The organism is Euzebya tangerina (assembly GCF_003074135.1).
Taxonomy (GTDB): Bacteria; Actinomycetota; Nitriliruptoria; order Euzebyales; family Euzebyaceae; genus Euzebya; species Euzebya tangerina.
The window spans coordinates 1-57,258 of record NZ_PPDK01000004.1 but is presented as its reverse complement, the minus strand read 5'-3'; the positions used below and the strand labels follow the sequence as shown (position 1 = coordinate 57,258).

General features: G+C 68.3%; 51 protein-coding genes. 29 read left to right on the top strand and 22 right to left on the bottom strand.

The features are described from left to right. The first annotated feature begins 15 nt into the window (after positions 1 to 15). From C1746_RS20925 to C1746_RS20920, 3 genes are all read left to right on the top strand, one after another. Entirely contained in the window at positions 16 to 321 is a 306-nt protein-coding gene (locus tag C1746_RS20925) for a putative quinol monooxygenase (protein WP_116716738.1), read from the top strand. 18 nt (positions 322 to 339) lie between these two features. Then, a complete protein-coding gene (locus C1746_RS22285) occupies positions 340 to 477 on the top strand; it encodes a hypothetical protein (protein WP_162868040.1) in 138 nt (45 codons plus the stop codon). 175 nt (positions 478 to 652) lie between these two features. Next, positions 653 to 1,057, top strand: coding sequence for a hypothetical protein (locus C1746_RS20920; protein ID WP_116716737.1), 405 nt, complete (start codon positions 653 to 655; stop codon positions 1,055 to 1,057). Between the two features lie 133 nt (positions 1,058 to 1,190). Here the strand turns inward: C1746_RS20920 and C1746_RS20915 are convergent, their stop codons facing one another. Together C1746_RS20915 and C1746_RS20910 are read right to left on the bottom strand one after the other, a co-directional pair. Further along, positions 1,191 to 1,382 carry a hypothetical protein gene (locus C1746_RS20915; protein WP_116716736.1) on the bottom strand — a complete coding sequence of 64 codons (192 nt, stop codon included), beginning with the start codon at positions 1,380 to 1,382 and terminating at the stop codon, positions 1,191 to 1,193. Between the two features lie 209 nt (positions 1,383 to 1,591). Then, positions 1,592 to 3,418, bottom strand: a complete 1,827-nt coding sequence (locus C1746_RS20910) for a cell wall-binding repeat-containing protein (RefSeq protein ID WP_116716735.1) — start codon at positions 3,416 to 3,418, stop codon at positions 1,592 to 1,594. 386 nt (positions 3,419 to 3,804) lie between these two features. Here C1746_RS20910 and C1746_RS20905 point away from each other — a divergent pair, with 386 nt between their 5' ends. From C1746_RS20905 to C1746_RS20895, 3 genes are all read left to right on the top strand, one after another. Further along, positions 3,805 to 4,854 (top strand): hypothetical protein, encoded by a 1,050-nt coding sequence (locus tag C1746_RS20905; RefSeq protein WP_116716734.1) that lies wholly within the window; start codon positions 3,805 to 3,807, stop codon positions 4,852 to 4,854. Between the two features lie 76 nt (positions 4,855 to 4,930). Beyond that, positions 4,931 to 5,215, top strand: a complete 285-nt coding sequence (locus C1746_RS20900; RefSeq protein WP_162868039.1) for a ribbon-helix-helix protein, CopG family — start codon at positions 4,931 to 4,933, stop codon at positions 5,213 to 5,215. Beyond that, positions 5,215 to 5,658: a putative toxin-antitoxin system toxin component, PIN family gene (locus C1746_RS20895; RefSeq protein ID WP_116716732.1), complete on the top strand. Its 444-nt coding sequence runs from the start codon at positions 5,215 to 5,217 to the stop codon at positions 5,656 to 5,658. The genes C1746_RS20900 and C1746_RS20895 overlap by 1 nt, the downstream gene beginning before the upstream one ends. A gap of 3 nt (positions 5,659 to 5,661) precedes the next feature. On the opposite strand, the gene C1746_RS20890 is transcribed toward C1746_RS20895, so the two are convergent. The 5 genes from C1746_RS20890 to C1746_RS20865 form a co-directional block, all read right to left on the bottom strand. Beyond that, complete coding sequence (locus C1746_RS20890) at positions 5,662 to 6,204, bottom strand: hypothetical protein (protein ID WP_116716731.1); 543 nt, start codon at positions 6,202 to 6,204, stop codon at positions 5,662 to 5,664. Positions 6,205 to 6,328: 124 nt separating this feature from the next. After that, positions 6,329 to 7,450, bottom strand: a complete 1,122-nt coding sequence (locus tag C1746_RS20885; RefSeq protein WP_116716730.1) for a hypothetical protein — start codon at positions 7,448 to 7,450, stop codon at positions 6,329 to 6,331. A gap of 150 nt (positions 7,451 to 7,600) precedes the next feature. Then, positions 7,601 to 8,008 (bottom strand): hypothetical protein, encoded by a 408-nt coding sequence (locus C1746_RS20880; protein WP_116716729.1) that lies wholly within the window; start codon positions 8,006 to 8,008, stop codon positions 7,601 to 7,603. A gap of 16 nt (positions 8,009 to 8,024) precedes the next feature. Further along, positions 8,025 to 9,929, bottom strand: a complete 1,905-nt coding sequence (locus C1746_RS20875; RefSeq protein WP_276310014.1) for a cell wall-binding repeat-containing protein — start codon at positions 9,927 to 9,929, stop codon at positions 8,025 to 8,027. Positions 9,930 to 10,550: 621 nt separating this feature from the next. After that, positions 10,551 to 10,958 (bottom strand): LbetaH domain-containing protein, encoded by a 408-nt coding sequence (locus C1746_RS20865; protein ID WP_162868037.1) that lies wholly within the window; start codon positions 10,956 to 10,958, stop codon positions 10,551 to 10,553. Positions 10,959 to 11,169: 211 nt separating this feature from the next. On the opposite strand from C1746_RS20865, the gene C1746_RS20860 reads away from it, so the two are divergent. Genes C1746_RS20860 through C1746_RS20840 form a run of 5 tightly spaced genes read left to right on the top strand, consistent with a single transcriptional unit; the run spans position 11,170 to position 16,353 of the window. Next, positions 11,170 to 12,369, top strand: a complete 1,200-nt coding sequence (locus C1746_RS20860) for a DegT/DnrJ/EryC1/StrS family aminotransferase (RefSeq protein ID WP_116716726.1) — start codon at positions 11,170 to 11,172, stop codon at positions 12,367 to 12,369. Then, complete coding sequence (locus tag C1746_RS20855) at positions 12,366 to 13,466, top strand: glycosyltransferase family 4 protein (RefSeq protein ID WP_116716725.1); 1,101 nt, start codon at positions 12,366 to 12,368, stop codon at positions 13,464 to 13,466. The genes C1746_RS20860 and C1746_RS20855 overlap by 4 nt, the downstream gene beginning before the upstream one ends. A 55-nt stretch (positions 13,467 to 13,521) precedes the next feature. Continuing rightward, entirely contained in the window at positions 13,522 to 14,742 is a 1,221-nt protein-coding gene (locus C1746_RS20850) for a lipopolysaccharide biosynthesis protein (protein ID WP_116716724.1), read from the top strand. After that, positions 14,735 to 15,574 carry a sulfotransferase domain-containing protein gene (locus tag C1746_RS20845; protein WP_116716723.1) on the top strand — a complete coding sequence of 280 codons (840 nt, stop codon included), beginning with the start codon at positions 14,735 to 14,737 and terminating at the stop codon, positions 15,572 to 15,574. The genes C1746_RS20850 and C1746_RS20845 overlap by 8 nt, the downstream gene beginning before the upstream one ends. Then, positions 15,571 to 16,353 (top strand): sulfotransferase domain-containing protein, encoded by a 783-nt coding sequence (locus tag C1746_RS20840; protein ID WP_116716722.1) that lies wholly within the window; start codon positions 15,571 to 15,573, stop codon positions 16,351 to 16,353. Before C1746_RS20845 ends, C1746_RS20840 begins: the two co-directional genes overlap by 4 nt. A gap of 23 nt (positions 16,354 to 16,376) precedes the next feature. On the opposite strand, the gene C1746_RS20835 is transcribed toward C1746_RS20840, so the two are convergent. From C1746_RS20835 to C1746_RS20820, 4 genes are all read right to left on the bottom strand, one after another. Then, positions 16,377 to 17,789: an O-antigen polymerase gene (locus tag C1746_RS20835; protein ID WP_162868036.1), complete on the bottom strand. Its 1,413-nt coding sequence runs from the start codon at positions 17,787 to 17,789 to the stop codon at positions 16,377 to 16,379. Positions 17,790 to 17,878: 89 nt separating this feature from the next. Beyond that, on the bottom strand, positions 17,879 to 19,087 hold the full coding sequence (locus tag C1746_RS20830; RefSeq protein WP_116716720.1) for a glycosyltransferase family 4 protein: 1,209 nt from the start codon (positions 19,085 to 19,087) through the stop codon (positions 17,879 to 17,881). After that, positions 19,084 to 19,725: an acyltransferase gene (locus tag C1746_RS23045; protein WP_116716719.1), complete on the bottom strand. Its 642-nt coding sequence runs from the start codon at positions 19,723 to 19,725 to the stop codon at positions 19,084 to 19,086. The genes C1746_RS20830 and C1746_RS23045 overlap by 4 nt, the downstream gene beginning before the upstream one ends. Next, positions 19,722 to 20,393, bottom strand: a complete 672-nt coding sequence (locus C1746_RS20820; RefSeq protein WP_162868035.1) for an FkbM family methyltransferase — start codon at positions 20,391 to 20,393, stop codon at positions 19,722 to 19,724. The genes C1746_RS23045 and C1746_RS20820 overlap by 4 nt, the downstream gene beginning before the upstream one ends. A 189-nt stretch (positions 20,394 to 20,582) precedes the next feature. Between C1746_RS20820 and C1746_RS20815 the strand changes: the two genes are divergently transcribed. The 5 genes from C1746_RS20815 (at position 20,583) to C1746_RS20795 (ending at position 26,860) form a co-directional block, all read left to right on the top strand. After that, the gene (locus C1746_RS20815; protein ID WP_162868034.1) at positions 20,583 to 21,422 is read left to right on the top strand and encodes a sulfotransferase family protein; all 840 of its coding nucleotides are present in this window, start codon (positions 20,583 to 20,585) and stop codon (positions 21,420 to 21,422) included. Continuing rightward, positions 21,419 to 22,564, top strand: coding sequence for a DegT/DnrJ/EryC1/StrS family aminotransferase (locus C1746_RS20810; protein ID WP_162868033.1), 1,146 nt, complete (start codon positions 21,419 to 21,421; stop codon positions 22,562 to 22,564). Before C1746_RS20815 ends, C1746_RS20810 begins: the two co-directional genes overlap by 4 nt. A gap of 1 nt (position 22,565) precedes the next feature. After that, positions 22,566 to 23,153 carry a sugar transferase gene (locus C1746_RS20805; RefSeq protein WP_116716715.1) on the top strand — a complete coding sequence of 196 codons (588 nt, stop codon included), beginning with the start codon at positions 22,566 to 22,568 and terminating at the stop codon, positions 23,151 to 23,153. 80 nt (positions 23,154 to 23,233) lie between these two features. Next, positions 23,234 to 24,916: a tyrosine-protein kinase domain-containing protein gene (locus tag C1746_RS20800; protein ID WP_116716714.1), complete on the top strand. Its 1,683-nt coding sequence runs from the start codon at positions 23,234 to 23,236 to the stop codon at positions 24,914 to 24,916. A gap of 27 nt (positions 24,917 to 24,943) precedes the next feature. Beyond that, positions 24,944 to 26,860: a DUF4012 domain-containing protein gene (locus C1746_RS20795; RefSeq protein WP_116716713.1), complete on the top strand. Its 1,917-nt coding sequence runs from the start codon at positions 24,944 to 24,946 to the stop codon at positions 26,858 to 26,860. Here C1746_RS20795 and C1746_RS20790 read toward each other — a convergent pair. Further along, positions 26,852 to 27,163: a hypothetical protein gene (locus C1746_RS20790; RefSeq protein ID WP_162868032.1), complete on the bottom strand. Its 312-nt coding sequence runs from the start codon at positions 27,161 to 27,163 to the stop codon at positions 26,852 to 26,854. The two genes, C1746_RS20795 and C1746_RS20790, sit on opposite strands and share 9 nt — an antisense overlap. Before the next feature lie 160 nt (positions 27,164 to 27,323). On the opposite strand from C1746_RS20790, the gene C1746_RS20785 reads away from it, so the two are divergent. Genes C1746_RS20785 through C1746_RS20775 form a run of 3 tightly spaced genes read left to right on the top strand, consistent with a single transcriptional unit; the run spans position 27,324 to position 31,648 of the window. After that, on the top strand, positions 27,324 to 27,962 hold the full coding sequence (locus C1746_RS20785) for a hypothetical protein (protein WP_116716711.1): 639 nt from the start codon (positions 27,324 to 27,326) through the stop codon (positions 27,960 to 27,962). 25 nt (positions 27,963 to 27,987) lie between these two features. Then, complete coding sequence (locus C1746_RS20780; RefSeq protein WP_116716710.1) at positions 27,988 to 29,604, top strand: cell wall-binding repeat-containing protein; 1,617 nt, start codon at positions 27,988 to 27,990, stop codon at positions 29,602 to 29,604. 49 nt (positions 29,605 to 29,653) lie between these two features. Then, entirely contained in the window at positions 29,654 to 31,648 is a 1,995-nt protein-coding gene (locus C1746_RS20775; protein WP_116716709.1) for a nucleoside-diphosphate sugar epimerase/dehydratase, read from the top strand. Positions 31,649 to 31,668: 20 nt separating this feature from the next. On the opposite strand, the gene C1746_RS20770 is transcribed toward C1746_RS20775, so the two are convergent. From C1746_RS20770 to C1746_RS20760, 3 genes are read right to left on the bottom strand one after another with little or no spacing between them, the layout of a single operon-like run. Next, positions 31,669 to 32,094 (bottom strand): TA system VapC family ribonuclease toxin, encoded by a 426-nt coding sequence (locus C1746_RS20770; RefSeq protein ID WP_116716708.1) that lies wholly within the window; start codon positions 32,092 to 32,094, stop codon positions 31,669 to 31,671. Continuing rightward, positions 32,091 to 32,327, bottom strand: a complete 237-nt coding sequence (locus C1746_RS20765) for a hypothetical protein (RefSeq protein ID WP_162868031.1) — start codon at positions 32,325 to 32,327, stop codon at positions 32,091 to 32,093. The genes C1746_RS20770 and C1746_RS20765 overlap by 4 nt, the downstream gene beginning before the upstream one ends. Before the next feature lie 26 nt (positions 32,328 to 32,353). Then, the gene (locus C1746_RS20760) at positions 32,354 to 36,430 is read right to left on the bottom strand and encodes a DUF4012 domain-containing protein (RefSeq protein ID WP_116716706.1); all 4,077 of its coding nucleotides are present in this window, start codon (positions 36,428 to 36,430) and stop codon (positions 32,354 to 32,356) included. A gap of 366 nt (positions 36,431 to 36,796) precedes the next feature. Between C1746_RS20760 and C1746_RS20755 the strand changes: the two genes are divergently transcribed. The 3 genes from C1746_RS20755 (at position 36,797) to C1746_RS20745 (ending at position 40,573) form a co-directional block, all read left to right on the top strand. Then, positions 36,797 to 37,699 (top strand): hypothetical protein, encoded by a 903-nt coding sequence (locus C1746_RS20755; RefSeq protein WP_116716705.1) that lies wholly within the window; start codon positions 36,797 to 36,799, stop codon positions 37,697 to 37,699. Next, positions 37,699 to 38,496 (top strand): hypothetical protein, encoded by a 798-nt coding sequence (locus C1746_RS20750; RefSeq protein ID WP_162868030.1) that lies wholly within the window; start codon positions 37,699 to 37,701, stop codon positions 38,494 to 38,496. Before C1746_RS20755 ends, C1746_RS20750 begins: the two co-directional genes overlap by 1 nt. Positions 38,497 to 38,791: 295 nt before the next feature. Next, entirely contained in the window at positions 38,792 to 40,573 is a 1,782-nt protein-coding gene (locus C1746_RS20745) for an HNH endonuclease signature motif containing protein (protein ID WP_162868029.1), read from the top strand. An 88-nt stretch (positions 40,574 to 40,661) separates the two neighbouring features. Here the strand turns inward: C1746_RS20745 and C1746_RS22635 are convergent, their stop codons facing one another. Both C1746_RS22635 and C1746_RS20735 read right to left on the bottom strand, forming a co-directional pair. After that, entirely contained in the window at positions 40,662 to 42,815 is a 2,154-nt protein-coding gene (locus tag C1746_RS22635; protein ID WP_205712029.1) for a GTPase, read from the bottom strand. Further along, positions 42,812 to 44,554, bottom strand: a complete 1,743-nt coding sequence (locus C1746_RS20735; RefSeq protein ID WP_116716702.1) for a GTPase — start codon at positions 44,552 to 44,554, stop codon at positions 42,812 to 42,814. The genes C1746_RS22635 and C1746_RS20735 overlap by 4 nt, the downstream gene beginning before the upstream one ends. A gap of 94 nt (positions 44,555 to 44,648) precedes the next feature. Between C1746_RS20735 and C1746_RS20730 the strand changes: the two genes are divergently transcribed. Together C1746_RS20730 and C1746_RS20725 are read left to right on the top strand one after the other, a co-directional pair. Further along, on the top strand, positions 44,649 to 46,907 hold the full coding sequence (locus tag C1746_RS20730; RefSeq protein WP_116716701.1) for a PQQ-dependent sugar dehydrogenase: 2,259 nt from the start codon (positions 44,649 to 44,651) through the stop codon (positions 46,905 to 46,907). An 84-nt stretch (positions 46,908 to 46,991) separates the two neighbouring features. Beyond that, the gene (locus C1746_RS20725; protein WP_116716700.1) at positions 46,992 to 47,513 is read left to right on the top strand and encodes a Uma2 family endonuclease; all 522 of its coding nucleotides are present in this window, start codon (positions 46,992 to 46,994) and stop codon (positions 47,511 to 47,513) included. A 25-nt stretch (positions 47,514 to 47,538) separates the two neighbouring features. Here C1746_RS20725 and C1746_RS20720 read toward each other — a convergent pair whose 3' ends face one another. The 3 genes from C1746_RS20720 to C1746_RS20710 all read right to left on the bottom strand — a co-directional run bounded on the left by C1746_RS20720 (position 47,539) and on the right by C1746_RS20710 (position 49,667). Beyond that, complete coding sequence (locus C1746_RS20720) at positions 47,539 to 48,081, bottom strand: ACT domain-containing protein (RefSeq protein ID WP_162868028.1); 543 nt, start codon at positions 48,079 to 48,081, stop codon at positions 47,539 to 47,541. An 85-nt stretch (positions 48,082 to 48,166) separates the two neighbouring features. Next, complete coding sequence (locus C1746_RS20715) at positions 48,167 to 48,796, bottom strand: hypothetical protein (RefSeq protein ID WP_116716698.1); 630 nt, start codon at positions 48,794 to 48,796, stop codon at positions 48,167 to 48,169. 151 nt (positions 48,797 to 48,947) lie between these two features. Beyond that, entirely contained in the window at positions 48,948 to 49,667 is a 720-nt protein-coding gene (locus C1746_RS20710) for a redoxin domain-containing protein (protein ID WP_116716697.1), read from the bottom strand. Positions 49,668 to 49,813: 146 nt separating this feature from the next. Between C1746_RS20710 and C1746_RS20705 the strand changes: the two genes are divergently transcribed. Further along, positions 49,814 to 50,272, top strand: a complete 459-nt coding sequence (locus tag C1746_RS20705; RefSeq protein WP_116716696.1) for an SRPBCC family protein — start codon at positions 49,814 to 49,816, stop codon at positions 50,270 to 50,272. Beyond that, on the top strand, positions 50,269 to 50,946 hold the full coding sequence (locus C1746_RS20700) for a hypothetical protein (RefSeq protein ID WP_116716695.1): 678 nt from the start codon (positions 50,269 to 50,271) through the stop codon (positions 50,944 to 50,946). The genes C1746_RS20705 and C1746_RS20700 overlap by 4 nt, the downstream gene beginning before the upstream one ends. Positions 50,947 to 51,048: 102 nt before the next feature. Here the strand turns inward: C1746_RS20700 and cysN are convergent, their stop codons facing one another. Both cysN and cysD read right to left on the bottom strand, forming a co-directional pair. Continuing rightward, the gene (gene cysN, locus C1746_RS20695; protein ID WP_116716694.1) at positions 51,049 to 53,016 is read right to left on the bottom strand and encodes a sulfate adenylyltransferase subunit CysN; all 1,968 of its coding nucleotides are present in this window, start codon (positions 53,014 to 53,016) and stop codon (positions 51,049 to 51,051) included. A 2-nt stretch (positions 53,017 to 53,018) separates the two neighbouring features. Further along, positions 53,019 to 53,975, bottom strand: a complete 957-nt coding sequence (cysD, locus tag C1746_RS20690) for a sulfate adenylyltransferase subunit CysD (RefSeq protein ID WP_205712028.1) — start codon at positions 53,973 to 53,975, stop codon at positions 53,019 to 53,021. A gap of 89 nt (positions 53,976 to 54,064) precedes the next feature. Between cysD and C1746_RS20685 the strand changes: the two genes are divergently transcribed. The 3 genes from C1746_RS20685 to modA are packed head-to-tail and all read left to right on the top strand — an operon-like array spanning position 54,065 to position 57,084. After that, positions 54,065 to 55,834, top strand: a complete 1,770-nt coding sequence (locus C1746_RS20685) for an SLC13 family permease (RefSeq protein ID WP_116716693.1) — start codon at positions 54,065 to 54,067, stop codon at positions 55,832 to 55,834. 60 nt (positions 55,835 to 55,894) lie between these two features. Then, a complete protein-coding gene (locus C1746_RS20680) occupies positions 55,895 to 56,302 on the top strand; it encodes a TOBE domain-containing protein (protein WP_116716692.1) in 408 nt (135 codons plus the stop codon). Next, positions 56,299 to 57,084 (top strand): molybdate ABC transporter substrate-binding protein, encoded by a 786-nt coding sequence (modA, locus tag C1746_RS20675; RefSeq protein ID WP_116716691.1) that lies wholly within the window; start codon positions 56,299 to 56,301, stop codon positions 57,082 to 57,084. The genes C1746_RS20680 and modA overlap by 4 nt, the downstream gene beginning before the upstream one ends. Positions 57,085 to 57,258: the final 174 nt, after the last annotated feature.

Below are 57,258 nucleotides of genomic sequence, written 5' to 3'. Positions count from 1 at the left end.
GATACTGTTCCGTTCATGATCGTCATCGCTGCCGAAGGGCCCGTCAGGCCGGAGGGGTGGGAGGCCCTGCGAGCCACCCTTTCCCGCCACGCCGAGACCAGCCGTGCCGAGGCGGGGTGCATCGACTATCGCTTCTCCGTCGACATCGATGACCCCCACCTGATCAGGCTGTTCGAGTGCTGGGAGGACCAGGCCTCCCTGGACGCCCACCTGGCCGCCCCCCACTCCGCAGCGTTCGGCACCACGATCGGTCCCAGCCTGGCCGGTCCGCTGGAGCTGACGCGGTACGAGGTATCCAGCCACGGCCCCATGGACGTCTGACCACCACGGGTCCCGCCCATGTCCAGCCTTCAACACGCGCCGCCCGGTGGCATCCACGCCATCCTCTCGGTGCTCTCCGCTGCGGCTGAGCTCGGCTCTGGGCCGCGCGCATCCGGCGACACCTCCACTTGGTGCACGCCAGCTGGCGACTGGTGACGTCGCTCGAGTCGACCTGGCACGACCGTCTGGAGGAGTTGGTGCCGTCCGGCTGCGGGGTGCGGCCGGAACAGGATGATGGCCACTTGGTCTCAGATAGGCTTCTCACCTGGTGGCGCGCTTGGACGGCGTTTCTTCTCGGTCTGGCGCCACCTCGTTGGAGGAGGGAAACGTCGTGAGTGAGGTCGAAGCGGCGCCGCGCCGCCGTGACACCTGGAGCCCAGAGCGTCGACGGACCATGACCGTCCTGACGGCTGCAGCGATGGTCATGGTCGGCATGGCCTTGGAGGCCCTGCTGGTCGTCTGGACCACGGGGGCCGGGTTCGACTGGCTGTCCTGGGTTGTCCTCGCCTCCTACATCATCGGCGGCGCGGTGGTGTTTGCCGTTGGGGACCGCGATGACTACGACCCAACGGCGGAGCGGTGGTCGATCGAGGTGCTGTCGTGGATCATCCGCGGCCCCTCGGCCACTCGCCACCGCGCACTTCGCGTCTTGGTCTGGCTGGCCGTCGGGCACTTCGCGGCCGCGGGAGTTGTGGTGGCTGCAATCGTCGACGCGCTTGGCACCTTCGGCTTCTGATTGCTGCGCCGGAGACCAAGCCGGCCGACTGGTTGAGCTGACCCAGCCCGTCGCTCCCGACCCCCGATGGCCCAGCGGCGATGGTGGGTGCGGGTCAGATGAGCGGGCTCCCGGAACAGGGAAACCCTCGCCATCAAGTGGTGCCGGCATCAGCCCGCGCCACGACGAACCCGACCAACGTCGTGGCCTGCTTGGAGAGCAGGGCACCCTCCTCCACGTTCTCGCCGATGGGCCGTTGGCCGTCGCGCTGCAGCGTCAGCCGGCGGGCCTGCGCCTCACGACGTTCGAACGCCTCCCGGTCATACCGAGCTGGGTCAACCGCCATCGGGATCGAGCCAAAAACGCAACCAAGTTTGGGCCGAGGATGTCGCTCAACTGGGCGGCCCGATCAGCATGGGCCGGATGTCGAGGCGTCGGCCGTCATGACCGGGGACTACGACGTGTGGAGGATGACCGCATCCCCGAGTGCCGCAAAGTGCGGAGATCGGCACCCCAGAACTCTGGCAGCTCCTGGAGACCTGCGCCAACCCACGGTCATCGGTGATGGCCACGGCGCACCGGCAGGTCCAGTCCGGTCCCGGGCTGTCGCGCTTCCGGGGGCAGTTGCCTGCCGATTCCAGGCGGGAACGTGCCGGTTCCACCGGGGCAGCCAGACCAGCCGTAGGGGCCGCCACCGTCGGTGGTGCCCGAGGCCGTGGCTCGCAAGGTGAAGGCGCCCCCGGTCAGGACGTACTCGTACGCCTCCCATCCGTACGGCGTCCCCAGCGTGTCGTCATAGATGTACTGCGTGAAGTTGTTGGGCGCGACGCCGTACCCCGAGCCAAACCGCACACCACCCCCGAAGGACCAGTAGAAGGGAAAACCGGAGTCACCGTCCAGCGTGGCCTGGATCCCGCCTTCTCGAACCTCCAGGATCTCGCCGAAGATGGTGTTGGCACCGACGCTGGTGGTCAGCAGGATCTCGGTCGCGGGCCCCACGTCCAGGTCGACGGCGCATTCCAGTGCGTAGCCGGCGCTTGAGAGGTCGCCTCCTGGCACGTAGATCTCGGTCCTGTACGGGCGCAGTACCCCTCGCCGGGTCGAGAACCCTCTCACGGTCAGGAACTCGTCAGGCTCTTGGTACATGATCACGCGGTCGATCTGTCCCGGACCGGTTCCGTCACCGTCCAGGTCGATGGCCAGCACTGACACACAGGTCGCGGTCGGAGGGATGAGGGGACTGGCCGGCGGGGGTGGGCAATCGTCGAAGTAGTACATCCGGCTGCCAGGCAGGGCGAAGGCTAGGTCCATCTCCGAGGGTGGCGGTGGCGGTGGACATGCGCCGCCGTCTTGCTGGTCGATGTCCGAGACAACCGTGGCAGACAGAAGGGCCTCGTCGCCGATCAGCAGGGTCTCGAGCGCTGGGTCGGTACCGCACCCTCTCCCCACTCTGCCCAGCGTGGCGTCTGGGACTCGGTCCGCGTCGGCGACCAGGATGGGATAGTTCAGGTCGGCGGACAGGCCCGCGGCGGCCAGCCCGTAGGCCCAGCCGTCGTCCCGGTAGCCGTTGACGACGAGATACCCGGCGGCCGAACCCCACCGCTCGGCCGCGATGGCGGCTGCGGTTCCTGCCCGCTCCGATCCTGCGACTCGGACCCCGCCCAACGTCGCCTGGACCTCTGCCGACAGTGCGGCAGTGCCGCCCACGATGAGGGTCTGCTGGGTGCCCAATTCGGCCAGCAGGGCCGCAACGCGTGGGTCGACCGTATCGGTCGGTGTCAGGACCAGCGGAGTGTTGGTGTTGGCCAGCCAGCCGCCGACGGTGATGGAGTCGGCCCAGCCGGCGCTGCCCTCCCCAAATGCCCGAGCGACCGCGACCAGGTCCCCGGAGCCCGTACGCGCAGCGTGTTCGCGTGCGACCTCGACGGCGGTGCCGATCCGATCGGGACCGGCCAGCCGAACGGTCTGGTAGCCCTCGGTCTGGAGCTGCGTCTCGACCGTGGCACTGATCGCTTCGGTGCCGCCGAGGAGGATGACCTCGCCGCCGTCCGGGAGCAGCCGTCGGATCTCGTTGACTACCGGGAGGGCGAGTACGTCGGTTGGGGTCAACAGCAGCGGTGACTGCCCGAGTAGGGGAGCGGCAGCCAGCGCGTCGGCGAACCCGTTGGTGGTGGCCAGCACCACGCTGGCCGGTGCGCCGGAGGGGAAGCGGGCCTGGCTGATCGCCACCGCCCCACCGATCGGGTCAGAGACACTCAAACGTTCCGTCGTGGCCCGGTCGCCGTCGACCAACTCCTGGGCGATCCCCGTCTGCGCCGTTATGGCTGGTTGCATGGCCAACAACAGCAACAGGCTCGTGACCAGAACCGCTGACTGCTTCACTCGAACCTCCCCTGCCTGTCGTCAAGGGGTGGAGCGTATTTCATTCGGTACTCCTGGTGCTGGCCGGGCGAGGTATTCCAAGCGCAGGCCGAGCAGAGCAGCCTCGGGCTCTGACAATCTTGCTATTTGCCAAAGTTGTCAGATGCCAATGTTGTCATGACCATGATCCGTACGGCAAGCAACAGCCCGTTCGCCCCCGGCAGTGACGTTGCGCCCGATGTGTGGGCCGGTCGAGCAGCTGAGTTGGCCGACTGGCGCGATGTCGTTCGGCCGCGGCGGAGCGCGGGGGTTGTACGAGCGGGGGCGAGCGATCCTTGGCGAGCCGGGAATCGGCAAGTCCGTACTGGCCAGACGCATCGGTCCTGGCAAGCAGCATCCAAGAGGCGGTGAGCAGCCGCTCGGTCGACGAGCGTCTCGGCCGTGCCGCAGCCGACCTTGCCGGCCATGTGTCACAGATCAGGGCCGGTGTCACGCTCGATCTTGACACGGGCTCGAGGCCCCAGGCACACGTCGTCCTGAGAGAGGCCGTCGTGGACCTGGCCATGCTGGCCGGCGATGATGGCAGCGCGGTGGTGCTGCACATCGACGAGGTGCAGAACGTCCTGGACGCCGATGCGCTCAGCCAACTGCTCGTCGCAATCGGGGATGCCCTTGTCGCCGTGGCACCAGCCGTCGACAGCGCAGGCAACCCGCATGAGCGCGTCCTCCCGCTGCCCGTCTACCTGACCGGGCTGCGCGACTTCACGGATCGTGCGACCAGCGAAGCCGGGGCAACGTTCGCGCGGCGCTTCAAGCCGCTGTATCTCACGCACCTGGATGACATCGAGATTCGGGCTGCACTGGTTCCCTTCACCACCGAGGGCTGGCCGGTGCTGACCGATGCCGGCCCGCTGGCTGTAACCATGACAGCCGAGGCAGTGGACGCCATCGTGGCCCGGGCTCTGGGTGACCCGTTCCTCTTCAAGTTGCTCGGCGCGGCCGCGTGGAGCGCTGATGGCGGGGCGGTCATCACCGCCGACCACGTCGAGGCTGGCTGGGCCAGCAGTGCCGACGAGGTGGTGGCGCATGTCGAACGAGCCTGGCTCCGCCTCCCACCCCAGGAACAGCACCTCTTCGAGGCCATCGTTGCCCTCCCCCCAGACCAAACGCACGCTCTCAGCATCAGCGGAGCGGCTGGGGCGAACCGGATCGCAGCTTGGCGCGGCCGCGCGACGGCTCGAGGTGCGGGGTCTGATCCGACGCGGGCCGCTCTACACCGTCGTAGCCCGACCGCTCGAGGCGTTCGTCACGGGCACCCTCCTGTGACCACCTCTCCGTCATCGGGACGACTCGGCATGACTGCAATCGTGATCGAGCGGAGGGCCTACACCCACGACTCTGGGGATCACTCGGCAGCGTGGTGTCCAGCCACGGCCCACTCGGCGGCTGACCGGTAGACCGTCCAGCGGGTCAGGGGTTCACGAGAAGGTCGTGTGACCTCGACTGTTCTGAGTGCCGATGTATGGTGTATGTATGCGGCGCACCAACATCTACCTGGAAGACCGACAGTTGGACCTGCTCCGTCGTCTGAGCGATCGGCGCGATGAGTCGGTGGCGGCGCTGGTGCGCCACGCCTTGGACGACTGGCTCGAGCGACAGGGTGTCGTGGCAATCGAGCCAGACGAGTGGGAGCGTCGCTTCGATGAGCTGTTGGTGCGTCGTGACCGCATCGCTGGGCAAGAGGACTTCACTGAGGCGGAGGTCACGAGCGACGTTCTGGAAGCCGTGAGGGAGGTGCGGGACCGACCGGCGAGCTGATGCGAGCCGTCATCGACACCAACGTCTGGGTGTCCGGGCTCATTCAGCCCTCGTCGAAGGCCGGCAAGGTCGTCCGGGCGGTGCGGGATCGCCGCCTCGAACCGGTTTGCACGTGGCACCTGGTTCGCGAGATCGTGGATGTTCTCAGGCGGCCGAAGATCGCCGAGTACGGCGTCACCGAGACCGATGTCGCCGCCGTGCTCGAGCTGCTTCGGCCCTACGTGCCGTCCGTTGATGCAGACGCGTGGGTCTCTGGAGTCGACGTCCCCCTGCGCGACGAGCAGGACCTCCACGTGGTCTCGGCGGCGCTGATTGGCAACGCGTCGGTGATCGTGACCGGGGACCATGACTTCTTGGAGGATGACCGCGTTCGGGAGTGGCTCAGGTCGCGGGAGATCGGCGTGCTCAGCATCCCAGAGGTCTTAGAGCACCTGGAGACCTGAGGTTCAGGTTGCGGACCTGGTTGGGGTGGGCGACCTCATGTTCCCTACGGTCCCGACCCCGAGACCGACCGGCGCCATCCGTTCGAGGTAGCGACGCCGTTCAGGTCTGATGACGGGCGCGGCCACGATCTCCCGGGCGGTCTCCTCCGGCGACTGGGTGGTGGAGTCGATGACGGTCCAACCGGTCAGGTCCCACTCGGCGATCAGGGCGTAGGCGGGGTCCATCAGGGTGGCCAGGAACCCGTCGAAGGGTCCGGCTCGTGCGGCCAGTCGCGGCTTGACCACTCCGGCGTCAATGAGGAAGACGAGCGGGACGGTGTCGGGGTGGAGGAGGGGGCCGAACTGCTCAACGAACTGAGGTGCGGGCGGGACGGGGCCGTCGGTGATCACCGGGACGGAGTCGGCCTCGGCCAGGGTGGTTGCCCAGTCGACGACGATGCGGCGTCCCAGGGCGAACTGCGCCAGTTGCTCGTGGGGGAGGGTGAGCCGGCTGGACGAAGCCGCCGACGATGGACGCGCGGGTGATGTCGCCCTCGACGTGGGCACTGCGATCAAAGGCCTCGGCGACAAGAGGGGCGACGGTGGACGTGCCCGAGCCCGGTTGACCGGTGATCAGGATCCGCGGGGTGCTGGTAGCGACTGCATCGCGGCGCAGCCTACCGAAGCCCGGTCACTCCGGCGGCTCGGTGACGGTGAGGATGGCTCCAAAGTTGGCCAGACCTTCGAGCACCTCGAGTACCTCCGGCGCCGGAGTGCCGTCAGGCCCGACGTCGGCCCGGGTCGCAACCTCGTCGGCAAGTTCCCGGACGCCGTCCACGAGTTCCTCCTGCTCGTCAGGCGAGGGTGGGCACCCCTCCGGTGGCTCGAAGTCGATCTCGGCGAAGCCGTCCTGGAAGCTCTGCTCTCCCTCGAGCGCCAGGTCGGTCACAACCTGCAGCTGTCCGAGCGCTGACTCTGCGAAGTCATCACAATCGACGCGCTCCGTCTCGGTGACCGCCGCGGGGGTGGAAGGTGCGACTGGCTCTGATGGGATGCCGTTCAAGGTGAGATCCAGGGCAGCGCCCCACAGCGTGTCGGCGGCACGAGCGCGTGCCGATTCATCTGCGTCGGCGAACGGCCCCTCACCCAGTTCGATCTCGAAGGCAAGGTTGCCGATGTCAAGGACGACTTCGGGGCGGTCGGTCTGGTCGTCGGGACACTCCGACTCGGTCAGCACGCTCACTCCGGCCAGATCTGCGGCATCCACGTCTGCTCTATCGGCAAGGGCTGACTGGATCGTGACGCTAAGGGCGGAGATGTAGGCATCTCCCAGGTCCTCGCACGCAACAACACCCGGGAGCTCCGTAGCGTCCGCTGGACCTGGCGTCTCGACCGGCAACTCAGTCATTTCGAGTGTCACGCTGATCCCGGCGAGGATGTTCGCGATCTCGAACTCGAGATCGGTCAGCTGGCCGTCTTCCGAGAGGCTCGATTGCTCATAGACCCCGCCGACGATGTCCATCATCCCGGCGACGAGTTCTTCGCGCCCGTCGGGATTCGACGGGCAGCCGTCGGGCGACTGGATGTCGATAGCTGCAAAGTCATCCTGGAACGTCCCGCTGCCAGCAAGCGCACTGTCGACGACCGTCTGCATCTCAGTCAGGATCGTGTCGATGACCTCGTCGCAGGCGAGCTCCGGCTCGTCGCTGATCTCGCTCGGCCGGCCAAGGGGACTTGGCGACGGACCATCGTCAGTGCCGGAGACGCAGGACGAGAGGACGGCAGCTGCTATCACGCAGATGAGTGCGAGCACGGTGGTCCTATGTACCGACTCGATAGGGCTCACGCTAGGTATTGAGCGACTCGTGTCAAGGCCCCGGGTCACCGGTGCTTCTCCGGCTCGGTTGGGTGAATGGGTCGCCTTCGAGGTGGGCTCGCACGATCACAAGACGTCGTCGACGAATCACTCGGGAGGCTCGGTCACGGTCAGGATGGCGCCGAAGTTGGCCAGACCGGTCAACACCTCGAGCACCTCTGGGCTGGGGTTGCCGTCAGCCCCGACCTCGGCGTTGTCGGCCACCTCATCGGCCAGCCTTCGGACGCCCGCGACTAGCTCCTCCTGCTCCGTCGTCGAGATGGGTGGGCATCCCTCCAGTCCCTCGAAGTCAATCTCGGAGAACCCGTCCTCGAAGCTCTGTTCGCCAGCCAGGGTCAGGTCCGTCACGAGGCGCAACTCCTCAAGCAGGGAGTTGACGATCGCATCGCAGTCGGGATCCTCGGAAGCAGTGACAGGCGTCGGTGCGGGGCTTGGCGACGGAGTCGGGTCGACGTCGATCGGGGTGCAACCCGCCACCACGAGGATGACCGTCAAGCACGTCGCAACCTGCCTAAAGATCAGTCTGCCGAGCGATCGAGCTGAAGCGGAGAAAGTGTGCACATGCGCCCTCTTTGAACGGTCGCGACGTGTTGTACGTCTCGCCACCCGGCCGGCCAGCTGCGATCGACTGAATCGTCGTTCGCGTGGGTGATTCTGTGTCGATTGCATCCAGCCCTCCGATCGCCATGAGGTTGAGGACCCCATCAGAGGCCTGAACCTCCTGCGTCGCGCGAATGACCGCTTCACAGAAGACATCGTTGGAGAACTCCTGGAACGCTAGTGAGGAGGCTTGGTTGCAGTCGAAGATGCTATCGAAGTCGAAGGCGCCGTAGGTCCACCGGGTCAGACCGACGTTGTCCCTGGACCATGTTGCCAGGCTCCCGTTGGCGCACTCCGGGGATGGTGCGAACGTAATCTCCGCGATGAGCGTGTTGACTGGCTTGATGCTCAGCATCAGTTCGCATGCAGAACTCGTGGGATCTCCTCCTGTGCCATGGCAGAAGAACCAGCGCAGCGGCTCTTCGAACACGCTGATCGTCTCGTTCCGTCTGGTGCCGCTGCCCGCGAAGGTTGGAGCGGTGTCGGAGCCTTGGATAGGCAAACCGTCGCTCAGCGAGTAGTAACGCTGCCGCAGGAGGCCAGATGGCGTGCCGACCTCGATGCCCATGACACACGATGACGCCGAGTACGACTGCTCGATCAGCATCTCGCCCGGTCGTGGTTCCAGCGGCGGCGGGTCAGGGAACGAGCACCCTCCACCGCTGCGGAAGCCCTGCCAGTTCGCGGTGGAACTGTCGCTTAGTTCGGCTGGTGGATACATGTACGTCAGCCCCGGGGCGCCGAAGTCCATCTCAACAGGCTGTGGTCCCGCACCGTTCCTTGCGGCTAGCGCACATCCGCTCTCGGTGAGCGGTGGGAGGCAGGCAACAACCACGGGATCCACCCCCTCCAGCAGAGTCACCGCTGTCGGTCCAGGGACGAAGTCCGGGTACGTGAGGAGGATGGGGGCCGCAAATGTCGCCGAGTACGCCGCGGCTGCGAAGCCGCCCACCCAGGCGTCCGGACGACTTCCGGCATCGACGAGCACGACGGACCGCGGTTCTGCTGCCGTTGGCTTCAAGGTCGTGTTGAACCCTCGGAGCTGTGCAACCGCGGCTGCCGTGCCGACCCGCTCGCTTCCGGCGATCCGGAAGGCCGCCACGCCGGGGCTGCCCTGGATGGTCTTGAACGCCTGCTCGGAGATGGCTGCCTCGCCACCCACGACGTAGACGGTGCCGCGGAAGCCGTCGATGTACTGCTTGACCGATGGACTCAGCTTGTCGGAGTCCGTGAGGAGGATGGGCGCGCTGATGTCTGCCGCAAGAGCGCCCGCCGAAATCGAGTCGACGAACGCTCTCGTCTCATCGGTGGCGTCCCCAAAGGCTCGAGCTACGATCAGCGCGTCCGGGTTCCGGAAGAACGCCCGGGCGACCTCCAGCGCCGTCTCGACGCGGTTGGGGCCGGCATACCGCACGACGGTGAGGTTCAGCCGGCTGAGGTCGGAGACCACTTGCTCGGAGAGGGCCGCCTCACCGCCCAGGATCGCCGCACTCCGCGCACCGAGCCTCACGATCTCGTCGGCCACGACCGGATCGAGTCCGTCGCCGCTCGTGAGCAAGAGCGGACGACTGCGGCCTTGCACGCTGCCCGATGTCAGCGAGTCGGCAAAGACATCCTTCCGAGCGATGACAACCGACTCTGCTGTCTCGAACACCGACTGACTGAGCGTCACGGATGTCGCGGCCGGATCCCCATTTGGCGCTCCCACGAAGAACGCAGCGTTGTTCGTGCCGATTGGCTCGCCGGGGAGTTCTGGCGGCGACGGAAGCTCGGGTGGTGACGGGTCCGTTGGTCCTGCCTGAGCGGGACCGCCCATCGCCGAGCAGAGCGCCACTGCAAGTCCGATGGAGATCATTCTATTTAGCTTCATATCGTTTCTCCCCGTGTCATACATCGATAACACTTGAAGGTACGAGCTCGCGACTGACTGTCAATCCAGCCGTGCGCCAGCCTGTGGATAAGCGCGACCTCGGCGCTTCGGTCCACTGGCGGTTACGGTGCCGAGGTGGACAAGATCTGGCTCTCGCCACCCGACATGACGAGCGCCGAGCGGGAAGCGCTGCTCTCGGCGTTCGACTCCCGCTGGGTCGCCCCGGTTGGGCCTGACCTCGATGCCTTGGAGGTGGAGATGTGCCCTACCTCGGGCTGCCAGAGGGCTGTGCAGTCGCGCTCTCTAGCGGGACCGCGGCCCTTCATCTGGGGCTCGAGCTGGCGGGGGTCAAGGCCGGGGACGGGGTGTAGAGGTCGACGCTGACGTTGGCCGCCTGTGAATGCGCTGCCCCCATTTGATGGACACCTCCGCCATTCCTCTATCCTGAGCCCCGAGGATGGGGTCCGATGGTTCGTCGACCGAACAGGTGCCTACTGGAGTTCCGGCCTGAGTCTTCGCCAGCGTTTGTGTCAACTGTTCAGCGAAGTCCAGGTGCAAAGGGCACGACTACTCGGAATTTGCGGAACGAAAGGTGCTTCCTGCCGGAACGACGGATCTTGCGGCCAGAACGCGTTCCTCCAGCACGCATCCGTTCGCCCCGACAAGGGAGAGGTCGCCCACGATGACATCTCCACAAACCGAGGCGTTCGGCATAACGCTGACCGACGTGCCGAGCGTGCTGCCGTGTCCCACGAAGCCGTTGTAGGACACCAGGGTGGCCGGGCCCAGCCGAACGCCTGCACATACCTTCGCGCCCGCCATGACCACGACGCCTTCTGCCAACTCCGCCGTCGGGTGAACCCGCGCATCCGGGCTCACCACGGGACGGGCGAGATACGATTCAAGGCCATCTCTGGTGATTACGGTCCACCGGGGCACGGGATAGCCGATCGCCGGGACCACCCGCGCGTCCAAGGTGGGAACCTCAGCTGGCGGTCCGAGATACCGGAGTCCGAGTCGCCTCAGGCCTTCCTCGGTCGGTGCGGTGTCTGCCACGAAACCGAGTGCTCGGCGGCTACCGTGTACGGCCCAAAGCACATCGAGGGCGTGGCCACCGCCTCCCAAAAGGACCCATCGTTCACCGTGCTGATCGCCGTTCATATCCCGCAACGTATCCCGCTGCCCCATGACCACCGCTGACCAAGCTCAGGATCTGGCGGTCCTGGGCGGCGCGCGGGCCTTCGCGGAGCCCCTCCACGTGGGGCGCCCAAACCTGGGTGACCGGGCCGCGTTCACCCGGATGGTTGAGGACGTCTTGGACCGGCGGTGGCTCACCAACGACGGGCCGCTCGTCCGCGAGTTCGAAGAGCAGGTGGCCTCGATCTCAGAGGCACGTCACTGCATTGCCGTCGCTAACGGCACCCTGGCCGCGACGCTGCTCTTGGACACCATGGGGCTCCGCGGCTCGGCTGTCGTTCCGAGCTTCACCTTCATCGCGACACCGCACGCCGCCGAGTGGGCGGGCTTGGATGCCGTTTTTGCCGACATCGAAGAGGACACCCATCACCTCTACCAGTCCTCTGTGACTTCGGCCCTTACCCCTGAGACCGCGGTCGTGGTCGGGGTGCATCTGTGGGGCGGCATCCTCGACGCCAAGAGCCTGGACATCTCGGAGCTCGACGGCATCCCCCTCGTCTATGACGCGGCCCACGCCTTCGGCAGCACCCTGCACGGCCGCGGCATAGGGGCTCACGGCGTGGCGTCGACGCTCTCGTTCCACGCCACCAAGTTCATCAACACCTTCGAGGGGGGCGCGGTACTTACCGACGACGATGCGCTGGCAGCCGAACTGCGGCTGCGGCGAAACTTCGGCTTCGCCGGGTACGACGAGGTCACGAGACTCGGCACCAACGCCAAGCTGAACGAGGTGTCTGCGGCACAGGGGCTCTCGATGCTCGCGGTGATGCAGCACATCGTGGAGCACAACCACGCGGTGCTCGAGCGGTACCGCAACCGCCTCGCGCAGGTCCCGGGGATCACCCTCTGGGACCCTGGGGCGACCCGCACCAACGGGCAGTACGTCGTCACGCAGGTCGATGCCGAGGAATTCGGGCTGAGCCGGGATGAACTGGTCGACGCACTATGGGCGGACAACGTGCGCGCGCGGCGGTACTTCTACCCCGGCTGTCACCGGATGAGCCCCTACCGCGAGCGGGGATCCGACGTCGCGGATTCGCTACAGGCCACGGAGCGAGTGGCCAAGCAGGTCATGGTCCTGCCCACCGGCACCGCCATGACGTTGGCGGATGTCACCGTGGTCTGTGACCTCATCGCCCGCGCGCACGATCGGGCTCCTGCGATCGGCCGGGCCCTGCGCGCACCGTGAAGATCCTCGTCGCCGCCCGGGGCAACTATCCCCTGGTGAGACATCGCGCGACCGCGATGGCGAAGATGGGTCACGAGGTCATCGTCGCGACGATGCACCCGGACACGTCTCCCCCCAGCGAGTACGAACAAGTGTGTCTGCCCAGCGCCGGCGCTGGGGGACTGACCTACCTCGGTGCCGCCTGGCGGTTGAGACAGCTGTTCCGACGCCTCGATCCGGACCTCGTGGACGCACACGGCGCAACCTCCTACGGCTTCGCCTCAGCCCTCGTCACGGTTGACGCGCCCATGCTCCTCACGCTGTACGGAAGTGATCTGTACGCGCACGCGAGGGGCTCAGCGGTACTGACCCAACTCGCCAGGATCGCGCTTCGTCGCGCCGACGTGGTCTACGGGTCGACGGCTGATATCCAGCCGCTCGCAGAGTCGGTGGCGAAGCGGTCACTGCACGGCCGGTTCATCTCCCTCCCCTGGGGCGTGCCCGTGTACGACGACGTCCTGCGATCGGCGCCGGGGAGTGGAGGGGAGGAGACCGTCATCATCCATCCCCGGCGGGTGGATCCTCACTGGCGCATCTCGCACCTGATCCATGCGGTCGCATTGGCGCAGGAGGCTGGGGATGCCCGCTTCCGCCTGGACCTGATCTATCCGGCCCCTACATCCGAGGAGAGAGACCACCTGTCCGCACTCCTCCGAGAGGCAGAGACTGCGGACGTCAACGTCCGCGACGTCGGTCCTTTGGACCACGCGACCCTCTGCGAGCGCATGCGCACATCCGATGTCTTCGCCTCCGCTGCTCGCGAGGACATGCTCTCCAACTCGCTGCTGGAGGGGATGTTGTACGGCTGCATACCGATCGTCTCCGACCTTGCGGCCTACCGCAGCGCGCAGGACCGATGGGATGTTCGGTACTGGCCTGCGGACCCGGACGACGCGCCTGCATGGTCAAGGCACCTGGCGACGGCACACCGGATGGCCACGGCAGAGCGCGCCGAGTTGGCCGCTCATAACGCGAAGGCCGTGTCGAGCAATAGCGGTGTATCGGAAATGACCGCCCAGCTCCTGGATCGGGTTACGAGTGCGATCTCACGACCCTGACGAGCAGCCCGATCCTCCGGCTCGCGTGCAATCCAGCAGAAGCGGCAGGCCCACCTTGCAACGGCAATCGACCTGGCTGGCCGGCGGCAACATCGTGTACGGAGCAGCACAGTTCCTTCTGCTCGCCGCCCTCGCGACGTTCCTGACGCCGAGCGACGTCGGGGAGGTGGCGTACGCCCTTGCCCTCGCGACGCCGCTGTACCTGCTCACCGACCTCAATCTCCGTATCTCGGTCGCGACCGACGCACAGCACGAGGTTCCGACGGTGCGGTACCGGGCGTTCCGGAGGGGGAGCGTGGTCATCACCGCGGTTGCGCTGATCGTGGTGTTGCGGCTTCAGACCGAGGGTTCGGCGTTCTTGGTCGGCTTGATGGTCGTCGCTTACCGAGCGGCGGACTCGCTCAGCAACCTCGCCTACGGCTTCGGTCTACGGTCGCAGAACGGGGACGCTGTCGGACGGGCGCTGGCCATCCGCGGCCTTCTCGGCGTCGTGGCGTCGCTCGTGCTGTTGGCTGCCGGCGCGTCGGCGGCCGTAGCAGTCGGTGGCGTCGCAGCGATCTGGTTGACGCTCGCTGTCCGTGAGTGGAACCGATTCGGCGTCGGACCACTGCTATCCACCGATCCCCTGTCGTGGGGAGCCATCAGAGGGCTCGTCAAGCGGACCTGGTCCCTCGGGGCCGACGGGTTTGTGACCTCGCTGCACTTCAACATCCCGCGGTTCGCGGTCGAGCAGATCGTGGGGCTCTCGGCTCTCGGGGTGTACGCCACGGTTGGGACGCTGATGAACGGCGTTTCGATCGTGGCCGGTGCGGTGTCGGCCATCGTGGTGGCGAGGATGTCCAAAGCACTCGCCGATGGTCGAGCAGGAGACGTCATGCGTGATCTCCGACTCTTGGTCGCGACGGGTGTGGTCATCGCGGGTGGCCTGCTGGTGTTCTCGATCACGATCGGGCCACCGCTGCTCTCCCTGATCGGGCCGGAGTACGCCGATCGTGACCTGCTCGTCGCCTTCGCCTTGGGCGTCAGCCTTAACATCGTGGGTCAGTTCTTCGCCAAGCCGTTGCAGGCGGCTCGGCGCTTCGAGGTGTACCTGACCATCGACACCGTGGCGGCCGCCACCACCGGTTTGACCGCGTGGTGGTTGGTCACGAGGAGCGGAGCAGTCGGAGGGGCAGTGGCGGTGGCGCTTGGAGGCTTGGCCCGACTGGTCGTGACGATTCCTCTCACTCTGCGCTCTGTTCGCGCATCCACGAGCGAGGCGGTTGGGAGTGACTGACTTCTTGGTGATCGGTGCCATGAAGGCGGGCACCACCAGTCTGTACGAGGATCTGGGTCGAGTTCCCGCCATCGGTCGCAGCCCGACCAAGGAGCCTGGATTCCTGCTGCACGATCGGTCGACGGTACGGCTGAGGGAGCAGTACACCCGAAATCAGCCGGACGAGAGCACCTTGCTCCGCGACTTCAGCACGATGTACTCGATCGAGGAGCTCCATCCGGGTGTGCCGACTCGTGGGCGCGATGTCTTCGGTTCCGACCTGCGCATCATCTACTTGGTGCGTGACCCGATCGACAGAGCGCTATCCCACCACCATCACTGGGCGGTCCGGGGTCTTTGCGCCTCTAGCTTGAAAGACGCACTGCGAGAACACCCCGAGATCGTCGGCGCCTCCGAGTACGGCCGCCAACTCGCCGCGTGGCAGGCGGTCTTCTCGTCGGACAACATTCGTGTAGTCGTCTTCGAGGAGTACGTGCGCAATCGCCTAGGCGTCGTGGCCGACCTTTGCGCGTTCTTGGGTGTCGACCATCACGGGGTTTCCACAACGGAGCCCGACCAGATCTACAACCAAGGTGGAGGCAACAGGGTCGCCGCGGGGCGGTTGGGGGCCACCCTTCGCCATCCCCTCTACGCCGAGTTCGGAAGACGGCTGATTCCGGGCGCCGTACGCCGTGGGATGAAGCGAGTGATACTGCGCGACGGAAGCGCGAGGCCGGAGATGCCCCAGCGACTACGCGACGACCTTCGCTCGACCCTTCTGGATTCCACGACAGCCTTCGCCGACGAGCAGGGGATCACCAGCTCGTGTTGGCCGACCCTGCAGGGATCATGAGCGGGGTACCGGTCCGTCGGCGAGTCAGCAGCCTCCTTCGCCATGCGCAAGGTGTCGCACATCTCCGCCGCAACGATATCTTCCTCACCTCCTACCCCCGTTCAGGCAACACCTGGTTCAGGCTGCTGCTGCTGGGACTGCTGGATCCGCGTGATCACCATGGCGTCTTGCGCGACCTTCCTGACCTCATGCCGAGCTTGGGGCTCTCTGACCTGTCAGAGCCCTGGACACACCGTCAGATTCCGCGATTCGTGAAGACGCACTTGCCGTACCGACGGATCGTCATGGCGAGGCCTGGTCGGACCGTTCTCCTGGTTCGGGACCCGCGGAATGCGGCGCTTTCGTACTACGAGATGGCGAGCAAGTCCACCGTCCGGCCGTACGCCGGAAGCTTCAACGCCTTCCTTCAGGACGTGCAGCGGGGTGTACCGGCCTGGAGTCGGCACCGCCGATCGTGGCAGGGCCGGGCGAGCGTGATCGTGCGGTACGAGGAACTGCGCGCAACTCCACAAGAAACGCTGGCAGCCACCATGCAGTCGCTCGACATCGACGTGACGACCGACCGGGTCCGGTCCGCGGTCGAGTACGCGAGGATCGACCGCATTCGAAAGGTCGAGGCTGAGGAGGGTCTGGATGGGGATCGGTTCGGTCCGGGATATGTGGCGGTCGGCTCGTCGAGGGGCCGTGATTGGCGTGTGGTCTTCGGTTCGACAGAGCGAGAGACCTACGCCCGTCTGGCTGAGGAGTACGGGATAGCGGACTACCCGCCCGAGCCGTAGCTCCATGGGAGGAGCGATGCCGATCAGCTAGTCGCGAAGTCCTCTCTCCGACCCAGGGCCCTGGCCAAGACGACTGGCCTCCCGATCGGTGCGGATAGGCTGTTCGCCACGAACAGAAGTGCGAGCAGCATGACGACATCGCTTGCGGCGCCGAAGACGGCCGGTCCGAGTCCAGCGCCAACGGCTAACTCGCCGAACTGGAGCACCACCACCACGTATAGGCACACGCCCGGAATGGATTCGTTGCCCCCGGCGCGGAAGGCCAACTCCCCTCGGCGCAGTGCCCAGCCGAGGATCGGAGATCCGATTAGTAGACCGAGCAGGCCGAAGTTCCAGTAGGCCTCCGCGTAGTAGCCGGGCGGCACGCCGCTCCTGCGAAGCCCGTAGATCTCGCGGCCGATGATCGGTCCTGGCGCGATGCTCGGCTTGCCTGGCCAGATAGCTCGCGGAATAGGGGCGTAGAGATAACTTAGGTATGTCGTTCCATTGGCCGGTTCGAGTTGGACGCCCACAGAGTTTATTACGTGGACCGTCTTGGACAGGTCGAGGAAGTTGCGATTGAGGATCAACGCGTCTAGTGCTGCAGGGGACGTGATGGTGGTGAGCGCCGATTCCACGGACTCCGCGCGTGTTGAGCGGAAGCCCGTGAGGATGCCGATGGTGACGACCGCGGCCATGCCCGCCGCAGTGAGTCGAATCCAAGAGATGGATCTGCCACGCATGTGCAGGATGGCGAAGCCCATCAATGGGACGGCCAGAAAGCCGGAGCGTTGGCTGGCGAAGAACGGGAAGCTCAGCGCATTGAGTGCTGTGAGCCCGACTGCGAATCGCCGTGCTGGAGTCCACCGTTGGCCGGGTTCGGTCCAGAACGCGAGGAGGACCACGAACGCAGCGACGGCAGCGAAGTGCACGAAGCGCAAGTGCTCGTAACTCTGAAAGGATGTTTCGACCCCGACCAAACTGGTCTCGATCGTTGACCGCTTGCCACTGATCAACGTGAAGTTGAAGCCGGTGGTCGCGTCGACGTACGCGAGGAAGCCACCCAGACCGATGATTGAGAAGATGGCGACGGCCAGGTACACCTGCTGAGGGCGCGGGGAGAACGCAGAAGGCACCACAAACTTCCGTCTGACCTGGCCGCTCGAGGCCCGGTAGGCAAGGCCGGTCAGGAAGAGGCCGAGGCACAGCAGCAGACCGGGATAGACCCACTCCTGGCCGATTGAGTCTAGGACGAAGAGGCTCCGCGCAGCCTCACCCTGCTCGGCGACGTACACGGATCGGATACCGATCCCCACTGCGGCAGAGTAGAAGACCATGCTCCAGGGGGAGAACGGGTCTGCGTTCGGCCCGAGGGTGAGGGCGATCCCGGCCAGGCACAGGGCGCCGATCGTGACTACGACGCTCCACTCCTGCCACGGGGCAGCCAGGAGGCTCATGGCACCCAGCACGATGCTGCCCAGGGCAATGCCCAGACCGTTGAGACGCGCTTTCGTGAAGTCTCGGCTGCTGGGCGGGACGGTAGAACTCATCCTGAAGCAGCCAAGGTACCGAGCAACTCGCTCCACGATCGAAGTGCTCGCTCGACCCCGAAGTCCTCCCTGGCGACGAAGGCCGCGCGTTCGCCCATCGCCGCAGCCATCGACGGTTCGTCTCGAAGACGTTCGACCGCCGAAAGAAGGCCGTCGCTGTGGCCCGGCTCGGTCTGCACACCGACGGCCAGGTCGGTGACCACCAGTGCCAGTTCGGAGTCGCGCGGTCCCACGTACAGCAGCGGCCGGCCAGCTGCGAGGGCCCCGTACGCCTTTGACGGGACAACCAGGCCGGCGAACTCCGGCCGCAGCGTGACCAGGTTCACGTTCCCGAGGCGAAGCGCCTCGATCAGCCGCGATTCTGGCTGGAACGGCAGGAGGTAGACGTTGCGCAGCCGCGCGGCAGCGTCAGCGAGTTGTGGCCGTCGAGCGCCCTCACCGACGAAGACGAAGGTGAGGTCGTCGCGATCACAGAGTTGCTCCGCGACCTCCAGCACCTCGTCGAACGTGTGGGAGACCCCGAAGTTGCCGACGTAGGACACGACGAACTCTTCGGTCAGGCCGAGCTCTTCGCGTAGCCCGTTCGACTCGGTAGGCGGCGCCTCCCGTGTCGCCTCGTGAGCCCAGTTTCTGATGACGTGAACTCGTTCGGGGGGAGCCCCTGAACCGAGCACCAGCTGTTCCATATCGCGGCCGATTACGACGACGGCGCTGGCTCGCCGCCACACCAGACGGGCGGCCGCGGACAGCACACGGGTCATGACGCCGTCGTGCGGGAGCCGCCCATCGGCCACCAACACGTCGGGGTAGATGTCCATGATCATCGCGCAGCACGTCCCGCGGCCGAGGGACTGCAGGACGATCCCCCACAGCGCGAACAACGGCGGCGTAGTGAAGAAGATGTTGACGGCCGCCGGGGGCCCCTGCAGTGTCCGACGGACGGCGCCCAGCATGAACGTGATCATGGCCATGACCTTGCGGATCGGAGAGGACGCCATCCGGGCCGGGGACCACACCCGAGAGACGCTGACGCGATCGTGAGCAATCGCTTCCTCCAGCGGTCCCCGGCCGCCGCGGTACTCGGTCCGGCTCATCAGAACATCCACGGCGAAGCCATGCTCCGCAAGACTCGGGATCAGGTCGCGGTAGTACGAAGTCGGGTTCTCGTAGGTGCTTATGAAGCGGACGAGCGGCGCCGGGGTCATGTCAGTTCGTCTCGGGAGATGGTTCGGGCCGGGTTCCCCGCCACGATCGCCCCGGCTGGTACGTCACCCGCCACCACAGAGCCGGCACCCACGACCGCACCAACTCCTATCGTCACGCCTTTCAACACGATCGATCCCATGCCGATGAAGACGTCGTCGCCCACGATCGTCGGGGCCGTCCGCGACTGGCGGGGGTCGACGGAGCGCTCATCTGGTCGCAGCGGATGGAAGTCGGCGTCCACGATTGTGCAGTTGGCCCCGATTCGGACTCGCTGCCCGATCTCTACGCGCTCCCAGGCGACGATCGTCACCCCGCTGGCCTTGACGTCATCCGCGAGCCGGATCTGGGCGTCGGCTGTCCAAGTCGAGAGCAGGCACGGTCGTCGGATACCGAGCGGGTTGGAGGTGAACCAGCTCCGAAGGGTCACCCGGTTCCCGAGTACGATCTGACTGCCCTCATGGCGTCGGATGACCGGGCGACCGTAGAGTCGGACCTGCTTGCCCCGCTCGACCTGCCACAGGCGCAGGTAGAGGCCGAAGAACCCGCCGAACAGCAGCCGGCGCACCTCCGTCGCGACCTTCCAGGGCGCGGCCAGGGCCCGCTCCCTGGCGACGCCGACCGAGAAACGGTTCGTCACTGACCGCTGTCCCGGCAGAAGGTGAACCCTCTGTCGTCGTGGCCGAGGAACGCGAAGCCGTACTCACGCATCAGCTCGATGTAGCCGTCGTCCGTCCGCGCCAGTGAGACGTACCGCAAGCCCATGGCCATCGTCTCTGCCATGCCGGCCAGAATCTCCGACTCTGCGCCGTTGGTGGTGATGCTGACCAGGTCGACTCGGGGCAAGCCGAGCTCAGCTACGACCTCGTCCACCGGGCGGGCTTCTATTTCGACGACCTCATAGCGTGTGAGCTCCTCTGCGTCGTACTGCACGCGGCCCTCGGTGAAGTTCGTCGCCGGGTGGGCGGGGTCGATGCGGAAGCGAAGTCGCTCGGGACGTGACCAAGCCCCGGCCTCCACCACGTCGCAGTGGGTCAGCCCGAACTCCGAAGCCATCATGGTGAAGGCTGCCGCGCTGGCGGGATCCGGCTCCATGACGACGGCATGGCCCCGCGGCGAGGTGAGACGAGCGAAGTGCATGGAGCGTGCCCGGCCGGCGTGCAGCGTGTCCGAGGGCGCCCCGATCTGGATCACGATGCTGTCGGGATTGATGAGGCTGTACGGCAGCTTGTTCCGGCGGAACAGGCCGCTCATCGAGTACTTGGTCTCAGCGGGGATGCGCGAGAGGACACCATTCGCGGTTCGCACTGCGGCGCGGTGAACGGGATGATGGTGGGACCATCGGTATCGCAGGGGCGTCCGATCGGCGTTCGCATGCATGGCCCGCAGAGTAGGGTCGGCTTGCGGGAATGCAGCCCAGGACGGACGGTGCGCGCATGTCTCGGCTGACGCTCAAGCCGGGCTGATCAGCAGGTGGCGACCGCTACGCTCCCCGCGATGAAGGACACCGTCGTTTTGCTCGGGGCTGCCCGATCCGGCACGAAGGTGCTGCGAGACGTACTGGGAGGCGCGAAGGACCTCTCCGTGGTGCCCTTCGACATCAATTACGTCTGGCGCGCAGGGAATGAGTCACTGCCGCACGATGAACTCCCTGAAGACTCCGCCGACCAGGCGGCACCGTTCATTAGATCGCAGATCCAGCGGATGGCTGACGGCGACGCTCGAGTGGTGGAGAAGACGGTCTCGAACCCATTACGCATCCCGTTCGTCCGCAGGGTCCTCCCGAACGCCCAGTACATCTGGCTGTTCCGGGATGGGAGGGACGTGACGGAGTCGGCCATGCGGAGTTGGACCACCCCCTCAGCAGCACGGGACCTTTGGCCGAAGCTGGTCGGCTTCCCGGTTCGCGAGAACCCGCAGTACCTCGGCAAGTACCTGTCCCGCATCGTCCGTCAGCGGCTCTCGCGGACGCACACGTCCAGCTGGGGACCGGCCTACCGGGGGATGGCGCAGGACGTCGCGTCGCTCCCCCTGGCCCATGTGTGCGCACAGCAGTGGGCCCGCACCGTCCAGGCGTACCTGGACCATCGGCACCTGCTTCCCCCGAACACGGTCGAGGTCCGGTACGAGGATCTCGTGGAGAATCCGGCCGCCCGACTCACCGAGTTGGCCGAGCAGTTAGAGGTCCGGGACGTCGATGGTGTGGTCACGGCCGCATCCCGCATCACGACGGCCAACGTCGGCAAGCACCAGGGGTCCGGCCTCGGGGAGCAGAAGGAGGTCATGGCCATCCTGCGGCCCCAACTCCAGGCCCTCGGCTACCTTGCGGACTCGTGAGCGCCGACCCGATCCCGTTCCACCGGCCCGCGTTCGACCAGGCTGAGCTCCACGGGGCCGTCAGCAGCCTGGAGAGCGGCTGGCTGACCACCGGGCCGCAGTGTGCGGCGTTCGAGAGCCGGTTTGCCGAGGCCGTCGGTGCCGAGCACGCCGTCTCGGTCAACTCGTGCACCGCCGCCCTCCACCTGGCGCTCGAAGGACTGGGCGTCGGCACCGGCGACCAGGTCGTCGTGCCGGCCATGACCTTCACCGCCACCGCGGCGGTCGTCCGCCACCTCGGCGCCGACCCGGTCCTGGTCGACGTCGAGGCCGACACGCTCGGAATGGACCCCGACCAACTCGTCGACGTCCTTTCCGAGCGGACCAAGGCCGTCGTGCCCGTCCACTACGCGGGCCAGCCGGCGGAGATGGACCGCATCACCTCCGCCGCCGAGTCAGTCGGCGCCGCGGTCGTGGAGGACTCCGCGCACTGCTTCCCCGGAACCTACCGCGAGCACACCATCGGCTCCCTCAGCCGAGCCACGTGCTTCTCCTTCTACGCCAACAAGACCATAACCACGGGCGAGGGCGGCATGCTCACCACCGATGACGCCGAGCTGGCCGAGCGCGCGCGCGTGATGCGCCTCCACGGCATGTCCAAGGACGCCTGGCGCCGGTTCGCCAGCGGTCCCTCCACCTACGACGTGGCCCAGCCCGGCTTCAAGTACAACATGACCGATCTGGCGGCGGCGATCGGCCTGGCCCAGCTCGATAAGGCCGCTGACTTGGCGGCGCAGCGGGCGGGCCACGCGGAGCAGTACGTCACGGCGCTTGCACACGTCCCTGGTGTACGGACCCTGGCCCGACGGCCGGACCGCTCCCATGCTTGGCACCTGCTGGTCGTCGCCATCGACCGTGAGACCTTCGGGATGGAGCGGGACGCTGTGGCCGCGGCGCTGAACGACCGGGGGATCAGCACCAGCATCCACTACCGACCGCTGCACCGGCACTCCTACTACCGCGACACGTACCAGCTGACCGACGAGGACTTCCCCGTCGCCTCGAGCGCCGGGGACCAGATCCTCTCCCTGCCACTGTTCCCGACGATGACGGGCGAGCAGGTCGACCGGGTCGTAGCGGTGCTGGCGGAGCTCGCGGCCTGACGTGCAGGGCAAGCGCTTGTTCGACCTGCTGGTCGGGATCCCGGCACTGGCGGTGGCAGCGGTTCCAATGCTGGTCGTCGCGGCCCTCGTCCGCCTGCTCGACGGGAGCCCTGTTCTGTTTCGTCAGCAGCGGGTCGGTCGGCACGGTCGCGACTTCACCATCCTCAAGTTCCGGACGATGCGGACCGGTCAGCCGGGTGCGGAAGTCACCGTCGGCGGTGACGTGCGCATCACCCGGCTCGGCGCGGTCCTGCGACGCTTCAAGCTGGACGAGTTGCCGCAGCTGTGGAACGTCGTCCGGGGCGACATGAGTCTGGTCGGCCCCCGCCCGGAGGTCCGCCGGTATGTCGAGCTGTTCCCCGAGGCCTTCGCCCCGGTCCTGACGGTCCGACCGGGCATCACCGACCCCGCCTCGCTGGCCTTCCGGCACGAGGCCGAGCTGCTCGCCGCCAGCGAGGACGGCGAGCAGACCTACCGGGAGGTCGTGCTGCCCCGCAAGCTGGCGCTCTCTACCGCCTACGTCCGCGAGGCGTCCTGGACTGGCGATCTGCGCATCATCGGCGAGACGCTGCGCTCCCTGCTGCGCTGAGCACGCCGTTGGGTCACCGACCACGACCAGCCCGGCCGTGGCAGCATGGCTCGGGACCGCAGACCACCCCGAGAGACCCGATGAGCACGATCGACACCTCAACGCAGGCGCTGTCATCCGGCGAAGATCTGATCCCGGTTCTGCTCGCCCGGTGGCGCACGATCGTCATTGTCGCGGCGGCCACGTCCCTCCTGGGCTTCGGAGTCTCTTCGCTCCAACCGGTCGAGTACTCCGCCGAGGCCGACCTCCTGCTCGCCGACCCCCGGAACTCGGGTGTCTTTGGCGAGTCCGGGGTCAACTTCCTCGACCCCTCCCGCTACGTCCGCAACCAAGCCGAATTTGCGCAGTCCCGCACAGTCATCCAGCGCGCCTCCACACTTCTAGACGCACGACTCGACGCCGATGAGATTGTCGAGCAGACCACCATCCGGCCCTCCGGTGACCTCGACCTCCTCACCATTCGCGCGACGGACGGGACCGCCGGAGGGGCAGCCCAGATCGCCAATGCCATCGGTGAGGCCTATCAGGCCGTCGTGCGCGAACAGGCCGAAGTCGCCACCCAATCCTCCCTGGACGAGTTGACCGCCCAGCGCGAGCAACTCCAAGAGGAACTCGCCAGCGTCCAGCAGGAACTCGAGGACAACAGCAACTCCGACGCCCTCCAAGCCCAACGCGACGCCGCCATCCAGCAGCTCATCACCGTCGACGGCCGGATCGACCAGATCACCGTCGACGCCGCCCTCTTCGGCTCCGGCGTCGAGCTCTTCGAGCCCGCCGAGCCCCCCGACGCCCCCTCCGCCCCCACCCCGATCCGCAACGCCATCCTCGCCGGACTCCTCGGCGCGATGGCCGCCACCGCATGGGCCTGGTGGCGCGCCGACGAGACCGCCACGGCCGACGGGCGCAACGACCCCGCCCGAGTCCTCCACGCCCCCCTCCTCGGCACCGTCCCGAGCTTCGAAGACGTCGGCCTGACGGGATCGATCCCGGTCGTCGAAGCCCCCAAATCCCCGGCCGGAGAGGCCTACCAGTTCCTCGTCGGCGCCCTGGCCTTCGCTCTCGAAGAGACCGACGGCCGCTCGGTCGTGCTCACGAGTGCCTCACCGGTCGACGGCAAGACCGTGAGCTGCCTCAACCTGGCTCTCTCCGCCGCCCAGGACGGCCGGGACGTCCTGCTGGTCGACGCCGACACCCGGGTCCGCGGCCTCACCCGCCGCCTCAAGGCCGAGTCAACCCTCGGCCTGCCCGGCCTGGCCGACGAGACGACCAAGATCACCGACGTCCTCGTCCCCCTCCAGCTGGGCGACGGCCAGGCCGTCCCGTTCATCCCCGCCCGCCCGCTGGGCGATGACACGGCCGCCTTCTTCCGCACCCCGGCCTTCCGCCGGGCGATGCACCGCCTCTCCGAGCTGACCGACCTCATCATCATCGACTCTCCGCCCCTCCTGCTGGCCTCCGACGCCTCGGCCATCGCCACCAACGTCGACGGCATCGTCGTCGTGGTCAGCCGCGGCACCCCCCTCAAGGTCCTGGCCGAGATGCGCGAACGCCTGGACCGCATCGGCACCCCGGTCCTCGGCTACATCTACACCAAGGCCAAGCTCTCCGGCGCCGGCTACGGCGACTACGCCTACCGCTACAACTACTCCTACGGCTACGGCGAGACCGAGGACGACCGGCGTTCGAACGGCAAGTCCCGCCGCGATCGCCGCCGGGCCAGGCGCGGCGACCGTCAGACGGAGGACTCCGAACTGGTCGGCTGAGATGGCCGGCCGTACTCTCGGCCGTCGATGTCCGCCTCTCCCAGCCGCCGACGTGCCCGGCGGCGCGCCGTCATCGTCGCCGTCGCCTTCGCGATCCTGGCCATCCTCGCCGTCGCCGCCGCCATCGGCTACCGGGGCCTGACCGAGGCCCGCGACGAGCTCACCGCCGCCCGGGACGACTTCCAAGCAGCTGCCAACGCCGTCCAGGCCGCCGACATCGCCGGCGCCGACCGCGCCCTGACCGAGGCCCGCACCCACGCCGAAGCCGCCCTCGACGCCCTCGCCGTCCTGCCCATCCAGGCCACCCAACCCCTCCCGTACGTCGGCACCACCACCCGCAAGGCCGTCGCCGTCGCTCAGGCGACCGAGCGGATCGCCGCCTCGGGCACCCAGATCACCGACCTGCTGCTCAACCAGGACGGCGCGCTGGACGCCCTCACCCTGGACACCACCGACCCGGCCTGGCTGGCCACCGTCTCCCAGCTCAGCGAGCCGATCAGCCAGGTCAGCCGCACCCTCAGCGATGTCCAAGATTCGCTGGAGGCAACGCAAGGCCAGTCGCTCTCCGCCGCCGTCGACCAGGCCCACACCACCCTGGCAGAGGAGGTCACCGAGGTCGCGGGTCTCGCCCAGGCCGCCGTCACCCTCACCGACCTGCTACCCGAGCTGCTGGGCGCCGACGAACCGCTGGAGTACTACGTCGGTGCCCAGAACCCGGCCGAGGCCCGTGGGACCGGTGGGATCATCGGGGCCTACGCGGTCCTGACCGCCGACGCCGGCGCTCTCACGTTCACGCCCTTCCAGTCGGTCAGCCCGCTGCCCGACGACCTGCTGGACAGCACCACCGCCCCCAGCACCGAGTACCTGGACCGCTACGAGGGCTTCCTGACCGGGCAAGGCACCTGGTCCAACATCAACGCCTCGCCCGACTTCCCCTCCGTCGCCCGCACCATCGAGGCGTTCGCCCCTGCAGCCATCGGCCAGTCCGTCGACGGGGTCATCGTCCTGGACCCGGCCGCCCTGCAGATCATGCTGGACGCGACCGGACCGGTCCAGACCGACATCGGCCTGCTGGCCCCCGACACCGTCATCAATCAGGTCGTTCGTGAGGCGCCCGAGACGTTCACCAACCAGCAGGACCGCAAGGCCGAGGTCGGGATCGCCGCCGGGTCGGTTCTCCGGGCCTTCCTCACCACCGACATCGACCCCCTAACTCGGCTGAGCGCCCTGGCCGAGATGGTCCGCGACGGCCACCTGCTGATCCACAGCGCCGACCCGGACATCCAGGCCCAACTGGACAGCGTCGGGGCCAGTGGGCGCCTGCCCGAGCCCGCCGCTGGCTTCGTGGGCGTCGTCGGGTTCAACCTCAACGAAGCCCACATCGACTTCTTCGCCACCCGGCACCAGTCAGTCGAGATCTTCCTCAACCCCGACGGCTCGGCGACGGCCACGGTCGATGTGACCCTGGGCAACCGGGCCCCGACCGAAGGCGTCCCCGCCTACTTCATCGGACCGAACAACGAGGCGAACCCGCGGCTGGCGGTGGGGGACAACGCCACCTACCTCTCGCTGTACTGCGGCACCTGCCAGGTGCTGGACACCCGCACGGCCGACGACTGGGGCTACGGCGCGGCGTTCGATGGCGAGCTCGGCCACACCATCATCTCGACCATCGAGCACGTCGAGTCGATGGCCGAGCAGACCGTCTCGTTCAACCTCCAGTGGCCCGACGCCTGGGATCCCGGAGACCCCACCCCGACGTTCGACACCCAGATGTGGCACCAGCCCACCATCAACCCGACCACCTTCGACCTGCGCATCAACCCGCCGGCCGGACTGGGGATGGTCCAGGAGGGGACCCCGGTCCGGGCCGCGACCTGGGACGGTCGGATCACCCGGACCACGACCTACGAGGTGGAGCTGATCCCGCCCCCCTCAGGCTGAGCGCGGCTCGGATCCGAGTTCGCCGTCGATCTCGCGAAGGTCGATCCCCTCGTTGCTCGAGGCCTGCAGGATGTCGCGCAGCTTCAGCCGCTGCTCGCCCGTCTGCGCGGACGCGCCGGTGCGGACCTTCGCCCCATTGGCCAGCCCCCAGCGGGTCACACAGGTCGGCGAGCAGAGGTGTGCCTCGATCTGGTTGGCGACCGTGCGCTCGGGCACCACGAGGAAGCGCCAGCCGGCGTCGGAGGTCGCCTCGTCCAGGGGGACAGTTGAACCGCAGATGTCACAGACGACCCGTAAGCTCATCATCACTCCTAGGTAGGCGGGCCAGCACAGGGTAGTGGAGGTTTTACGCCTTGTTACGCTCGTCGATGTATGGGACACTTCCCGCGGCCACGCCCGACAGTACTTCGGGGGGCAACGCCGACCACTGCATCGGATAGCGAACATCTTTGGGAGACAGGTAATGCGCAGGTTCACACTGGCGGCGGCGTTTGCTGCTGTCGCGGTACTCATGGCTGTGCCCGCTTGGGCGCAGGATGAGCCAACGGTCTATGGCGGCAATCCTGACACACCGGAGGAGGCCGAGGATCAAGTCCGGGTGACCACCGCGTGCAGCACCATCATCGTGCAGGGCGACAACTGGGGCGGCTCCGAGGTCACGATCGACCGTGAGTTCGGTGGCGACAACTGCCCTGGGAGCGACGACCCGGAACCACCGGACGTGATCGAGGGCGACACCGATGAGAACGGCAACGCGCCCGGCACCGATGACGACGACAGCGATGGCTTCGCGGGCTCCCCATCAACTGCGGAGCAGCTGCAAGTAGCGGTCAACGATGACGGCAGCTTCCGGGCCGTCCTGCAGGTCCCGGCCGATGTGGACACCTCGACCTATGAGGTCACGGTCACGGGACAGGACCTGGACGGTCAAGCCAAGGAGCAGGTGGTGGAGTACAGCGTGACGCCAGCGTCACTCTTCACCCCGGACCTCACCCCGGCCGACGACAACCGGACCACCTACGCGGTCGTCGCGTTGCTGCTGGCCTCGGTTCTTCTGGTCGGTCTGAACTGGTCCCCGATCATGCGGCGGGTTCGTCGCTAGTCGCGACGAAGAGACGGAGACTCTCATGACGACTTCACGAATCAAGACTCTCGCCGTCCTGGCCGTCGCGGCCCTGGGCTTGGCCCTGCTTCCAGCCGCTGCAGGTGCCGCCTCGGCAACCAGCGCCCCCGAGGCGTTCCGGGCCGCGGGCTTCGGCACGTCATTCGGCGACGCCGTCGCTGCCAACTCCTTCCTCGCCAACCAGTGCGTTGCGGACGCAACCGGTGACGCTGTTGATGCGGGCGATGACAGCGACCCGGGCGTCGATGAGCCGCGCGGCGACATCGTCGAGGCATGCACCGACTACGGCCCCGGTGCCACGACGCTGTCGATCGAGGTCGCGGAGCCCACGGACCCGGCGGTCGACGACAACTGGGCCTCGAGCCTGGCTGGCTGGTTCATCGACACCGACGATGATGGCGAGGGCGAGTACTTCGCCTCCGTTGCCCAAGACGAAGACGGCACCCTGGTCGGTCAGGTGTTCGACATCGCTTCCGGCGAGACCCCGGCCCCCGTGGTCTGCGACGGCACACCGGACTACCGCCGTGGGGTGCTCTCGATCAGCTTCGACAGTGGCTGCATCGGCAGCCCCGATGGCATCGCGACCAACCCGGGTCTCATCTACGACCAGGTCGTAACCGACCCCGACGGCGTCGCCACCCAAGACGAGGTCAATGGCGGCGACGACGAGCCCTTCACCGACGTGCTCGGTTCCGGCACCGTCCCCGGCGGCGACACCGTCACCCGCCTCGAGGGGCCGGAGCGCATCACCACCGCGATCGACATCTCCCAGCAGGGGTGGGCGGACTCGAGCGCGGACACCGTGCTGATCGCCCGCGACAACCTCTTCCCCGACGCCCTGGCCGGCACCCCGCTGGCTGTGGACAACGGCGCTCCGATCCTGCTCAGCCGGACCGACGCCCTCACACCTGAGACGGCCATCGAGGTCCAGCGCGTACTCGGCGACTCGGGCACCGTCATCCTGCTCGGCGGCGAGGTTGCCCTGTCCGCCCAGGTCAACGCCGACGTCGAGGCGCTGGGCTACGGCACCATCCGCTACGGCGGCCTCAACCGGTTCGAGACCGCAGCCATCATCGCCGGCGAAGGCCTGGGCAGCCCTGAGGAGCTGCTGGTGGCCGACGGCGGCGACTTCCAAGACCCGATCGTGGCTGGGAACGCTGCGGCCGCGGCGGTCAACGGGGTGGGTGGCGCCGCGGTGCTGCTGACCTCCGACGACCGGGTGCCGCCCGAGACCCAGGCCTACCTGGACGCCAACGGCGACGCGGAGGTGACCGTGATCGGCCGCACGGCCGAGACGGCACTGCCGGACGAGGACTCGATCGCGGCTGACACCGACTCCGACACCTCGGTCCTGGTGGCCCAGGCCTACTACGACAGCCCTACCGTCACCGGCATCGCCCGTGACGACGTCTTCGCCGATGCGCTCACCGGTGGGGCGCTGATCGGCTCACCCTCGACGGGCCCTGGCCCGCTGCTGCTGGTCCAGACCGACTCATTGCCGCAGGTGGTCGAGGAGTACCTCGCAGCCAACAGCGACAGCATCGACGCTGCCGTCGTCTTCGGTGGCAACCTCGCCGTCAGCGACGACGTCGCGGCGGAGGTCCAGACCGCCATCCAGTAGCGCCTGCGGGGGGACCAGGTACCCAGGGTCCATCCTGGAAGCACCGCACATGGGCACAGCACTGAACGGACAGACCACTCGGAACACGGCCAGCACCGTGGCCCGGCGGTCTGTCCGTCGTGCGCTCGACATCGGACTGCTGCTGGCCGCGATCGTCGTGGCGTACCTGGTGCGCTTCGACTGGATGATCCCCGAGCGGTCCTTCCGCCAGCTGCTGTTGGTCGCCCCGTTCGTCGTCGGGCTGCAGTACGGGCTGCTGTCGGCCTACCGCGTCACCAAGTCGAGTTGGCGCTACGTCACCATCAACGATCTGGGCCTGCTGATCCGGGCGCTGTACATCGCGGCCGCCCTGATCGCCGTCGCCCGGCTGCTCGGTGCCCCGCAGGAGTACGACGGGCTCCTCGGCGCGCTCACGACGATCCCGCTGGGCGTCACCGCGATCAACTTCATGACCGCGATCATCGCCCTCGGAGGGGCCCGGGCCGTGCGCCGGTCGATGAGCGAGGGACGGCAGCGACGCGAGGTCCACCCCGGCCGCCGGGCCGAGGACACCCCCGACCGGACGTTGCTGATCGGCGCGGGCGAGGGTGGCGTCGCCGTGGCCCGACAGATCCGCATGCGGCCCGACCTCGGCATCCACGCCGTCGGCTTCATCGACGACGATCGGAACAAGGTCGGCCAGCGCATCCATGGGCTGCCGGTCCTCGGAGGGGTCGCCGACCTGCCCGGGCTGATCGAGGCGCACCAGCCGAAGAACCTGCTGATCACCATCCACGACGTGACCGGCGAGATGGTCCGGCGGCTGGACGCCATCGCCAGCGAGTACGGCGTGTCGGTCCGCAAGGTCTCGGGCCTGATGGACGTGGTGGCGGGGCGGATGGCACTCCGGCCCCGCCCGATCCAACTGGAGGACCTGCTGCGGCGCGAGGCCGTCTCCACCGACCGCGAAGGCCTGGCTGCCCATGTGACCGGCCAGACCGTCCTGGTCACCGGCGCGGGTGGGAGCATCGGCAGTGAGCTGTGCCGGCAGCTCCTCACCCTGCAGCCCGCCAAGCTGATCCTGGTCGAGCAGGCCGAGAACGCCCTGTACGAGATCCACCGAGAGCTCTATGCCCCCGCCGGCGACACCGAGTTGGTTGCCGCCATCGGTGATGTGACCGACCAGTCCCGCATCGAGTCGGTGATCGCCAGGCACCGGCCGACCTTCGTGTTCCACGCCGCTGCGCATAAGCACGTGCCGATGATGGAGGCCAACCCGGCGGAGGCGTTCAAGAACAACGTGCTCGGGACGCGGACCCTGGTGCGCACGTGCAGCCGCCTGGGGGTCGACCGGTTCGTCTTGATCTCCACCGACAAGGCCGTCAACCCCACCTCGATCATGGGGGCGACCAAGCGGGTGGCCGAACGGGTCGTCGTGGCACACGCAGCGGCACACGGACTGGCCTACTCCGCCGTCCGGTTCGGCAACGTGCTGGGCTCGAACGGCAGTGTGGTGCCGCTGTTCCGGCAGCAGATCGAGCAGGGCGGGCCGGTGACCGTCACCCACCCGGACATGCGCCGCTACTTCATGACCATCCCCGAGGCGGTCGAACTGGTGCTGCAGGCCTCCATCATGGGGGAGGGGGGCGACATCTTCGTCCTCGACATGGGCGAGCAGATCAAGATCGTCGACATGGCCCGGGACCTCATCCGCCTGTCCGGCAAGCGGGTCGGCGAGGACATCGAGATCCAGTTCGTCGGCCTTCGGCCGGGCGAGAAGATGTTCGAGGAGTTGGGGCTCGGCAGTGAGCAGATGACCCCGACGGGCCACAGCAAGGTATTCCGCTGGACCGGAGAGGCTGCGGAGGTCAGACCGGAGGTGCTGGACGGGGCGATCGACACGTTCGACCTCGGTCGGGTGCGGGAGGGACTGCCGGCGCTGGTGCCCGAGTTCGTGACGGATGACGGGCCTCGTAGTGAGGACACTGGCACAGACGGGGAGCACACCTCCTCCGGCCCGACCGTGACGGTCTCCCTGCCACGCGAGCCCTCGGGACGTCGGTAGCGACGTACGGCCGGGGAGGCTCAGCCCGGCTCGAGGATGTCCAGCTCAGGGATCCGCCGGAATCCGCGATCATGTGTGGCCAGCGCCGCGCCGCGCTCGAGAGTCAACACCGCGAGATGGACGTCGGTCATCTCCGCGCCTGACATCTGGGCCTCCTGGGCCGTCTTCTCGACTCGGTCCCAGTGACCGCTCGCCGGACCGATCTCATCCACCGCGGGAGCGTGCCGGATCGCACTCAGCAGCTGCGTAGCCGTGGCAACGCTCAGCGGCTGCTCCATGGCACGTGGATTGGTCACGATGCGGAGGAACCCGAGTGACGTCACGAGCGGAAGTCCCACGGGCCGTGACGACACGATGGCCTCCTCCAGCCAACGCTTGTCAGCCTCGTGGTGTGGGGCCTCCCGGTTGTGTGCGTAGATGAGGACGTTGACGTCGAGGACGATCACCGGGCGGTTGGACCCTCCAGCCGCTCCAACGTCGAGGAGAGGCTGGTGACGTCGATCTTGAGCTTCGAGGAGAAGGTCGACAGCTCCGCGGCGTTCCCGTCATCCTGCTCAGCCAGCCCGCGGCGCAGCGCTTCGTTGGCGATGTCCTTGACACTGCGGCCGCTGGCCCGTGCCCTGGCCAGAAGCTGCTCGTAGACGTCATCCTGCAACGTCATCGTCGTTCGCTGTGCCATGATTCCCAGCTTACAGCATCAACGCATCACATCGGCTGGAAGGTGATCTCGACTCTCACCGTGTGGCGAGGGTCGCCGCGGAACCGGAGGGACGCGCCATCCTCCGAGAGCTGGAATGCGGGGTTGGAGACCGCCGTGACCTCCACGTCGGGTGGGAGGAGGACGGTCATGTCGAGGCTGGTCGGGATGAACAGCGGCTGGGGGCGGTAGGTGAACGTGTAGGTGCCCCGAGAGCCGTCGGGGGTCCAGGCATCGGCGACGGTCCAGCGCATCTCCACCTCCTCGATCGCACCACTGCGCAGGCGCTCGGGACGGCTGTTGACCGGGTGGCCGGCCTCGGACTGGAGGACGTGCGGCTGGTCGAACTCGGCCATCTGGCAGCTCTGGGCGCAGTAGGTGGAGACGTACAGCAAGCTGTCGCCCGCGTTCAGGTAGTCGACGTTGGGCCCGATGATGTACTCCGGCTCGGCGCGGGCGAAGGCGTTGTTCTCCAGGGTCGTGGTGAGCAGGGCCTCGGCGGCGCCGTCGGCCTGGAGGGCGACCTCATAGGTCAGGCGGCTGTCGATGAAGGTGTCGATCTTGTTGGCGGCGGCGTTGTTCAGGGTGACCATGAGGAAGTCGCCGTCCGGCTGGGGGAGCTGCCCGGCCAGCCCGGCCTCGACGAAGGCGGCCTGCTCGGCCTCGTCCTCGGAGTAGAGGAAGAGGTGGCGGTTGGTGGCCGAGGCGGCGAAGACCTCGAGGACCGCGCGCGTGTTGCCGGAGGCGCTGCCGGTGAGCAGTTGGTCGATGACCGGGGCGGCGACGTCGCCGAGGACGTCCCGGCGGGCGTCCGATCCAACGGTGTCCTGCAGGACCCGGTAGGCGTCGATGACGACGGTCTGGACCACATCGTCGGCGGTGACCTGGCCGAAGTCGGGGACCTCGACAGGGCCGGTGAGGTCCATCGCCTCACCCAAGACGTGCGGATCGACGAACAGGACACCGTCCAGCCGGCGGCCCTCGGTGGCCTCGAACAGGTTGACGATCGCCTCGGCGACGACGGGCACGTCCGGGCTCATGTTGATGTTGCGCCAGAAGCCGGCGCCGCCGAACTGGTCGTAGCGGGTGGCGAAGTCCTCGGTGGGCGGGTCGATCTCGGCCACGTCGAGGTCCGTGAGCTGGCGGATCTCGGTGAACTCCTGGAGTTCGATGACCCCGTCGTCCACGCGGAGGGTGGACCAGACGCCCAGGAATCCTCCGGCGCCGCGGATCTCGGCGGGGTTCTGGGCAGCGACGAAGTACTCGCGAGGGCCGTCGGCACCCAGGAAGGCGGGGAGGGTCTGTGCGAGCGTCGCGGCGGTCGAGAGTTCGGCGTCGAGGTCGCGGAGGAGGGCGAGGGCCTCGGTTCGTGCGTCTTGGACCAGCTCGGGGAGGGCGGTGGTCGGGGAGGCCTGGACGTCGGCGTGGGCCTGTCCGGCGATGTCGGCGGCACCGTCGAGGGTGGGTGCGATGGCGGCGATGGTGTCGACTGGGATCCGGCCGTCGGCTGGTCGGAGGGACTCGAGGCCCTCAGGGAGATCCTCGAGCGCCGCGACCAGGTCGTCGGCGATGGTGACCACATCGTCGACGGCGTTGCCGACCGCACGGACGGTGTCGACGGCGTTGCCGGCAAGGGGGACGGCGCCGAGGACGGTCAGGGCACGGTTGTCTAGGCTGCTCTGGGCGCGGTCGGTGGCGGCACGGGCGTCGTCGACGGCCTGGCGGGTGGCGGGCAGGTCGCCGCGGGAGAGGGCGGTGACGGCCTGGCTGGCTCCCTGGCGGGCGATGGTGAGGTCGTCTCGGGCGGAGAAGGCGGCCAGAGCGGCCAGTCCGACAGTGGCGAGGACAACGGTGAGGGCGGCGGCGGCCAGGGTTCGGGTGAGGCGGCGGCGCTTGAGCTGCTCAGGGGTGGGGGTCGGGGTGGCTTCTGGTTCGTGGCTGTTGTGGTCGTGGTTGTGGTCGGGGGTGGTGCCGGACGGTCTGTGGGCCTTGGGTGGGCTGGTTGTGCGGCGGCTGGTCGTGCTTGGGCTGGTTGTGTAGCGGCTGGTCTTGCTGTCGCGGGTCTTGCCCGGGCTGGTTAAGTGTGGGCTGGTTGTGTGTCGGCTGGTGATGCGGTCTCGTTCTCTTGGGCGGAATGCGGAGGCAGTGGGGTTCTCGGGTTGTGATGGACCGGCAGCGCTGCTCAGGTCGTCGGGTCTGGTGGGGTCGGCGGGCCTCGGGGGCCCGTCGGGGCGGGGCCCGGTCGAGCGGGTGGGGCGGCCGATCAGCTCACCAACGGTGGTGGGGATGGCGGCCTGGGGTCCGGTGGTCGTGGGCGAGGCTGGGGCCGAGCCCGCGGGTCTGTCCTGCGCTTTGTCGCTCGTCGGAGTGGCTGGCGAGGGTGGGTCGCCGACGTCGAAATCGTCGGGCGTGCTGGGGAGAGTTGCCTTGGTGGGGGCGGGGCCGAGGTTGGTGGGTGTGCTTGGACGCTTGGGGTCCTCGGTGTCGGGTTCGACGGGCGTGGTGTGGCCGATGGCCTCGTCGGCGTCAGGCTGCTGGGGCTCTGCAGTGGGGGCTGCCTCGGCGATGTCGAAGTCGTTAGGCGTGGTGGGGAAATTTGCGTTGGTCGGGCCCCGGCCAGGGTTGGTGGGTGTGCTCGGGAGCGGGGTGTCCTCGGTGTGGGGTTGGACGGCCGTCGTGTGGCCGATCGCCTCGTCGGCGTCAGGCTGCTGGGGCTCCGCCGTGAGGGCTGCGTCGGCGATGTCGAAGTGGTTGGGCGTGGTGGGGAGAGTTGCGTTGTTGGGGGCCCGGCCGGGGTCGGTGGGTGTGCTTGGACGCTTGGGGTCCTCGGTGTCGGGTTCGACGGGCGTGGTGTGGTCGTTGGCCTCGTCGGCGTCAGGCTGTGGGGGCTCTGCAGTGTGGGCTGCCTCGACGATGTCGAAGGTGTCGGGCGTGGTGGGGTCAATGGCGTCGCCGGCGTCGTCCTCGTCCGGCGCGCTGAGGTTGGTGGCGTTGTCGGGTTCCGGCGGCTCCGCGGGGAAGGTTGCCGTGCCGGTGTCGGGGTTGTTCGCACTGGTGGGGAGGATTACCTCGCCGGCGGGAGGTTCGGCTTCGGTGGGCGTCCGGTGGGAGGTTGCCTCGCCCTGCTCGGGGGACCGGGATGACGCGTGGGCGCTCAGACCAGCGCCGTCGGGTGGGTTCAGGTCGGGTGCGCGTGGTTCGGGTGCGCGTCGTTCGGGTGAGTGGTGGGCGTCGTGGGTCGGCGGCAGGTTGCGCGTCTGCGTGAGCTCGTCCACGTGGTCGGGTGGTCCGTCGTGCTCGCGAGCGGTGGTGTCGCCGGTTGCCACGACCTGATGGGTCGGGGGTGCTGCGTTTGGCGGATCGGGCGTTGACGCCGGCTCGTCCTGGTCCGCTCGCGGCAGCGGCGGAGCCGTGGGGCCCTCCTCCTCACCCTCCACGTCCGCGACCACTTTGCTGTTGGCGGCGGTGGCGACCATCGGGGAGCGGTCGCTGTCAGCCTCGCCATACGAGGGCGGGTCGGTCTTTTCCTGAGCAGGATCGGGGTCAGCCGGGATCGTGTTGCCGGTGGACTCCTCTGGGTCAGCGTTGGCAGGAGCGGCGTCATCAACGGGGACAGCGGCATCGACCGGGACGGCGGCATCGACTGGGAAGACGTGGTCGGGTGCGGGCTCCATCCGGGTGTGGTGCCAGGTCTGCGCGCCCCACTGGTCCTCGGTGGTCGTTGGGTCCTGATCGCTGGCCGGGCCGTCCGCAGCGTGTGATTCGGGGTGTGCGGTCGCGCGCAGTGTCGGCACATCGGGCTCATCGACGGGGAGGAGGTCGAGGTCGCCAGTGGCGTGGTCCGGCGGCTGGTCCGTGGAAGATGAGTCCGGGTCGTCGTCAGACTCCGTCCGGCGTCCCCATCCGCGCTGCAGCCAGGCCTCCACCGCCGGGTTGGGCTCGTCGTCCTGGCCCAGGGGTTTGCCTGGTAGGCGCGCTCGGAGCGCGTCCAGCCGTTGCTCCAGATCGCCGTCTTCGGGCGTATCCCACGGCCAGGCGCCATCGTCCTGGTCGATCTCGCCGGAGTTGCGGGGGGACTGCTCCACTGCTCGTGAGGATAGGGGGCGGCCGAGTCGCAACGCGTGACCACGGGTGGTCGGGTCCGGCCTGGCCCGTCGATCGGGACCGTTCAGCCTGCTTCGATCACGTCGAGCGTGTGCAGGAATCTCCGGAGTGCCTGCGGAGGCCAGGCCCGTTCGAGGCGCCTTGCGCTCAGGTGGACGTCTGGCATGGGCGGCCCGGAAAGGCGCCCTTGCAGTTGTTTCGACTTCTTGCGCTGACCGGTCAGGGGGCGGACGAGGCCGGACTTGTGGACAACGGTCCAGGTGGAGCACGGGCTGGCGATAGTCTGGCGGCTTGATACGGGTCGTGGGAGGTACGGGAACGTAGTGGCATCAGCGGGACGGGAGCCGATGGACCGGACACGACGGACGGAGCTGACCGTCTGGATCGTGTCGGGCTTGTTGCTGGCGCTCGGGTTGGGCGTGCTCGGAGCGCGAGCGCTGGACCGTGGCAGGGAGGGTTCCGGGGAAGAGGTCATGGCGTCGGAGGGGCTCGTGGTGTCGGAGGACTCTCAGGCTGACGAGGGGACGGAGGACGTGGTATCGGAGGTCCCCACCGCGTCGCCGTCGCCGGGCGTCAGTGATAACGCGAACTCGTCCGAGCCAACTCCCTCGGCGGCACCCTCGGCGACGCCGGAGCCAACCGAGACCGAACCCACGCTCGAAGAGCAGTTGGAGGAGTTGCGGGCCTCGGACATGTGGCTCGGCCTGGCGGAGTGGGACCGGGTCCCGACTAGATCCCGAGTCGACTTTCTCTGGGGAAGTACGTCATCGGATCCGAACTGTCAGTACGGACCGTATTCCAACGAGCAAGAGGTGTGGAACGACTTCGCCCCACAACTTCGAGATGATCTTCTTCGAATGGTGATTGAGGAGGGCATTCAGCCCGAGTCAGTCCGGTACCGGGGCCTACCTATCCAAGACGACTTCCTCTCCGGAGTGCTTGGCTGGTGGACCAATGGGGAGGGCGGCTCACAAGGTCGGGGAAGCATGTTCATTGCGGTCGCTGCATACCAAACGGCCGAAGGAGAGCCTCGTGTGCGACAGTGGCCCGTCCTTGTTGGTCATGGGATAGATCCGAGTCAATCCACGGCGGCCTTCCTGCGCGATGTAGGCCCCGTCCAAGATCTCTCTGTGGCGGACGTACCGCCCACGTATCCCGGCGCCAACGAGCAGTTCAACGAACACCATCTTGATTGGCTCTTCGACCAAGAACCGATCAATCCGCCTATGGATCCCCCGAGGCCGTGCTGATGTCCCGCGGTCTGAGCCTTCTCGTGATCTCGATCCTTGCGGGGTTCTCCTGGAGCGCGTCTTCACCCGCGATCGCCCAGAACAACGGCGGTTCTGGTGGGCAGGAGCCACCGCCTCCCAACATCCACTCGGGAAACACCGCGTCCGACATCGACCGGGTCGGGGCCAACGATGCCGGGATCCTCGACCTCAATCCCAACGTCGATGTGTCGCTGGGCGGGATCCCGTGCGACAGCGGGAGTGGGGCGTGCGTGATCACGGCCCCATCGGATGGAGGCGCTTCGGCTGCTGCTGCTGGCGGTGGGGCCGGTGGGAGCCCTCCTGCGCCACCGCCCCCTCCGCCGCCTCCGACTCACTCGGAGATCGTCACCCAGGTGTGCCCATCGATCCCGCAGCCAGCCATCGGCGTGAACCCTCGGGAGTGGGGTGTGACCGGTGTCGAGACCTGGCTGTGGGACTCGAGCTCCCGCTCCGACCAGGACGATGGGGTGATCCGCGGATACCCGGTGTCCTGTGCGATCACTCCGTACCGCTGGACGTTCGACGTCAATGAGCCGACGGCCGAGACGTACGGCCACCAGGAGGAGTACGAAGCCACGGCCGCGGGCGGGGAACACGAGGACACGCCGGTGCGCCACATGTGGTCGACCAAGGGCACCTACCCGATCGGCCTGACCGTGGAGTGGCGACGCGAGACCTCGGTTGATGTGGACCCCAGAGTCGTGCGACGTGCGACCCGGCCCTATGAGGTTCGGGAGATTGTGATCGGCACGGTCCCCAACCCTGCCGATCAGTAGTGACCTCCCCGCTGAGGGCCACTGCAGCGGGCTTGCTGGTGCCAGTCGGTGAGTCGCCGCGGGCGCCGTCGTGGGATCCAGCCTGCGCGGCGCCGGTCCTGGCCCTCTGACCAATGATCCGGGCCGCGGTCGGATCGACCACCACGTCGTCCCACATACCGTCGTCGCCCCCACATGGCTGGTCAGTGTGCGACTCCTGCCACAGGAGTCCCACCAGAAGATGACTCACCTGACGATTCGTCCGAATCAGACGTTGATGTCCTGTTTCAGAGCCATATAACGTACACTTGTTCGTATGACGCAGAGGGCGCTGAGCGGGAGGCAGGTCCACGACCTGGTGGCCGATCTGCGGCGTCAGCTCCGCCACCTGGAGCCCAGCCTCGTCGCCGACGACGACGTCACGCCAGTGGTGGAGCAGTTGGCCGCTGGCAAGAAGTTGCTGGAGGGTGCGCTCACGCTGATGGCGCGTCGCGTCGAAGAGGTCGGGCGCGAGTCCGGCCGATCCCAGAACGAGGTTGCGGGAGTCCTTGCCAAGGTCACCGGTCGCTCGAGGGCGGCCGCCAAGCGGCAGTTGAAGGACTCCGAACGGCTTGCCAACCAACCGGATGTGGCCAACGCGGTCCGGGATGGCCAGTTGTCCGACGAGCAGACGAGTGCGGTCTCGCAGGCCGCAGAAGTCGACCCGAGCGCAGCGGGGGACCTCCTCGATGCTGCCCGCTCTCAATCGCTTGGCGACCTGCAGAGCACCTGTCGGGAGCGGGCGCGCCGCGCCGACCCCAATCCGGATCAGACTCGGCGACGTCACTACCTGCGACGGTCGTTCCGGTCTAGCTCGCACATCGACGGCGAGTGGCAGGCGTTCATGAGCGCGCCAGCGGACATCGGCGCCCGGATCGAGGCAGCCCTGCGTCGCGACCACGACCGGATCTTCAAGAGCGCGTACAGGGCCGGCCGGCGGGAAGATGACGCTGCCTACCGGTTGGATGCCCTCCTCGCGGTTACCGAACGCGGTGCCGCGTGTGCGGGTGACTCCGCCGGCTCTGGCCATGTTCGCGCCGGCCCACGTGCAGTGGCCTCGCCACCAGAGACGACGCCCGCACAACGGTCCACGCCGGCACGGCCGTCCACGCCCGCAGGAGAGTTGACGACCGCCAGACAGTCCACGCCTTCACAAGAGTCCACGCCAGCACGATCGTCCACGCCGGCAGAACACTCCGCGCCAGCACGAACGTGCACACCTGCGCAGGAGTCCGCGCCAGGACAACGGTCCGCGCCTGCAGGAGAGTCGACGGCCGCACGAAGGTCGTCGTCCGGTCCGGACGTGACCTCAGCTCAGGAAGCCACCTCGGCGCACGAGACGGCACCTGAACCAGAGCCGGCATCCATACCAGGAGCGACGGCACCTGACCAGAGAGCTTCACCGGACCAGATGTCTGCGGGTGTCCGTCGACCCGCGGATGAAGGCGGCCCTCCGAGGAGTGCGCCCGGCTCCCAAGCGGAGGAGCAGGTTCCGCAGGATCCAGGGCGAGCACCTCATGGCGGCTGCACCCCCGCCCGACGATCTGCTCGGCAGGCCAAGGTCATCGTCCGGGTGGACGCCTCGGCACTCCGACGTGGCTGGGCCACCGCCGACGAGGTCTGCGAGATCGCCGGCATCGGCCGGGTGTCCCTGTCCGCTGTGAAGCAGCAGATCCCGGAAGCGCATGTGGCCTACGTCATCCAGGACGCGGAGGATGTCGCCGTGGCCCACCTCGGTCGGCAGGTGACTGCCCGCCAGCGCACCGCCATGGAAGCTCGGGGCTACCAGTGCGAAGTGCCACACTGCACGAGCGACCACCTCCTTGAGATCGACCACGTCACCGGCTGGGCCATCAACCGAACCACCCAGCTCGACGACCTGGCGTGGCTGTGCAGCTTCCATCACTCCCAGAAGACCGACCGCGGCTACCACCTTCGCGGCAGTCCGGGAGCGCGGCGATGGGTGGACCAGGCGGGCCAACCCATCGTCGGCGCTGCCCGTTCGGCTGACCCGACACGACACGCCTCCCGAGCTGGTCCGATGCCCCTCCCGATCTGACCGGGGGTTGCCGGAACGCACCGACTCGGCACGTCCGGAAGGACCGTGACGGGGCAGCCGGACGGCAGCGGGCTGAACGTCGCCCGAACTACGTCGGCGAGGGGGTCACCTGGTCCAACAGCAACCGAACCCGACGCCGCGGCCCCATCACCTCGGCGATCGCCGTGTCCAGCACGCGATCACTCTCAGTCGCCACTGCGCGCAAGAGTGCCTCCTTGGTCATCAGCCCCTGCTGTCGGCCGGCCTGGATCGCCACACCTCGGCCGATGATGTGGAGCACAACACCGGACAACAGACAGACAGCAGCCAGCGCACCACCCGTCGCGAGGGAGGGCGGCACCCACCCGCTACCGCCTATGGTGATTGCACCCGAGCCGGGCACCAAGGCCCACCCGACCAGCACAACAGCGACCACGAACCCCGCCAGCAGCAGACCCTGCATCACCCACACCGACCGCGCCCAGCTGGGCACTATCTCCGCCGATACCCGCCTCTTCCGCTCCACGCGGTCCACGGCCGGAGCGATCCGGGGTGCCCCAGCCTCGACCTGGCGGATCAGGGCGACAGCCCAGGGATCGGCAGGGTCCTCGTCGGAGGAGTCCTCCACCAAGGCCCCCGCCCGCTCATCCCCGCTGACCAGCGCCTCGGCGTAGGTCGCCAGCGCAGCCACGACGGCACCAGTTGGACCACCTCGCCGTGACGCCGACGAGCCGGGCCCGTCACCCGAGGCGGCCTGATCCGCTAGGTCGACTCGACCCGCGTGAGAGGCCGGGACCCTAGGAATCGGTACCTCATCCGGCGCAACAGCCGGCTCGGAGACCTGCCCCGTCCAGCGCAACGGCGGCCAGGCCGTCGCCCGATGAAGTTCCGCCGCACGCGCGTCGCCCACTGCTGCCGCCCGAGCACTCACAGCCAACTCCTCACCGATCAGTTGGTGGACTGGCTCGGTGGGAAGCAGCTCGCGGGCCTGGGTTCCATCCTCGGCCCGCTCCAGACCGGGCAAGGGCCCCGGCCTTAGCTGCCGCGCCGCGTTGACCAGTTGAAATCGCACGCCAGGGATCCGGCCAGCCGACCGCACACGACGCCCAGCCAGCAGCCGTCGAAGGTCATCCACCCCCTTTCCGGAGACGGCAGAGACCAGCAACGGGTTCGGCAGACCGTCGGTCGCAGCAGCCCCAGGGTCGGGCCGGATCGACCGCTCCGATCCGCCCGACCGCTCCGACCCCGCCGACCTCGCCGACCGCTCTGACCCCGCCGACCGCTCCGACCCCGCTGACCGCTCTGACCCCGCTGACCGCTCAGACCCCGCCCACCGCTCCGACCCAACGGAGCCACCACCGCTCCGCCCCAGCAGACGGCCGATGATCTGCCGCAGGTGGCTCGACAGCTCCGTCCCCTCCGCCGCCGTGATCGTGTCGGCCCTCGTCACCACCACCGCCACATCGAGCGGTGATCGCAGGAGCGGTAGGAGGCCGAGCTCGAGCAGGTCACGATCGGCGTACGTCTCCGGGTCGACCACCCACACAGCGAGGTCGAGGACGTCGGCCAGACGGTCCAAGCCATCCCGAGCGGTGGACGCATCCCCAAGCCGACCGGACGTCCCCACCGTCGGCCCCTCCGCAAGCCCGCTGCCCGGCAGATCAACCAGGACCACCCCCTCAAGCGCCACGTCGGCTCGAGCGTCGATCATCTGTCCGGCGGTCACCGGAGCCTGGGTGCCCGAAACCTCGGTCACCGGAGACTCTGCCCCCGGAGACTCTGCCACCGGAAACTCTGCCAGCGGAAACTCTGCCAGCGGAAACTCTGCCAGCGGAAACTCTGCCAGCGGAAACTCTGCCACAGGAGCACCGGTCGCCCCGATCTCGGACATGTCAACCGCGGTCACCTGGACGTCGGCCACACCGGACATGGCCGCCGCCGCGACGGCGGCAGCGCGGCCGACCGAGTAGGCGACCGGGCGTGTCGTGGTTGGCCTGACCAGACCGGTTGCCGCAACCCTCCTGCCGAGCAGCGCGTTGACCAGGCTGGACCTGCCGCTTCCCGACGGACCGACCAACGCCACGGTGAGGGTTCCGTGCGGCTCGGTGACCACCTCCCGTATGCGCTCGAGCTCAGCCAGTATCGACTCGCTCTGGGGATGATCCGCCACCTCCCGCGAGAGGTGCGCAGCCTTGGCCAGCGCGACGAGGCGTGGAGCCAGGTCCTCCTCATGGTCGATCGCCTCGGGCCCGACGACCGTCACCGCAACTCGCCTCCCCCGCCGAGGTCGCTGACCTGAAGGAGTGAGTGGGCCGCATCGCGCACCGCGCGCAGGCCGGAAGGCGCGGGGGAGGACACCCGGCCCGTGAAGCGGTGCAGTGCGGCGTCCAGCAGCTCCGCGAGGTCGGCCTGGGCACGCTGGACGACGGCGGGAGGCGCGAGCGGCACACCCGACCGCTGGAGGACACGCCACCTCCCCAGCGCCTCCGCCTCCTCGTGCAGACCTGCCGTGCGCGCCACCGCAGCCAAGGCAACGCCGACGGCGACCGCCTCGACGGAAGCACCCCGGTCCACGCCGATGACGTCGTCGAGCTCGGCCAGGATGCGCCGCAGCCAATCACGCACCTGCCAGTCGAGCTCGGTGATGTGCCTGCTGGCTCGGCCGGCGCGCACCAGGCCAGTCGGCTCACTCCCGGAGCCGGCCAATTGCTGGATGCCACGTGTCTGGCGGCGCGTGGCCACCAGAAGTGCGTCATGCAGGCCGGACCAGGCGGCCTCGGCCAGCTCGTCGGCCACTTCGGCGGCCGGGTTGGTGGCGAGGTCGTCAGCAAGATCCGCAGCGAGGTTGGTTGCACCGTCGCTGACCGGGTCGGTGCCCAGGGCGCCGCCCCCGGCTTGACGGGTCGTGCCCAGCTCGCCCAGCTCTCCGATGCGCACGACGGCCGGAGTGCCGGCACTGGCCCGCCACGCCAGCCGAGCCCAGTGCTCCGCGGTCTCCTCTGGCCGGACCTGGCCGGTCAACTGGTGTGCGAGGGCAATCCGGTCGCGAGCTGGATCGGGCTCCAGGTCGGCCGCCCCAAGCAACTCGCCGCCGAGGTCTGAGTTCAGAGGCCGATCGTGCTCCGGGGCGAGAAGCGTCGGGTCCAGACGCAGCAGCGGGCGCAGATCCTCCTCCAGTGTCCTGGCGAAGCTCGCCACGGCCTCCTCGCTGACGGCTTGCTCCAACTGCTCGGCCGAGGCTGGCTCGGGGTATCCGGCGTAGGTCCACAGAGAGGCCCGGACGGCCTGCAGCGCCGCGAGGTCATCCGGCACCGCGACGACCATGACGTCACGCAGGCCGGCGTCTCCCAGACGGCGGCTCAGGTCCCCCGTCACCGCCCGCGAGTCGTTGGGGAACCGGTTGAGGACGAGGGCGACCCGCTCGCTACCTGGATCGACCGGCAGTCGGGCGAGCAGGTCCCAGACACGACGGTCGGCGTAGCGCGTGGGAGAGACGACCACCAGGTAGACGTCCGCGGCCGGCACCGACTTGCCTCTGGCGGACCACCGCTGGCCAGGAGCGGTCGTCGGGAGTGCGTCGAAGACCCCGGTGTCGGGGTGCTCGACCAGCGCCAGCCCCGCCGGGACGGCCAACGTGGTGTGCACGGCCGCACCGACCTGCCGCCGCAGCACGGCCTGATCTGCGGGCGAGGCCACCCACACCGCCCGGGTTGTGGTGGGACGACGGGCGCCGACCGTCGTCACCTCATGACCCACCAGCTTGTTCAGCAGCGTCGACTTGCCCGCCCCCGAGGGACCCAGCAGCGCAACGGTGACGGGCAGCCGATCGGGGCGATCTGCCATGGGCTCGGCCGCGAACAGCCGGTCGATCCGGTCGACGAGGTCCTGCCGCGCCGCCATCGCAGCCGCCCCGGCGGGCGTGCGGTCGTCCAGGTCCAGCCCGGCCAGGAGCTCACGCAGCCGGGTCAGCTCTCGCATCGCCAACCCGTCCGTCACGGCCATTTCGCGCTGAGCGTACCGGGCCGAGCGACGCGTCCGGTGCAGCAGCGATCGTGCGGAGGTCTGCTGTCACAGCCTCGTCCTACGCTGTGCGGTCATGTGGTCTCTGCTCCAGCACTCTGGCCGATCGCGTCCGCGCCGGGCCCTCTGGCTGGCCGTCTGCCTGGCCGTGGCGATGACGGCCGCGCTGGTCCCGGCAACCCGCGTCGTCCACGCGCAGGACGACACTCCCGCGGAGCGGCTGGCCGACAGCCCGGATCCGGCAACCGCAGCGGTGCAGATCTCCGAAGCGACGTTCGATGACGGCGAGGCCACCCGCGTGGTCGTGGGCCGACTGGGTGTCTTCGCCGACACGCTCGTCGGCTCATCCCTTTCGGGCGAGGACGGGCCGGTGCTGTTCATCCCCGGAGGCACCCGCGGAGAGGTCCCCGCGGTCGTTGCCGAGGAGATCCAACGCGTGCTCGGCGACGAGGCGTGTGTGGAGGGGCTCGGTGCCGCCGGTACCCCCGGCCTGCGCAACCGCGGCGGCGTAGTCATCGTCGGAGGGACCGCGGCCATCAACGAGGCAGCGTCCGACGCACTGGGGGAGCTCGCCGGCTGTGTCGAGCGGGTCGCCGGTCCCACACGGGTGGAGACCGCAGCGGCCGTGGCAGCCGCCGTCGGCCTGCCGGAGAGCGGCCAGGTCATCGTCGCAACCGCTGTCGACTGGCCCGACTCCGGAGCCGTCGCGGCCTACGCCAGCGACCGCGCCACGCCGATCGTCCTGACCGGCCCCGACGACCTCCACCCGGCGGCTCAGACCACGCTCCAGGATCTCGCCCCAACGGAGATCGTCATCATCGGTGGCGTCGCGGCCCTGACCGAGCAGGTGGAGACGGCACTCGAGCAGATCGCGCCGACGACGAGGGTTGCCGGCCCGTCCCGCGACGTGACGGCCATCGCGATCCTCGAGGAGCTGTGGACCGACGATCCGCCGGTCGAGCGGGTGCTGGTAACCGGCGGGTTCGCCGAGGATGCCTGGGTGTGGCTGTTCGGCCTCGCGCCCTACGCCGCACGCAACGACGCGCCGATCCTGCTGGCCTCCGAGCAGGGCGTCTCAGCGGCCACGAGCACGCTGCTGGACAGCAACCCCGAGTGGGAGGTCCAGCAGATCGGCCCGCCGGAGATCTCCGGGCCGGACCTCGTCGACCCCGCTCCATCACCAGCGCCAAGTGGCTCGCCGACCCCGACGCCAGCGCCAAGCCCCATGCCAACGCCGACCGAGCAGCCGCAGGCGCGGCCCAGCCCGGACCTCGACGCGCTCGGTCAGCTCGGCCTGGAGCCGATCGCCTTCGCCGACGGGGCGCTGGACCTGACCGTGCGTCCTGGGACCGACGAGGTCTGGATCGCCCAGCGTGAGGGCGAGGTGGTCGTCCTGCGCGATGGTGCTGCCACGACCGGCGACCCCGAGCTGGCGGTGGACCTGTCCCAGCAGGTCGGAGTGGAGGGTGAGGGCGGACTGCTCGGCCTGGTCTTCAACGCCGACGGGTCTCGGCTGTACCTGTCCAGCACCGACGACGACGCGATCGAGGGGGAGCAGGGCGGCACCTCGCGTCTGCAGGAGTTCCCGGTCGCGCCGGACGGCACCATCGACCCGACCGGGGGCCAGACCCTGCTCACGGTCCCGCAGCCCGCGACAAACCACAATGGCGGTGACGTGGTGCTGACCGACGAGGGTGACTTGCTCTGGGCCCTGGGCGACGGCGGTGGTGGTGACGACCGGTTCAACAACGGACAGGACACCACGACGTTGCTGGCCGGACTGCTCCGCATCACGCCCGATGGCGAGGGTGGGTACCAGGTCCCCGGGTCCAACCCGTTCGCAGCGGCACCCGAGCTGTGGACCTACGGCCTCCGCAACCCGTTCCGGATCTCGCTCGACCCGTACACGGACGAGGTGTGGGTCGGCGACGTCGGCCAGGGGGGCTGGGAGGAGGTGAACCTGATCGGCCTGGATGACCACGGCGCCAACTTCGGCTGGCCCAACTACGAGGGCAGCGAGCTGTACCAGGGGCCTGCGCTGCCCGATCGGGTCGACCCGGTCCACCAGTACCGCACCCGCGCGCCGGGCAACTGCGCCATCACCGGAGGGGCCGTCTACAGCGGGTCGGCCATCCCAGCGCTCCGGGGTGCCTACGTCTTCGCGGACTGGTGCGCCGGCGATCTGATGGCCATCGCGGTCGAGGATGGCGAGACCCGCTCGGCAGATCTGGAGGTGAGCGCGAGTGGCCCGATCAGCTTCGCCGAGGGTCCCGACGGCGAGCTCTGGGTCGTCGAGTCCGGCGGCGGGATCAGCCGACTGGTCGGGACCTCGTAGCCCTGTGGACAGGCTGTGGATAACCGTTGCTCCAGCCGGTCCACTGTTGGTTACGGTGACGCGTGGTAGTTACCCTTGACGATCATGAAGACCGTGCTGCACCAGACCCCGCCGGTGGTGGAGGAGTGGCTGCGGGAGCGTCGCCGGATCGGTGCTGACACCCACGACGAGATGTGGGACGGGGTGTATCACGTGGCCCCTGCTCCCACACCACAGCACGCTGATCTGCAGTTCCAGTCGTTGCACGTCACACGCGGACGATTGGACAAAAGGCGGTACCGAGTCGTCGGCGACATCAACGTCGGTACCAAGACCAACTACCGGGTCCCTGACGGCGCGGTCCTCGAGCAACTCACCAGCGAACTGTTCGTCTCGACCGCGGCACTCGTGGTCGAGGTCCTGTCACCCTCGGATCAGACCTGGCACAAGCTGGACCACTACGTCGAGCATGGGGTCCAGGAGATGATCGTCGTTGATCCAGAAGCGCAACGGGTCACCTTCTTACGGCGTGGCGAGTCGACCATGGTGCGTGCCCCGTCCAGCGAGCTGCTCGGCCTGAGCGCCAGCGAGTTCGAGGCCTTGCTCGAGTGGCCTCCGCTGGTCTGAGGTCCCCCGTGACCAGCGCCAGTCGCTAGCGACCGGACTGGTCCACGAGATCCTCGGCCAGACGCGTGGCGTGCTCGCAGACCGTGATGATCTGACGGGCCCGCTGGCTCTCGGAGTCGAGGAAGCGGTACTCCCGTTCGAGCACCAGCACCCCGTTGGAGACCGGGAGTGCGAGCATGCGGCGGTTTTTCTTCTCCGGTCCGACCACGCTCATCTCCGCCGACTGTGCGCGGAGCAGCCCCCCGATCAGCGTGGGCAGGCCGTCCTCCGGGCTCATCGCCCCCGTCAGCAGGGCATCGATCCCGGCCGCCAGACGGGCCGTGGCGTCGCCGGGCAGCCCCCGCGAGGGGCTGGCGTGGATCAGCGTGGCATCAGCCATGTGCTCGATGGTGTCCTTGAGGGTCGCGATGTCCTGCGTCGTGACCCACAGGTCGTCGATGACCGTCTCAGGTCCGGTCTCCGCAACCTCGACCGCGAGGATGTCTCCACCGGCCTCGGCGATCGCCCCTGCCAGCGTGGCCAGCGCGCCGGGCACGTCTGGGATCTCACAGCGGATGAAGACCTCCACGCCCCAAAGGGTGCCACGGTTTGTTGACGGGCTTGTAACGACGGCGCGTCCACCGCGCACCCCGGTGAGGTCCGGCCCGGTCAGGTCAGGAGATGCTGCTGGCCCGGACCAAGGCGCCGATGATCTCCTCGTACTGACCGGTGACCAGCACCACTGCCAGGCCGACCACCGGGATCAGCGCCACCAGCCGGGCGGGCGCAGTCTCCATGAGCGCCGGCGCCCGGTCATGCAGGAACGGGAACGTTGCCAGCGACGCAGTGACCAGGAGAACCCCAGCCAGGTAGACGGCCAGTGGACCCAGTTGGGCGCCCGGGTCCCGCGGCGCCGCCGTCAGGATGACACCGAGCTCCGGCCCGACACATGGCTGCCACAGCAGCCCGGCCGACGTCCCGATCACCAGGCCGGCCAGCAACCGAAGCGACGTCTGGCCCCACTCCTCAGGCTGGTCGGCCCTCGTCACGTCCCGGGCCAGCCACAGCAGCCCGAGGCCGGCGAGGGCGAGGACACCCAGGACGACGCCGGTGACGGGGCCCTGCCCGACATCGAGCAGCACCGATGCCTGCGCCCAGGCCAGCACGACGGCCGCCAGCCAGAACCCGAGGGCAACGGCCCAGGCTCGTCGAGCACCCAGGACCACGGCACCCATGGCCGGCAGGACCAGCGCCAGCGAGCAGGGCTCGACGGCCGCGCGGATGCCTTCGAGAAAGATGTCCATCAGATCGCGTGAGGTGTGGTCCGGTCGGGTCGGGGCCTGACCAGGTGGGTGGACTTCCCACGCCTGGGGGGCGGGGAGTCCACCCACCATGGCCAGGTGCCTGAGAGCGCCGGGCTCTGCTGCGACATGGGGCAGCCAGGAACCGCAGAGCCTAGAGCGCCGGGTCGGCGATCAGTGCCGCAACGGTCTCGTTGAGCTCGTCATAGGCCCCCTCGCCGATGTGGTCGAACCGGATGTTGCCGTCCCGGTCCAGGACGTAGGTCCGAGGCCAGAAGCCCCGATTGCCCGGCTGCCACCCGTGGAAGTTCCGCTTGTCGGTGTCCAGTGCGATCGGCCAGGTGACGTCGAGCTCCTGGGCGGCCGCCAGGATGGCGTCGGGGTCGCGCTCGTAGTCGAACTCCGGGGCGTGGACACCGACCACCTCGAACTCCCCGTCGCCGGAGCCATGCCGGGCGTACAACTCGGCCAGGTTCGCCAGCGTGTTGCGGCAGTTGTAGCAGTCGAAGGTCCAGAACTGGACCACGGTGACCTTGCCGCGGGTGTCCTCCAACGAGGTCAGGTCCGTCTGCAACCAGCCGTCGAGGTTCTCCAAGGTCATGGCCGGCCCCTCGTTCGGGATCTCGATGGCCGGCGGGGTCGGTTCGGCGTCGCTGGGGGGCGTCCCCGGCGTCGCTGCTGCCTCTGCAGTCGCCGCGCCCTGGCCCGGTGCCGGCGTCGCCTCGGGCTCCGCCGCCTCCGCGAGCGGGTCGATCGGATCGGCCCCTCCCGCGCCGTCGGCCAGTGCCACGTCGGACCCGTCAGACCGGGTGAAGGCCACCACGCCAGCGGCGACCACGAGCAGCAGAACGGCGAACGCCAGCAGACGTGTCATGCGATCAACGCTAGGACCGTCCAGACGGGCCTTCGACGACCACCGGCGCCCGTAAGAACTCCGTAAGGAACCGATCCGGAGGACCAACCACGACCGGGAGAACGCGGTCAGCGGTTCGCGCCCGCCCCGCCGGGAAGAACCAGACCATGACCGTCCACTTCACCCAGACCACACTCGTGCCAGCGTCGGTGCAGCAGACGTTCGACGCCTCACTGAGCGTCGATGTCCACCTCGAGTCCCTGGCCCACACCGGTGAGGAGATCGTCAGCGGCGTCGAGGGTGGGATCATGGCCGACGGCGACACGGTGACCTGGCGCGCCCGGCACTTCGGCATCTGGTGGCACATGACCTCGATCATCAGCGAGTACGACCCGCCGACGTTCTTCGTCGACCAACAGCATCAGGGCCCGTTCACGGCGTTCAGGCACGAGCACCACTTCGAGCCGGAGGGGGAGGGGACGCGGATGCGCGACGTCGTCGAGTTCACCGCTCCATTCGGCCCACTCGGCGTGGTGGCCGAGAAGGTCGTGCTGGCGCGCTACATGAAGCAGCTGATCGCCACACGAAACCGTGCCCTGGTTAGCCACCTGGAGCGCAGCGGATGAGGAACCTGGTTCAACTCAACGTCCTGGCTCCGCCGCTTGCACTCCTTCGACGTCGGCTGCGGGGTCGGTGGTGGATCGAGCACACCGACACCACCGACCAGCCGGTCCGTGACCTGCCGGAGGGCGTCGACCCCGAGATCCGGCAGGAGCGGCAGACCCAAGAGGAGGGTGTCGGCGCTGTGGTCAGCCGCCGGTACGAGTTGGTCATCACCGCGGAGGCGGCGGCGAGTGAAGCGGTCATCGGCCGGCTGCTCGGCGACCCCAACGAGTTGGCGCCCGAGAGCTACGCCGTCTTCAGCGAGCCGATCACCCGCGTCGGGCAGCACCTGACCGTCTCGCTCGCAGGCCCCTGGGACGGCCCGGTGGAGGTGCGGGAGCTCGGCGCGCGAACCCTGCTGCTGGGCACCCGTGAGGGACACATGGAGGCTGGGTGGATCCGGTTCAGCGCCACCGACCTCGAGCCCGACGCGACGCACCAGCGCGTGCGCTTCGTGATCGTCTCAGCCGCACGGGCGGGCGATCCGGCCTTCTGGGCACTGCACGTCCTCGCCAAGGTCGGGCAGTGGGTCCAGGCCGACATGTGGTGTCGCGTGCTGGAGGAGTCCGCCCACCTGGCGGGCCAAGCGAACCCGCCGCGCGTCCGGGTTCGGACCCTCACCCATCAGCCCGGATGAGCGCAGGCCCGGGTCCGGACTGATCCCATAGGACACGCGTGATCGTCGGTCAGCGGCGCGCGGAGGCCCTGGGCAGACGCCAGCCACTTCGCGGACAGACCGCTAGCGCAGGATGTTGCGCTCGCGCAATACCTCCACGATGGCCTGGGCGGCAGCCGCGGGCGTGGAGTTGTGGTCGGTGACGACCAGATCCGGGTTGGTGGGCGCCTCGTAGGGCGATGTCACACCCGGGATGTCGATGGCCGTCCCGGCATCGAGCGCCGAGTACAGACCGCCAGGATCACGCTGCTTGCAGACGTCCAGGGGTGTGTCGACGAAGACCTCGATGAAGCTCTCGGGTCCGACCAGCTGCCGGGCTCGTTCTCGGTCTTCGGCGTCGGGTGCGAGGAGCACCGCGATGGCGATGATCCCCTGGTTGTTGACCAGCTTGGCGACCTCGGCGACGCGACGGACGTTCTCGGAGCGCTCTGGCGCCGTGAACCCCAGGTCGCGGCTGAAGCCCTGCCGGACGTTGGTGCCGTCCAGGCGAAGTGTGGTCTGCCCCGCCTCGAACAGCTGGCGCTCGAGCGCCGCCGCGATCGCGGCCTTCCCGGCGCCGGTCAGCCCGGTGAGCAGGATCGTCACCGGCATCTGGGCGTACCGCGTGACCCGCTCCTGCAGGGTCACGGCGGACGGCCGCTCGGTCAGCGTCTCGACGGCTTGGCGATCCCAGTTGGACGAGGGCCCGGCGATCATGCCACCCGCCACCGTGGCGTTGGTCAGGCGGTCGACCAGGATGAACGAGCCCGTCGTCCGATTGCTCGAGTAGGGGTCGAACAGCAGCTCCTTGTCGACGGTGACCACACAGCGGGCGATGTCGTTGAGCCCGAGCCGGCTGGCCTCGAGGTGGTCGAGGGAGTTGATGTCGAGCGCGTAGCGGATCCGTGAGACCTGGGCGTTTGAGCTGCCGGCCGCTCCCTGCAGCAGGTACTGCTTGCCGATGGTCAGTGGTGCCTCCGACATCCACACCACGTCGGCGTCGACGCGGTGGCTCCGCGACATCGACGTCATACCGGCCTCAGCCCGGCTGCCCGTGGCAGCTGCGGAGACCAGCACATCACCGCGGGACACGTCGATCTCGTCGGCCAGGGTCACCGTGATGGCCTGGCCCGGACGGGCCTCGGTCAGGTCGCCGTCGAAGGTCACGATCCGCTCCACGGTGGAGGAGACACCGGAGGGCAGCGACGTGACCGGGTCGCCGGGGCGGAGGGTCCCGGAGGCCAGGGTTCCGGCGAACCCGCGGAAGTCGAGGTTGGGTCGGACGACGAGCTGGACGGGGAGGCGGACGTTGGTGGTGTCCTCACCGACGGTGGTGTCGACGGTCTCCAGGAACTCCATCAGCGGCGGGCCCTCGAACCAGTCCATGTGCTCGCTGCGGTTGACGACGTTGTCGCCGGTCAGCGCGGACATCGGCAGGAAGTAGGGGAGGATCTCCTGCTCGGTGTCGGTCCGGTCGGCGAGGCTCCCGGCGAAGACCTCGAAGTCCTTGCGGATCTCCTCGAACCGCTCCTTGGACCAGTCGACCAGGTCCATCTTGTTGACGGCGACGGCGACGTGGGCGATCCCGAGGAGGTGGGCGATGGTGGCGTGGCGCTTGGTCTGGTCCAGCACACCGTGCCGGGCGTCGATCATCAGGATGGCGAGGTCAGCGGTCGAGGCGCCCGTGACCATGTTGCGCGTGTACTGCTCGTGGCCGGGGGTGTCGGCGATGATGAATTTCCGCTTGGCCGTGGAGAAGTAGCGGTACGCGACGTCGATGGTGATGCCCTGCTCGCGCTCGGCCTTGAGCCCGTCGGTCAGCAGGGCCAGGTCGGGGGCGTCGCCGGTGGTGCCGCTGACGACGGAGTCGGACTCCAAGGCCGCCAGCTGGTCCTCGTAGACCATGTGGGAGTCGTGCAGCAGCCGTCCGATCAAGGTCGACTTGCCGTCGTCGACCGACCCGCAGGTCAGGAAGCGCAACAGGTCCTTGCGCTCGTGCTCGGCCAGATACCCCTCGATGTCGGAGGCGATGAGGTCGGATTGATGACTCATGGCTAGAAGTACCCCTCGCGCTTCTTCTCCTCCATGGACCCGGACTGGTCGTAGTCGATCACGCGACCCTCCCGCTCGGAGCGCGTGGCCAGCAGCATCTCCTGGATGATCTGCGGCAGGGTCGTCGCCCTCGACTCGACCGCGCCCGACAGCGGGTAGCAGCCCAGGGTGCGGAAGCGGACCCACCGCTCCTCCGGCTCCTCACCCGGCTCGAACTGGAAGCGGTCGTCGTCGACCATGATCACCACACCGTCGCGCTCGACCACCGGCCGTGGGGCGGAGTAGTACAGCGGGACGATCGGGATGTCCTTGAGGTAGATGTACTGCCAGATGTCGAGTTCGGTCCAGTTGGACAGCGGGAACACGCGGATGGACTCGCCCTTGCCCACCCGGCCGTTGTAGGTGTTCCACAGCTCCGGCCGCTGGTTCTTGGGGTCCCAGCGGTGGTTGGCGTCCCGGAAGCTGAAGACCCGCTCCTTGGCCCGTGACTTCTCCTCGTCCCGTCGGGCCCCGCCGAAGGCCGCGTCGAAGCGCCCCGCCGACAGGGCCTGCTTCAGCGCCTGGGTCTTCATCACGTCGGTGTAGTTCTTCGAGCCGTGGTCGAACGGGTTGATCCCGCTGGCCTTCCCCTCGGCATTGGTGTGCACGATCAGGTCCAGGCCGAGCTCCTCGGCGGTGTTGTCCCGGAAGGTGATCATGTCACTGAACTTCCACGTGGTGTCCACGTGCAGCAGGGGAAACGGCAGAGTCCCGGGGTGGAACGCCTTGCGGGCCAGGTGCAGCATCACCGAGCTGTCCTTGCCGATCGAGTACATCATCACCGGCCGCTCGAACTGGGCGACCACCTCACGCATGATGTGGATGCTCTCGGCCTCCAGACGCGCGAGGTGCGTCATCTTCTCCGGGCTGATCAGCGGGTCGGAGGCGGTCGCGGGTGCGGGGGCAGGTGCTTGGGTCATCGTTGCGGCGGGGGTGGTTGGTCGACGGACGGTGCTGCGCTCACGCGAACGAGGGTACGCGGGGGAGGGTGGGGCTACCCTCACCCGCCATGGGACTGGAGGCGTGGGTCACGCTGGCCGCGGTCATCAGCGTGCTGGTGGTGCTCGGTCGGGGGCTTGCACCGGCTGCGGTGACCGTGCTCGGCGCGGTCGTGGGCCTGCTGGTCCTCGGCGTCCTCACGCCTGAGCAGGCCTTCTCCGGCTTCTCGAACCCAGCGCCCATCACCGTGGCGGCGCTCTACGTGCTGGCCGGAGCGGTCGAGCTGACCGGGGTCCTCGAGACCGTCATCGGCCGGGTGCTGGGCCGGGCCGGTGGGCAACGTGGACTTCTGGCCAGGGTGGTCGGCCCCACGATCATCTCCTCCGCCGTGCTCAACAACACGCCGATCGTCGCCATGGTGGCGCCTGCGGTGGCCAACTGGGCAGAGAGTCGGAGCTTCCCGGCCTCCCGCTTCCTCATGCCCGTCAGCTTCGCCGCCATCCTGGGTGGGACGATCACGGCCATCGGCACCTCCACCAACCTGGTGGTGTCCGGGCTGCTGGTCGAGGCGGAGATGCCGGCCCTGGGCCTGTTCGAGCTGGCAGCCGTCGGCCTGCCCCTGGCGTTGATCGGGGGCGGGCTCATCGTGCTGCTGGCGCCGATCGTGCTGCCCGACCGAGGTGCGGTGCTGGGCGAGGCGGACGAGGTGCTCCGCGAGTTCACCGTCGCGATGACCGTGGTGGGGGAGGGGGCCCTCGACGGTCAGACCATGGAGACGGCCGGGCTACGTGCCCTCCAGGGGGTGTACTGCGCCCAGATCCTGCGCGGGGACAGGACGATCTCGCCGGTGCGGCCCGATCAGGGTCTGCGCGGAGGTGACGAGCTGCTGTTCGTCGGGAAGGTCGACCGGATCCTGGACCTGCAGCGCAACCGCGGTCTGCGATCAGCGGAGGACCGGCATCTGGACCGCGTCGGCGGGACCCACGCCGGCTTCTTCGAGGCGGTCGTCGGGCCGGGATCGCCGCTGGTCGGGACGACGCTCAAGGCCATCGGGTTCCGGCAGCGGCACAACGCCGCCGTGCTGGCCATCCACCGGGCCGGTCAGCGGGTGGACGCGAAGCTCGGGGAGGTGGAGATCCGTGCCGGTGACGCCCTATTGGTCCTGGCCGCACCGGCCTTCGGCGGGCGCTGGCGGTCCACCGGAGACTTCGTGCTGGTGGCCGGTACCGGGACGTCGCGGCCGTTGATCGGCCGGAAGGCGCAGATCACCGGAGTGGTGGCGCTCCTGCTGGTGCTGCTGGCCGGGACCGGAGTGGTCCCGATCCTCGAGGCGTCCCTGGTGGCCGCGATGGTCCTGTTTGCGACCCGGGTGATAAGCGTGCGGCAGGCGCGGGATGCGATCGACCTGCAGGTGCTGATCGTCATCGCGAGTTCCTTCGGGTTGGGTGCCGCCGTCCAGGCCAGTGGCCTGGCTGATGTCGTGGCCGACGGGTTGTTGCAGCTGACCGGACCGTTCGGGCAGGTCGGCGCCTTGGTCGGGGTCCTGCTGGTGACGATGGTCCTGACCGAGCTGCTCACCAACAACGCGGCCGCGGTCCTGGTGTTCCCCGTCGGCTTGGCGGCCGCGGCGCAGGTGGGGGCGGAGCCGCGGGCCTTTGCGATCACGGTCGCGTTGGGTGCCTCATTGAGCTTCCTCAGTCCGATCGGGTATCAGACGAACCTGATGGTCTACTCACTGGGGGGGTACCGATTCACGGACTTCGCACGGCTGGGTGCGCCGATCACGATGAGTGTGCTGGTGGCGGTGGCCTGGCTGGTCCCGGCGGTGTGGCCGCTCTGAGGGGAGCGACGGCGGTGAACCTAGGTTGTTGGGCAGTTTGCCTAGGTTTACTGTGGGTTCGTGGCGGACGGCGACGGTTTCCTCCGGATCGGGCAGGCGGCGGCGGTGCTCGGCGTCAGCGTGGACACGCTCCGGCGCTGGGATGAGGAGGGGGCACTGGCCGTCGAGCGCACGGCTGGCGGGCAGCGGCGGGTCCCCGTGGCCGAGGTCACCCGGCTGATCGCGGAGCGGGACCCGGGGGAGCGGCGCCCGCCGATCGTGGCGTCCTCCGCCCGGAACCAGATGCCGGGGGTGGTGACCGGCGTGACCGTCGGGGCGGCGGCGGCCACGGTGGAGGTTCAGGCCGGCCCGTTTCGCCTGGTCAGCCTGATGACTGCGGAGAGCGTCCAGGAGCTCCAGTTGGCCCCCGGCTCCCAGGTGATCGCGTCGGTCAAGTCGACCAACGTCGTGATCGGCCTCCCCGGATGAAGGTTCGCCAACTGGGGGCTCTTGTGGTCGCCGTGGTCCTCCTCGGTGGGTGCGGGACCGGTGGCGCGAGCGAGGCCAACCGCCCGCCGGCGAGCGCCGATACGGTCACCGGTGAGGTGGTCATCTCTGCCGCCGCGTCCCTGACCGAGGCCTTCGGGGAACTCGCGGACGTCTTCGAGGAGGAGCACCCCGCGGCGGAGGTGACGCTGAACCTGGCGGGCTCCCAGGTCCTCGCGGCGCAGATCGTGCAGGGTGCCCCCGTCGATGTCTTCGCCAGCGCCAACCAGACGCAGATGGACGTCGTGCTGGAGGAGGGGTTGGCCGCTGACGCCGTTCCGTTCGCCACCAACCGCTTGGCCATCGCTGTCGCGGACGGCAACCCCCTCGGCGTTCGGGGTCTAGCCGACCTGGCCGACCCGGACCTCGTCATGGTCCTGGCCAACCCGGACGTGCCGGCCGGCGCCGCGGCCACTGACGTGCTCGACCGCGCTGGGGTGCAGCTCACGCCGGCCTCGCTCGAACCCGATGTCCGGGCCGCCCTCTCGAAGGTTGAACTGGGAGAGGCGGACGCGGCCGTCGTCTACGCCTCCGACCTCGTGACGTCGTCCGATGGCATCGAGGGCGTGATGATCCCGGACCCTCCGAACACCACCGTGACGTACCCGGTGGCGCGGCTCGAGGGTGCGGCCAACCCACGCGGGGCGGACGACTTCGTGGCCCTGCTGCTCTCTGATCAGGGGCAGCAGATCCTGCGCGACCACGGCTTCGGCGGCCCCGGGTGAGCCGGCGCGGGCAGCCTCATGGCGCTCACGGTGGCCAGGCTCCTGCGTGGGGGTGGGGAGGTCTGCTGTGGTATCTGACGGTCGGGTTCCCCACGGGTGGGTCAGGTTCCCCACGGGTCGGTCAGGTTCCCCACGGGTCGGTCAGGTTCCCCACGGGTCGGTCAGGTTCCCCAC

Coding starts and splice junctions, on each gene's coding strand:
- C1746_RS20925 (WP_116716738.1), top strand. CDS start 16: ATGATCGTCATCGCTGCCGAAGGGCCCGTCAGGCCGGAGGGGTGGGAG.
- C1746_RS22285 (WP_162868040.1), top strand. CDS start 340: ATGTCCAGCCTTCAACACGCGCCGCCCGGTGGCATCCACGCCATCCTC.
- C1746_RS20915 (WP_116716736.1), bottom strand. CDS start 1,382: ATGGCGGTTGACCCAGCTCGGTATGACCGGGAGGCGTTCGAACGTCGT.
- C1746_RS20900 (WP_162868039.1), top strand. CDS start 4,931: ATGCGGCGCACCAACATCTACCTGGAAGACCGACAGTTGGACCTGCTC.
- C1746_RS20895 (WP_116716732.1), top strand. CDS start 5,215: ATGCGAGCCGTCATCGACACCAACGTCTGGGTGTCCGGGCTCATTCAG.
- C1746_RS20875 (WP_276310014.1), bottom strand. CDS start 9,929: ATGGGCGGTCCCGCTCAGGCAGGACCAACGGACCCGTCACCACCCGAG.
- C1746_RS20860 (WP_116716726.1), top strand. CDS start 11,170: ATGACCACCGCTGACCAAGCTCAGGATCTGGCGGTCCTGGGCGGCGCG.
- C1746_RS20840 (WP_116716722.1), top strand. CDS start 15,571: ATGAGCGGGGTACCGGTCCGTCGGCGAGTCAGCAGCCTCCTTCGCCAT.
- C1746_RS20835 (WP_162868036.1), bottom strand. CDS start 17,789: ATGAGCCTCCTGGCTGCCCCGTGGCAGGAGTGGAGCGTCGTAGTCACG.
- C1746_RS20830 (WP_116716720.1), bottom strand. CDS start 19,087: ATGACCCCGGCGCCGCTCGTCCGCTTCATAAGCACCTACGAGAACCCG.
- C1746_RS20815 (WP_162868034.1), top strand. CDS start 20,583: ATGAAGGACACCGTCGTTTTGCTCGGGGCTGCCCGATCCGGCACGAAG.
- C1746_RS20800 (WP_116716714.1), top strand. CDS start 23,234: ATGAGCACGATCGACACCTCAACGCAGGCGCTGTCATCCGGCGAAGAT.
- C1746_RS20795 (WP_116716713.1), top strand. CDS start 24,944: ATGTCCGCCTCTCCCAGCCGCCGACGTGCCCGGCGGCGCGCCGTCATC.
- C1746_RS20790 (WP_162868032.1), bottom strand. CDS start 27,163: ATGAGCTTACGGGTCGTCTGTGACATCTGCGGTTCAACTGTCCCCCTG.
- C1746_RS20785 (WP_116716711.1), top strand. CDS start 27,324: ATGCGCAGGTTCACACTGGCGGCGGCGTTTGCTGCTGTCGCGGTACTC.
- C1746_RS20780 (WP_116716710.1), top strand. CDS start 27,988: ATGACGACTTCACGAATCAAGACTCTCGCCGTCCTGGCCGTCGCGGCC.
- C1746_RS20775 (WP_116716709.1), top strand. CDS start 29,654: ATGGGCACAGCACTGAACGGACAGACCACTCGGAACACGGCCAGCACC.
- C1746_RS20765 (WP_162868031.1), bottom strand. CDS start 32,327: ATGGCACAGCGAACGACGATGACGTTGCAGGATGACGTCTACGAGCAG.
- C1746_RS20755 (WP_116716705.1), top strand. CDS start 36,797: ATGGACCGGACACGACGGACGGAGCTGACCGTCTGGATCGTGTCGGGC.
- C1746_RS20750 (WP_162868030.1), top strand. CDS start 37,699: ATGTCCCGCGGTCTGAGCCTTCTCGTGATCTCGATCCTTGCGGGGTTC.
- C1746_RS20745 (WP_162868029.1), top strand. CDS start 38,792: ATGACGCAGAGGGCGCTGAGCGGGAGGCAGGTCCACGACCTGGTGGCC.
- C1746_RS20735 (WP_116716702.1), bottom strand. CDS start 44,554: ATGGCCGTGACGGACGGGTTGGCGATGCGAGAGCTGACCCGGCTGCGT.
- C1746_RS20730 (WP_116716701.1), top strand. CDS start 44,649: ATGTGGTCTCTGCTCCAGCACTCTGGCCGATCGCGTCCGCGCCGGGCC.
- C1746_RS20725 (WP_116716700.1), top strand. CDS start 46,992: ATGAAGACCGTGCTGCACCAGACCCCGCCGGTGGTGGAGGAGTGGCTG.
- C1746_RS20715 (WP_116716698.1), bottom strand. CDS start 48,796: ATGGACATCTTTCTCGAAGGCATCCGCGCGGCCGTCGAGCCCTGCTCG.
- C1746_RS20710 (WP_116716697.1), bottom strand. CDS start 49,667: ATGACACGTCTGCTGGCGTTCGCCGTTCTGCTGCTCGTGGTCGCCGCT.
- C1746_RS20705 (WP_116716696.1), top strand. CDS start 49,814: ATGACCGTCCACTTCACCCAGACCACACTCGTGCCAGCGTCGGTGCAG.
- C1746_RS20700 (WP_116716695.1), top strand. CDS start 50,269: ATGAGGAACCTGGTTCAACTCAACGTCCTGGCTCCGCCGCTTGCACTC.
- cysN (WP_116716694.1), bottom strand. CDS start 53,016: ATGAGTCATCAATCCGACCTCATCGCCTCCGACATCGAGGGGTATCTG.
- cysD (WP_205712028.1), bottom strand. CDS start 53,975: ATGACCCAAGCACCTGCCCCCGCACCCGCGACCGCCTCCGACCCGCTG.
- C1746_RS20685 (WP_116716693.1), top strand. CDS start 54,065: ATGGGACTGGAGGCGTGGGTCACGCTGGCCGCGGTCATCAGCGTGCTG.
- modA (WP_116716691.1), top strand. CDS start 56,299: ATGAAGGTTCGCCAACTGGGGGCTCTTGTGGTCGCCGTGGTCCTCCTC.